The organism is Bradyrhizobium sp. S3.3.6, from assembly GCF_040546905.1.
Taxonomy (GTDB): Bacteria; Pseudomonadota; Alphaproteobacteria; order Rhizobiales; family Xanthobacteraceae; genus Bradyrhizobium; species Bradyrhizobium cytisi.
On record NZ_JBEPOT010000016.1, the window covers coordinates 55910 to 113580 of the forward strand.

43 protein-coding genes (2 of these 43 running past the window's edge) are annotated in these 57671 nt (G+C 63.9%); 16 read left to right on the plus strand and 27 right to left on the minus strand.

Annotation, left to right across the window (positions count from 1 at the left end; genetic code table 11):
- The 5 genes from kdpA to ABID59_RS33160 all read left to right on the plus strand — a co-directional run.
- On the plus strand, nucleotides 1–788 hold the final stretch of the coding sequence (kdpA, locus tag ABID59_RS33140; RefSeq protein ID WP_354086146.1) for a potassium-transporting ATPase subunit KdpA. It extends 916 nt beyond the left edge of the window; only the last 788 of its 1704 coding nucleotides appear in the window; its start codon lies beyond the left edge, outside the window; its stop codon occupies nucleotides 786–788.
- Nucleotides 789–806: 18 nt separating this feature from the next.
- Entirely contained in the window at nucleotides 807–2921 is a 2115-nt protein-coding gene (gene kdpB / locus ABID59_RS33145; protein WP_354086147.1) for a potassium-transporting ATPase subunit KdpB, read from the plus strand.
- Nucleotides 2922–3031: 110 nt separating this feature from the next.
- Entirely contained in the window at nucleotides 3032–3637 is a 606-nt protein-coding gene (locus ABID59_RS33150) for a K(+)-transporting ATPase subunit C (protein WP_354086148.1), read from the plus strand.
- Between the two features lie 40 nt (nucleotides 3638–3677).
- Complete coding sequence (locus ABID59_RS33155; RefSeq protein ID WP_354086149.1) at nucleotides 3678–6401, plus strand: DUF4118 domain-containing protein; 2724 nt, start codon at nucleotides 3678–3680, stop codon at nucleotides 6399–6401.
- Nucleotides 6398–7087: a response regulator gene (locus ABID59_RS33160; RefSeq protein ID WP_354086150.1), complete on the plus strand. Its 690-nt coding sequence runs from the start codon at nucleotides 6398–6400 to the stop codon at nucleotides 7085–7087. The genes ABID59_RS33155 and ABID59_RS33160 overlap by 4 nt, the downstream gene beginning before the upstream one ends.
- A 25-nt stretch (nucleotides 7088–7112) precedes the next feature.
- On the opposite strand, the gene ku is transcribed toward ABID59_RS33160, so the two are convergent.
- The gene (gene ku, locus ABID59_RS33165) at nucleotides 7113–7997 is read right to left on the minus strand and encodes a non-homologous end joining protein Ku (protein ID WP_354086151.1); all 885 of its coding nucleotides are present in this window, start codon (nucleotides 7995–7997) and stop codon (nucleotides 7113–7115) included.
- 119 nt (nucleotides 7998–8116) lie between these two features.
- Here ku and ligD point away from each other — a divergent pair, with 119 nt between their 5' ends.
- Nucleotides 8117–10786: a DNA ligase D gene (gene ligD, locus ABID59_RS33170; protein WP_354086152.1), complete on the plus strand. Its 2670-nt coding sequence runs from the start codon at nucleotides 8117–8119 to the stop codon at nucleotides 10784–10786.
- 96 nt (nucleotides 10787–10882) lie between these two features.
- On the opposite strand, the gene ABID59_RS33175 is transcribed toward ligD, so the two are convergent.
- Nucleotides 10883–11047 carry a DUF3309 family protein gene (locus ABID59_RS33175; RefSeq protein WP_084292022.1) on the minus strand — a complete coding sequence of 55 codons (165 nt, stop codon included), beginning with the start codon at nucleotides 11045–11047 and terminating at the stop codon, nucleotides 10883–10885.
- 180 nt (nucleotides 11048–11227) lie between these two features.
- Between ABID59_RS33175 and ABID59_RS33180 the strand changes: the two genes are divergently transcribed.
- Nucleotides 11228–11545 carry a polyhydroxyalkanoic acid system family protein gene (locus ABID59_RS33180; protein WP_354086153.1) on the plus strand — a complete coding sequence of 106 codons (318 nt, stop codon included), beginning with the start codon at nucleotides 11228–11230 and terminating at the stop codon, nucleotides 11543–11545.
- 3 nt (nucleotides 11546–11548) lie between these two features.
- Here ABID59_RS33180 and treY read toward each other — a convergent pair whose 3' ends face one another.
- Genes treY through ABID59_RS33210 form a run of 6 tightly spaced genes read right to left on the minus strand, consistent with a single transcriptional unit; the run spans nucleotide 11549 to nucleotide 25558 of the window.
- The gene (gene treY / locus ABID59_RS33185; RefSeq protein ID WP_354086154.1) at nucleotides 11549–14332 is read right to left on the minus strand and encodes a malto-oligosyltrehalose synthase; all 2784 of its coding nucleotides are present in this window, start codon (nucleotides 14330–14332) and stop codon (nucleotides 11549–11551) included.
- Between the two features lies 1 nt (nucleotide 14333).
- Nucleotides 14334–16088: a malto-oligosyltrehalose trehalohydrolase gene (gene treZ / locus ABID59_RS33190; RefSeq protein ID WP_354086155.1), complete on the minus strand. Its 1755-nt coding sequence runs from the start codon at nucleotides 16086–16088 to the stop codon at nucleotides 14334–14336.
- Nucleotides 16085–18163, minus strand: coding sequence for a glycogen debranching protein GlgX (glgX, locus tag ABID59_RS33195; RefSeq protein ID WP_354086156.1), 2079 nt, complete (start codon nucleotides 18161–18163; stop codon nucleotides 16085–16087). Before glgX ends, treZ begins: the two co-directional genes overlap by 4 nt.
- A gap of 3 nt (nucleotides 18164–18166) precedes the next feature.
- A complete protein-coding gene (glgB, locus tag ABID59_RS33200; protein ID WP_246230258.1) occupies nucleotides 18167–20314 on the minus strand; it encodes a 1,4-alpha-glucan branching protein GlgB in 2148 nt (715 codons plus the stop codon).
- Nucleotides 20307–23600 (minus strand): maltose alpha-D-glucosyltransferase, encoded by a 3294-nt coding sequence (treS, locus tag ABID59_RS33205; RefSeq protein WP_354086157.1) that lies wholly within the window; start codon nucleotides 23598–23600, stop codon nucleotides 20307–20309. The genes glgB and treS overlap by 8 nt, the downstream gene beginning before the upstream one ends.
- Before the next feature lie 11 nt (nucleotides 23601–23611).
- The gene (locus ABID59_RS33210; RefSeq protein ID WP_354086158.1) at nucleotides 23612–25558 is read right to left on the minus strand and encodes a maltotransferase domain-containing protein; all 1947 of its coding nucleotides are present in this window, start codon (nucleotides 25556–25558) and stop codon (nucleotides 23612–23614) included.
- A gap of 204 nt (nucleotides 25559–25762) precedes the next feature.
- On the opposite strand from ABID59_RS33210, the gene malQ reads away from it, so the two are divergent.
- Both malQ and ABID59_RS33220 read left to right on the plus strand, forming a co-directional pair.
- Entirely contained in the window at nucleotides 25763–27724 is a 1962-nt protein-coding gene (gene malQ / locus ABID59_RS33215) for a 4-alpha-glucanotransferase (RefSeq protein WP_354086159.1), read from the plus strand.
- Nucleotides 27725–27754: 30 nt separating this feature from the next.
- The gene (locus tag ABID59_RS33220; RefSeq protein ID WP_354086160.1) at nucleotides 27755–29560 is read left to right on the plus strand and encodes a glycoside hydrolase family 15 protein; all 1806 of its coding nucleotides are present in this window, start codon (nucleotides 27755–27757) and stop codon (nucleotides 29558–29560) included.
- Between the two features lie 4 nt (nucleotides 29561–29564).
- On the opposite strand, the gene ABID59_RS33225 is transcribed toward ABID59_RS33220, so the two are convergent.
- From ABID59_RS33225 to ABID59_RS33250, 6 genes are read right to left on the minus strand one after another with little or no spacing between them, the layout of a single operon-like run.
- Nucleotides 29565–30377 carry an HAD family hydrolase gene (locus ABID59_RS33225; RefSeq protein ID WP_148754753.1) on the minus strand — a complete coding sequence of 271 codons (813 nt, stop codon included), beginning with the start codon at nucleotides 30375–30377 and terminating at the stop codon, nucleotides 29565–29567.
- Nucleotides 30374–30910 carry a gluconokinase gene (locus tag ABID59_RS33230; RefSeq protein ID WP_354086161.1) on the minus strand — a complete coding sequence of 179 codons (537 nt, stop codon included), beginning with the start codon at nucleotides 30908–30910 and terminating at the stop codon, nucleotides 30374–30376. Before ABID59_RS33230 ends, ABID59_RS33225 begins: the two co-directional genes overlap by 4 nt.
- Nucleotides 30897–31646 (minus strand): 6-phosphogluconolactonase, encoded by a 750-nt coding sequence (gene pgl, locus ABID59_RS33235; protein ID WP_354086162.1) that lies wholly within the window; start codon nucleotides 31644–31646, stop codon nucleotides 30897–30899. Before pgl ends, ABID59_RS33230 begins: the two co-directional genes overlap by 14 nt.
- Nucleotides 31646–33157, minus strand: coding sequence for a glucose-6-phosphate dehydrogenase (gene zwf, locus ABID59_RS33240; RefSeq protein ID WP_354086163.1), 1512 nt, complete (start codon nucleotides 33155–33157; stop codon nucleotides 31646–31648). Before zwf ends, pgl begins: the two co-directional genes overlap by 1 nt.
- Before the next feature lie 41 nt (nucleotides 33158–33198).
- Nucleotides 33199–34197 carry a phosphogluconate dehydrogenase (NAD(+)-dependent, decarboxylating) gene (gene gnd, locus ABID59_RS33245; RefSeq protein ID WP_148754749.1) on the minus strand — a complete coding sequence of 333 codons (999 nt, stop codon included), beginning with the start codon at nucleotides 34195–34197 and terminating at the stop codon, nucleotides 33199–33201.
- Nucleotides 34198–34210: 13 nt separating this feature from the next.
- Entirely contained in the window at nucleotides 34211–37060 is a 2850-nt protein-coding gene (locus tag ABID59_RS33250; RefSeq protein WP_354086164.1) for a bifunctional transaldolase/phosoglucose isomerase, read from the minus strand.
- A gap of 239 nt (nucleotides 37061–37299) precedes the next feature.
- Between ABID59_RS33250 and ABID59_RS33255 the strand changes: the two genes are divergently transcribed.
- The 4 genes from ABID59_RS33255 (at nucleotide 37300) to ABID59_RS33270 (ending at nucleotide 42849) form a co-directional block, all read left to right on the plus strand.
- Nucleotides 37300–37692 carry a hypothetical protein gene (locus ABID59_RS33255; protein WP_354086165.1) on the plus strand — a complete coding sequence of 131 codons (393 nt, stop codon included), beginning with the start codon at nucleotides 37300–37302 and terminating at the stop codon, nucleotides 37690–37692.
- A 384-nt stretch (nucleotides 37693–38076) separates the two neighbouring features.
- The gene (locus tag ABID59_RS33260; RefSeq protein WP_148754747.1) at nucleotides 38077–40020 is read left to right on the plus strand and encodes a PrkA family serine protein kinase; all 1944 of its coding nucleotides are present in this window, start codon (nucleotides 38077–38079) and stop codon (nucleotides 40018–40020) included.
- Nucleotides 40021–40039: 19 nt separating this feature from the next.
- Entirely contained in the window at nucleotides 40040–41317 is a 1278-nt protein-coding gene (locus tag ABID59_RS33265) for a YeaH/YhbH family protein (RefSeq protein ID WP_187435276.1), read from the plus strand.
- A complete protein-coding gene (locus ABID59_RS33270; protein ID WP_148754745.1) occupies nucleotides 41314–42849 on the plus strand; it encodes a SpoVR family protein in 1536 nt (511 codons plus the stop codon). Before ABID59_RS33265 ends, ABID59_RS33270 begins: the two co-directional genes overlap by 4 nt.
- Nucleotides 42850–43053: 204 nt before the next feature.
- Here ABID59_RS33270 and ABID59_RS33275 read toward each other — a convergent pair whose 3' ends face one another.
- The 6 genes from ABID59_RS33275 to ABID59_RS33300 all read right to left on the minus strand — a co-directional run bounded on the left by ABID59_RS33275 (nucleotide 43054) and on the right by ABID59_RS33300 (nucleotide 45808).
- Nucleotides 43054–43494, minus strand: a complete 441-nt coding sequence (locus ABID59_RS33275) for a DUF1801 domain-containing protein (RefSeq protein WP_354086166.1) — start codon at nucleotides 43492–43494, stop codon at nucleotides 43054–43056.
- Entirely contained in the window at nucleotides 43491–43703 is a 213-nt protein-coding gene (locus ABID59_RS33280) for a hypothetical protein (protein WP_187435263.1), read from the minus strand. Before ABID59_RS33280 ends, ABID59_RS33275 begins: the two co-directional genes overlap by 4 nt.
- Nucleotides 43704–43747: 44 nt before the next feature.
- Entirely contained in the window at nucleotides 43748–44179 is a 432-nt protein-coding gene (locus ABID59_RS33285; protein ID WP_354086167.1) for an SRPBCC family protein, read from the minus strand.
- Complete coding sequence (locus ABID59_RS33290) at nucleotides 44176–44499, minus strand: ArsR/SmtB family transcription factor (RefSeq protein WP_354086168.1); 324 nt, start codon at nucleotides 44497–44499, stop codon at nucleotides 44176–44178. The genes ABID59_RS33285 and ABID59_RS33290 overlap by 4 nt, the downstream gene beginning before the upstream one ends.
- 204 nt (nucleotides 44500–44703) lie before the next feature.
- Nucleotides 44704–45147, minus strand: a complete 444-nt coding sequence (locus ABID59_RS33295) for a DsrE family protein (RefSeq protein WP_354086169.1) — start codon at nucleotides 45145–45147, stop codon at nucleotides 44704–44706.
- A 40-nt stretch (nucleotides 45148–45187) separates the two neighbouring features.
- Nucleotides 45188–45808, minus strand: a complete 621-nt coding sequence (locus ABID59_RS33300; RefSeq protein ID WP_354086230.1) for a hypothetical protein — start codon at nucleotides 45806–45808, stop codon at nucleotides 45188–45190.
- A 196-nt stretch (nucleotides 45809–46004) separates the two neighbouring features.
- Here ABID59_RS33300 and ABID59_RS33305 point away from each other — a divergent pair, with 196 nt between their 5' ends.
- The 3 genes from ABID59_RS33305 to ABID59_RS33315 all read left to right on the plus strand — a co-directional run bounded on the left by ABID59_RS33305 (nucleotide 46005) and on the right by ABID59_RS33315 (nucleotide 48870).
- Entirely contained in the window at nucleotides 46005–46589 is a 585-nt protein-coding gene (locus ABID59_RS33305) for an STM3941 family protein (protein ID WP_148754739.1), read from the plus strand.
- A gap of 282 nt (nucleotides 46590–46871) precedes the next feature.
- Nucleotides 46872–48404 (plus strand): SUMF1/EgtB/PvdO family nonheme iron enzyme, encoded by a 1533-nt coding sequence (locus ABID59_RS33310; protein ID WP_354086170.1) that lies wholly within the window; start codon nucleotides 46872–46874, stop codon nucleotides 48402–48404.
- A 16-nt stretch (nucleotides 48405–48420) separates the two neighbouring features.
- A complete protein-coding gene (locus ABID59_RS33315) occupies nucleotides 48421–48870 on the plus strand; it encodes a DUF4399 domain-containing protein (protein ID WP_148754737.1) in 450 nt (149 codons plus the stop codon).
- A 98-nt stretch (nucleotides 48871–48968) separates the two neighbouring features.
- On the opposite strand, the gene ABID59_RS33325 is transcribed toward ABID59_RS33315, so the two are convergent.
- From ABID59_RS33325 to pqqE, 7 genes are all read right to left on the minus strand, one after another.
- Nucleotides 48969–50300, minus strand: a complete 1332-nt coding sequence (locus tag ABID59_RS33325) for an adenylate/guanylate cyclase domain-containing protein (RefSeq protein WP_354086171.1) — start codon at nucleotides 50298–50300, stop codon at nucleotides 48969–48971.
- 124 nt (nucleotides 50301–50424) lie between these two features.
- Entirely contained in the window at nucleotides 50425–51480 is a 1056-nt protein-coding gene (locus ABID59_RS33330) for a 2-oxoacid:ferredoxin oxidoreductase subunit beta (protein ID WP_148772803.1), read from the minus strand.
- Nucleotides 51477–53324 carry a 2-oxoacid:acceptor oxidoreductase subunit alpha gene (locus ABID59_RS33335; protein ID WP_187435262.1) on the minus strand — a complete coding sequence of 616 codons (1848 nt, stop codon included), beginning with the start codon at nucleotides 53322–53324 and terminating at the stop codon, nucleotides 51477–51479. The genes ABID59_RS33330 and ABID59_RS33335 overlap by 4 nt, the downstream gene beginning before the upstream one ends.
- On the minus strand, nucleotides 53294–55093 hold the full coding sequence (locus ABID59_RS33340; RefSeq protein WP_354086172.1) for an FAD-dependent oxidoreductase: 1800 nt from the start codon (nucleotides 55091–55093) through the stop codon (nucleotides 53294–53296). Before ABID59_RS33340 ends, ABID59_RS33335 begins: the two co-directional genes overlap by 31 nt.
- Nucleotides 55094–55333: 240 nt before the next feature.
- Nucleotides 55334–56011 (minus strand): hypothetical protein, encoded by a 678-nt coding sequence (locus ABID59_RS33345; RefSeq protein WP_354086173.1) that lies wholly within the window; start codon nucleotides 56009–56011, stop codon nucleotides 55334–55336.
- A 25-nt stretch (nucleotides 56012–56036) separates the two neighbouring features.
- Entirely contained in the window at nucleotides 56037–57023 is a 987-nt protein-coding gene (gene pip / locus ABID59_RS33350; RefSeq protein ID WP_354086174.1) for a prolyl aminopeptidase, read from the minus strand.
- Nucleotides 57013–57671, minus strand: partial view of a pyrroloquinoline quinone biosynthesis protein PqqE gene (pqqE, locus tag ABID59_RS33355; RefSeq protein ID WP_354086175.1) — the 3' portion only. The gene runs 535 nt beyond the window's last position; 659 of the gene's 1194 nt are visible here — the last part of the coding sequence; its start codon lies off the right edge, out of view — the gene reads right to left on this strand; its stop codon occupies nucleotides 57013–57015. Before pqqE ends, pip begins: the two co-directional genes overlap by 11 nt.

Sequence of the window (57671 nt, forward strand, 5' to 3'; positions counted from 1 at the left end):
AAGCCGATGGCACCTCGACGCTGCAGGCGCTCGGCCTCACCGGTGGCAATATGGAGGGCAAGGAAGTCCGCTTCGGCATCGTCGCGTCCTCGCTGTTCGCGGTGATCACCACGGCCGCTTCCTGCGGCGCGGTCAACGCCATGCATGACAGCTTCACCGCGCTCGGCGGCATGATCCCGCTGATCAACATGCAGCTCGGCGAGATCATCATCGGCGGCGTCGGCGCGGGCCTCTATGGCATGCTGCTGTTTGTCGTGCTCGCGATCTTCGTCGCCGGCTTGATGGTCGGCCGCACGCCGGAATATGTCGGCAAGAAGATCGAGGCGCGCGAGGTCAAGATGGCGATGCTGGCCATCCTGGTGCTGCCGCTGATGTATCTGGGCTGGACCGCGGTCGGCGTGGTCTATCCGCCCGCCGTCGCCTCGATGGCCAATGCCGGCCCGCACGGCTTCACCGAGGTGCTCTACGCCTATACGTCGGCGACCGGCAACAACGGCTCGGCCTTCGCGGGCCTCACCGGCAACACCTTGTTCTACAACCTCACGCTCGCCAGCGCGATGTTCGTCGGCCGGTTCTTCATGATCATTCCGGCGATGGCGATCGCGGGTTCACTGGCAGCGAAAAAATCCATTCCGCCGTCGGCGGGCACGTTCCCGACCACCGGCGGACTGTTCGTCGGTCTCGTCGTCGGCGTGATCCTGATCATCGGCGGCCTCACCTTCTTCCCGGCCCTCGCACTCGGCCCGATCGTCGAGCATCTCGCGATGAACGCCGGTAACGTCTTCTGATTGTTTGGAGTGACCTCCGTGGACACAATGAAACTGCAAAAACGCGCCTCCGTCTCGGCAATGCTCGATCCCAAGATCGTCGTGCCCGCGATCCGCGCATCCTTCACCAAGCTCGATCCGCGGCTGATGATCAAGAACCCCGTGATGTTCGTGGTCGAGATCGTGGCCGCGCTCACCACGGTGATTTTTCTGCGCGACCTCGTCACGGGTGGTGCTAATCTCGGCTTCACCTTCCAGATCATCCTCTGGCTCTGGTTCACGGTGCTGTTCGCGAATTTTGCTGAAGCCGTCGCCGAAGGACGCGGCAAGGCGCAGGCCGATTCGCTGCGCAAGACCCGCACCGAAAGCCAGGCCAAGCTCCTGACCGGCGCGGGCCGGGATTTCAAGCTCATGCCGGGCACGGGCCTGAAGGTCGGCGACATCGTGCTGGTCGAGGCGGGCGACACCATTCCCTCCGACGGCGAGGTGATCGAGGGCGTCGCATCCGTCAACGAGGCTGCCATCACCGGTGAATCCGCGCCCGTGATCCGCGAGTCCGGCGGTGACCGCTCGGCGGTGACCGGCGGCACCCAAGTGCTGTCCGACTGGATCCGCGTCCGCATCACGGCGGCGCAAGGCTCGACCTTCATCGACCGCATGATCAAGCTGGTCGAGGGCGCCGAACGGGCAAAAACGCCGAACGAGATCGCGCTCAACATCCTGCTCGCCGGCCTCACCATCATCTTCGTGTTCGCCACCGTCACCATTCCGAGCTACGCGGCCTATGCCGGTGGTTCGATCTCGGTCGTCGTGCTGGTTGCACTGTTCGTGACGCTGATCCCGACCACGATCGGTGCGCTGTTGTCGGCGATCGGTATCGCCGGCATGGACCGCCTGGTCCGTTTCAACGTGCTGGCGATGTCCGGCCGCGCGGTCGAGGCCGCCGGCGACGTCGATACGCTGCTGCTCGACAAGACCGGCACCATCACGCTCGGCAACCGCCAGGCGACCGCGTTTCGTCCCGTGCGCGGCGTCAGCGAGCAGGAACTGGCGGATGCTGCCCAGCTCGCCTCGCTCGCCGACGAAACGCCGGAAGGCCGATCCATCGTCGTGCTGGCCAAGGAGAAGTATGGCATCCGCGGCCGCGAGATGGCGGAGCTTGGTGCCACCTTCATCCCGTTCACGGCGCAGACCCGTATGAGCGGCGTCGATGCCGGCGGATCGTCGGTGCGGAAGGGCGCGGTCGACGCGATGCTCAACTACGTCGGCGGCGGCGCGCCGCTGGCTGTTGCCTCCGGCAACACGGCGCGCGCCATTCAGCCCGCCGGGCTCTCTGATATCGGCCGCGAGATCCAGACCATGGCGGACGAGATCTCGAAGGCTGGTGGTACGCCGCTGGCCGTGGCCAGGGACGGCAGGCTGCTCGGCGTCATTCAGCTCAAGGACATCGTCAAGGGCGGTATCCGCGAGCGCTTTGCCGAGCTGCGCCGCATGGGTATCCGGACCGTCATGATCACCGGCGACAACCCGATGACGGCGGCCGCGATCGCAGCGGAAGCCGGCGTCGACGACTTCCTGGCGCAGGCGACGCCCGAGGACAAGCTCAAGCTGATCCGCGACGAGCAGGCCAAGGGCAAGCTGGTGGCCATGTGCGGCGACGGCACCAACGACGCGCCGGCGCTGGCGCAGGCCGACGTCGGTGTCGCCATGAACACCGGCACGCAGGCTGCGCGCGAGGCCGGCAATATGGTCGACCTCGACTCCAATCCGACCAAGCTGATCGAGGTGGTCGAGATCGGCAAGCAGTTGTTGATGACGCGCGGCGCGTTGACGACTTTCTCGATCGCCAACGATGTCGCAAAATATTTTGCGATCATCCCGGCGATGTTCTTGGCCTTCTACCCGCAGCTCAACGTGCTCAACGTCATGAACCTCTCGAGCCCGCAGAGCGCCATCCTGTCGGCGATCATCTTCAACGCGCTTGTCATCATCGGGTTGATCCCGCTGGCGCTGAAGGGTGTCGCCTATCGCGCGGTCGGTGCCGGCGCGCTGCTTCGGCGCAACCTGCTGATCTACGGTCTCGGCGGTATCGTCATTCCCTTCATCGGCATCAAGGCGATCGACCTCGTTGTTGTCGCTTTGCACCTGGCCTAACCCCCGTCATTGCGAGGAGCGAAGCGACGAAGCAATCCAGACTGCCTCTATGGAAAGATTCTGGATTGCTTCGCTTCGCTCGCAATGACGAAAAAAATTAGGAGATACATATGCTCAGAGAAATCCGCCCCGCCATCACCCTCCTGCTGGTGCTGACCGCCATCACGGGTCTGGCCTATCCGCTCGCCATGACCGGCATTGCCGGTGCGATCTTTCCGGCAAAGGCGCAGGGCAGCCTGATCGAGAAGGACGGCAAAGTGGTCGGCTCCGCCCTGATCGGACAGGAGTTCAAGGACGAGAAATATTTCCACGGCCGTCCCTCGGCGACGCTGGCGCCGGACCCGAATGATTCGACCAAGACGGTCTCGGCGCCCTACAACGCCGCCAATTCGGGCGGCTCCAATCTCGGTCCGACCAGCAAGGCGCTGGCCGACCGGCTGAAGGAGGACGTGGACAGACTGAAAGCCGAGAACCCGAACGCCGCCGTGCCGGTTGATCTGGTCACGACCTCGGCCAGCGGGCTCGACCCGGATATCTCGCCGGAAGCGGCGCAATTCCAGGTGCCGCGTGTGGCCAAGGTGCGGAATATGCCGGAAACCGCCGTCAACCAGCTCGTGGTTTCCAATACAGAGGGCCGTCTGCTCGGCCTGCTCGGCGAACCGCACGTTAACGTATTGGCCCTGAACCTCGCGCTCGATCGCGCCGCCGCGAAGTAGCGGTCTAGGCTCGCGGCGCTCCGGTGACTATATTGGCCTGATGGTACGAGAGCGCCGCGATCCCGAACAACGTCCGTCTCCCGAGGCGCTGCTGGAAGCCGCGCGGCGGGAGGAGGGCGCGAGCGGCAAGCTGAAGATCTTTGTCGGGGCCGCTCCCGGCGTCGGCAAGACCTACGAGATGCTGCAGAGCGCCCATGCCAGGCGCAAGGGCGGCATCGATGTCGTGGTCGGATTCGTCGAGACCCATGGCCGCGCCGAGACCGAGGCGCTGGTGCGGGGGCTGGAAGTGATCCCGCGCAAGAAGCTCGATTACCGCGGCCAGATCGTCGAAGAGATGGACCTCGACGCCGTGATCGCGCGGCGCCCGAAGATCGCATTGGTCGACGAGCTTGCCCACACCAATGCAGCCGGCAGCCGTCACCCCAAGCGCTATCTCGACGTCGAGGAGCTGCTCTCGCACGGCATCGACGTCTACACTGCCGTCAATATCCAGCACATCGAGAGCCTGAACGACGTCGTCGCGCAGATCACACATGTGCGGGTGCGCGAGACGGTGCCGGATTCGATCTTCGACCGCGCCGATGCGATCGAGCTGATAGACCTCACGCCCGACGATCTGATCCAGCGCCTGCGTGAGGGCAAGGTCTACATCCCCAAGCAGGCCGAGCGGGCGCTGGAGCATTATTTCTCGCCGGGCAATCTGACCGCGCTGCGCGAGCTCGCCCTGCGGCGTACGGCGGAGCGGGTCGACGAGCAGCTGCTCACTCACATGCAGGCGAACGCTATCGCCGGTCCCTGGGCCGCGGGCGAGCGCATTCTCGTCTGTGTCAGCGAGGATCCGCGCGCGGCGGGGCTCGTGCGCTACACCAAGCGGCTGGCTGACCGGCTGCACGCGCCGTTCACTGCGATCTCGATCGAGACGCGGCGCTCGCTCCAGCTCTCTGATGAGGAGCGCGACCGGCTCGCCGATACGCTACGGCTTGCCGAATCGCTGGGTGGCGAAGGCTTGACCATTCCAGCCGTTGGTCGGCGGATCGCCGACGACGTCATCAACTTCGCGCAAGGCAACAACATCACCCAGATCGTGATCGGCAAATCGACGCGCTCGCGCTGGTTCGAAATGACGCGCGGCTCTGTCGTGCATGATCTGGTCGGCCGCGCCGGCAATATCAGTGTTCACGTCATCCCCGGCAATGAGCTGCCGAACGAGGCGGCGCCCAAGGCGGCGGTGCAGACCGCGGCGCGGTCCGAGCCGTTCAATCCGCGGCCCTATCTGAAGGCGCTCGGCATCGTGCTGGTCGGCCTCGGCGCCGCGGTGCTGCTGCAGCCGCGCTTCGGCATCGAGAACGTGGACCTCGTGTTGCTCACCGCCGTGGTGGCGGTCGCGGTGCGCTATGGCTTGTGGCCGTCGCTGCTCGCGAGCCTCGCAGCGTCGCTCGCCTACAATTTCTTCTTCCTGCCGCCGGTCTACACCTTCACCATCACGGATCCGACCAACGTCGCGGCGTTCTTCTTCTTCATGCTGATCGCGATCCTGGTCTCGAACGTCGCCGCGCGCGTGCGCACGCAGGCCGACACCGCGATTGGCCGCATCAGGACCACCGAGCAGCTCTACGCCTTCAGCCGCAAGCTCGCCGGCACCGCCACGCTCGACGACGTGCTGTGGGCGTCTGCCTATCAGATCGCGCTGATGCTGAAAGTGCGCGTCGTGCTGCTGCTGCCGGAGGAGGGTCTTTTAACGGTGAAATCCGGCTATCCGCCAGAGGACCAGCTCGACCAGGCCGATCTCGCCGCCGCCAACTGGGCCTGGAGCAACGACCGTCCCGCCGGCCGCGGTTCGGATACGTTGCCGGGCGCCAAGCGCCTGTTCCTGCCGATGCGCACCGGGCGCGGCCCGATCGGCGTCATCGGCATCGACAACGACCGCACCGGACCGCTGCTGACACCGGACCAGCGACGGCTGCTGGACGCGCTGGTGGATCAGGGCGCGCTCGCGATCGAGCGCGTGCTGCTGGTCGAGGACATGGACCGGGTCAAGCGTACTGTTGAGTCCGAGCGGCTGCGCTCGGCGCTGTTGACGTCGATCTCGCACGATCTGAAGACGCCACTCGCCTCTGTGCTGGGCGCAGCGTCGACCATGCGCGATCTCGCCGGCGCGCTGTCCGACACCGAGAAGCGCGATCTGCTCGCCACCGTGATCGACGAGTCCGAACGGCTCAATCGCTTCATCGCCAATCTGCTCGACATGACCAAGCTCGAGGCCGGCGCCATCGTGCCTAACACGGCGCTGCACGATCTTGGCGAGATCGTCGGCAGCGCGCTGCGGCGGGCTTCAAAGATCCTGACCGCGCACAAGGTCGAGCTGGTTCTGGCCGCCGATCTGCCGATGCTTGAGCTCGACGCCGTGCTGTTCGAGCAGGTGCTGTTCAACCTGCTCGACAATGCCGCGAAATACTCGCCGCCAGAGACAACGATTGTGATCAAGAGCCGGCGCGAGCGCGATCAGGTGGCGCTGGAGATCGCCGACGAGGGCGCCGGCATCCCGCCCGACGAGCTCGAAAGCGTGTTCGACAAGTTCTATCGTGCGCAGAAGGGCGACCATGTCCGTCCCGGAACTGGGCTCGGGCTTGCCATCTCGCGCGGCTTTGTCGAGGCGATGCGCGGCACGGTCACGGCCGCCAACCGCACTGACCGGAGCGGCGCGGTCCTTACCATCCGTCTGCCCGTTCCGGCACAGACCCACGCATTGGATACCGCCGCATGAGCGCCGCCCAGATCAAGGTTCTAGTGATCGACGACGAGCCGCCGATCCGCAAATTGCTGCGGATGGGGCTTTCGACCCAGGGCTACGAGATCCTCGAGGCGTCGAACGGCAAGATCGCGCTGCAGAAGCTCACCGAAGAGCCCGCGCTGATCATCCTCGATCTCGGCCTGCCCGACATCCAGGGCCACGAGTTGCTGCGCACCATCCGCGCGCGCAATGAAGCCGTGCCGATCGTGGTGCTGTCGAGCCGCGGCGACGAGGCCGGCAAGGTGCAGGCGCTCGATCTCGGTGCCGATGATTATCTGACGAAGCCGTTCGGCATGGACGAGCTTTTGGCGCGCCTGCGTGCAGCCTTGCGCCACCAGCTTCAGGTGCAGGGCGAGCGCCCGATCTTCCGCTCCGGTGATCTCTCCGTCGATCTGGTTCGCCGCATCGTTAGGCTTGGCGAGCGCGACGTCAAACTCTCGCCGAAGGAATACGACCTTCTCCGCGTGCTGGTGCAGCACGCCGGCAAGGTGCTGACCCATCGCTTTCTGCTGAAAGAGCTCTGGGACGAGCTGACCGATGCGCAATATCTGCGCGTCTATGTCCGCCAGCTTCGCCAGAAGATCGAGGCGGATCCGGAGCGGCCGCAATATGTGCTGACCGAGACGGGGATCGGGTACCGGCTGAAGGCAGGCGATTAGGCTCCGCTGTCATTCCGGGGCTTTGCTACCCCGCCTTCCTGTGCCGCGCCGTCGTCCGCTGCGTTTTCCGCGTGGCCCTCTGTCGCCCCGTGGCGCGGCGCGCATGCGACCTCGCCGCCGCCTTCTTCCCGCCGCGCCCCTTCAGGCTCTGCTTCAGCGCATCCATCAGGCTGACGACGTTGCTCGGCCGTTCCTCGGGCTCGGGCATCGCGATCTTCTTGCCGCTGGCCTTGCGCTTGACCAGCGCTTTCAGCGCGGTCTCGTACTCGTCCTTGAACTTGCTCGGGTCGAAATGCGCCGCCTTGGTGTGGAGGATGTGCCCGGCGAGCTCGACCATGTCCTTGGAGATCTTCGGGCTCCTGATGTCGTCGAAGAACTGGTCCTCGTCGCGCAGCTCGTAAGGGAAGCGCAGCGTGGTGCCGAGCAGGCCCTTGCCGAGCGGCTCGATCGCGATGATGTGCTCGCGGTTGGTGAGCACGATCTTGGCGAGTGCCACGCGATCCTGGTCCTTCATGGCGTCGCGGATCACGGCAAAGGCATCCACCGCAGCCTTGCCTTCGGGCGCGATGTAATAGGGATGGTTGAGATAGCGCTGGTCGATCTCCTCGCTCGGCACGAAGCTTTCGATGTCGATGGTGTGATTGCTCTCGATCTGGACCGCCTCGAGCTCCTCAGGCTCGATCTCGACAGATTTGCCCTTGCGCAGCTCGTAGCCGCGGCCCTTCTGGTCGCTCTCGACGACATCGCCGGTCTCGGAATCAACCATCTGCTGCTTGAGCCGGTTGCCGGTCTCGCGGTTGATCATGTGAAACCGCGTCTTCTCGGCCGCCGTAGTCGCGGGGTAGAGCGCGACCGGGCAGCTGACCAGCGACAGTTTCAACGTTCCCTTCCAATAAGCACGGGGCGCCATTTCCATTCTCCAGCGTTCTCAATGCGTTTTGGAACCCCAACCACCCCATAGGGTTTTGGTTCCGGGTGGGACTTTGGCCGTGATAGGCTTCAACGCAATTAGAGAATGCGGGACCGGTCGTGCTGCGAAAACTCTCCACCTACCGACAGAAACGCGATTTCGAGAAGACGCCCGAGCCGTCAGGTGAATCGGCGGTCACGCCCTCGAAGCAGCGACGTTTCGTGATCCAGAAGCATGACGCGACCCGGTTGCATTACGACTTCCGCCTCGAATTCGACGGCGTCTTCAAGTCCTGGGCGGTGACCAAGGGCCCTTCGCTCGATCCGCACGACAAGCGGCTGGCTGTCGAGGTCGAGGACCATCCGCTCGACTATGGCGATTTCGAGGGGACCATTCCCGAAGGCCAGTATGGCGGCGGCACGGTGATGCTGTGGGACCGCGGCACCTGGGAATCCGATGATCCCGAAGCCGGCTTCAAAAAGGGCGACCTCAAGTTCACCCTCCACGGCGAGAAGCTGCATGGCAGCTGGGTGCTGGTGCGGATGCGGCACGACCGCAGCGGCGGCAAGCGAACCAACTGGCTGCTGATCAAGCACCGCGACGAATATGCCAGCGAGGATGAGGATATTCTGAGCGAGGACAAGTCCGTCGCGTCCGGCCGCGCTATGGAGCAGATCGCCGGCGGCAAGGGCCGCGCCCCAAAGCCGTTCATGCTGGCAAAGGAGGCCAAAGGCAAGGCCGATGCGGTCTGGCAGTCCAACCGCGCCGAGGAGACCAGGGGGCGGACCGTCAAGCCAGCGCCGCGCGCGGCTTTGAAGAGGGTCAAAACCTCGAAAAAGAAGGCGACGGCCGCGACCACGGCCAAGAAGGTCTCGGAGATGCCAGACTTCGTGGCGCCGCAGCTCTGCACTCCGGTCGAGCGGCCGCCGGCGGCCGACGGCTGGTGCCACGAGATCAAGTTCGACGGCTACCGCGTGCAGCTTCGCGTCGAGGACGGCGAAGCGACGCTGAAGACGCGCAAGGGCCTCGACTGGACCGATAAGTTCGCTTCGATCGCGAAGGAGGCCAGTGCACTGCCGGACGCGCTGATCGACGGCGAGATCGTCGCGCTCGACCACAACGGTGCGCCAAACTTTTCCTCGCTCCAGGCCGCGCTGTCGGACGGGAGGACGGAGGACCTGATCTTCTTCGCCTTCGACCTCCTGTTTGCCGAGGACCTCGATGACCGTCGTCTGCCGCTTGGGGAGCGCAAGGATCGCCTCAAGGCACTCCTCGAAGCGCGCAAGAAGAAGACGAGCCAGATCCGCTATGTCGAGCATTTCGAAAGCGGCGGAGACGCGGTGCTGCAATCGGCCTGCAAGCTCGAGCTCGAAGGCGTGGTCTCGAAGAAGCTCGATGCGCCTTACCGGTCGGGTCGTACCGAGAGCTGGACCAAGGCCAAATGCCGCGCCGGGCATGAGGTCGTGATCGGCGGCTGGAAGACGACGGCCGGGAAATTCCGATCGCTCATGGCGGGCGTCTATCGCGGCGATCACCTCGCCTTTGTTGGCATAGTCGGCACCGGCTTTGGCGCCGACAAGGTCAAGCGCATCATGCCGTTCTTGAAGGAGGCTGCGTCGAACGAAAACCCGTTCGGCGGCAAGAACGCGCCCAAGAAGACCCGCGAGGTGCATTGGCTGAAGCCGGAGCTGGTGGCCGAGATCGAGTTCGCCGGCTTCACCGCCGATGGCAATATTCGCCAGGCCGCGTTCAAGGGCTTGCGGCAGGACAAGCCGGCCGAGGAGGTCGAGGCGGAAACGCCTGCGGATACCGAACTCGCGAAGCCTTCCGCCAGGAAGCGCGCTGTGCCGAAGACGGGCAAGCAATCGAAGGGCGCTGCCACCGCCGAGGTGATGGGCGTCGTCATCTCGAAGCCGGAGAAGGAGCTATGGCCGGACGGCGGCGACGCCGAGGGCGTCACAAAGCTCGATCTCGCGCGCTATTTCGAGGCCGTCGGCGGCTGGATGATCGGACATCTCAAGGGGCGCCCCTGCTCGATTCTGCGTGCGCCGGACGGAATCGGCGGCGAAAAATTCTTCCAGCGGCATGCGATGCAGGGCACCTCGAACCTGCTCGAGCTCGCAAAAGTCTCCGGCGATCGTAAGCCATACCTGCAGATCGACCGCGTCGAGGGGCTTGCCGCGGTCGCGCAGATCGGCGGCGTCGAGCTGCATCCCTGGAATTGCGCGCCCGACGCCTATGACACGCCGGGCCGGTTGGTGTTCGATCTCGATCCTGCGCCGGACGTCAAATTTGCCGATGTCGTCGAAGCGGCAAAGGCGATGCGCCAGCGGCTGGCCGATGTCGGCATGGAGAGCTTTTGCAAGACCACTGGCGGCAAGGGCCTCCACGTCGTGGTGCCGCTGCTCCACGGCGCGCGCGACAAGGTGAGCTGGAAGGAAGCCAAGGCGTTCGCACAAGGCATCTGCCAGTGGATGGCCGATGACGATCCCGACCGCTATCTGCTCAACATGTCGAAGAAGCTGCGCAACGGGAAGATTTTTCTGGACTATCTGCGCAACGATCGCATGTCCACCGCGGTGGGGCCACTGTCACCGCGTGCCCGCGATGGCGCGACCGTGTCGATGCCGGTCACCTGGGCGCAGGTGAAGGGCGATCTCGATCCGAAGAAATTCACGGTGAGAACCGTGCCCGCCTTGTTGTCGCGTTCGAAAGCCTGGAGCGGCTACGGCGAAGCGGCTACGTCGATCAAGGCGGCGGTGAAGGAGCTGGCGGGGAAAATGAAGTAGGCTGGGCAAAGCGAAGCGTGCCCAGCATCCTTTTTGTCTTGCAACGAAGAGGTGGGCACGGCGCGTTGCGCCTTTGCCCACCCTACGAGATATCGACTAGATCCGCCCCAACAGCAGGAGGATCAGCAGGATGATGATGACGAGCCCAAGGCCGCCGCCGCCGTAATAGCCAGTGCCGTAGAACGGCCCACCGCCGATGCCGCTGAAGCCACCGAGCAGCGCGATGACCAAAATGATCAGAATGATCGTACCAATAGACATGCTAGTCTCCTCCAGCCCTTTGTTGAAGGGTCGTTGCAACCTGTCCCGTTGTTCGGAGCCAACTTGCCGCAGGTTCTAAAGTTCCGGATTTGAAACGGGTCGACAGCTCCCAACTTGCATGGAACCTTTGACCGTCCGACCGGCATGACTATGTGAGGATCAGCCAGCACAGGCAGGGCCATGTCAGCACCGCTTGTCGTTTCCATTCCGCATCGCCTCGGCCGCGAGGAAGCGGTGCATCGGCTCAAGACCGGGCTCGGCCGCGCCGCGGCGAGCATTCCCGTGATCCAGGTCGAGGAGGAGCGCTGGAGCGGCGACACTCTGGCCTTTCGCATTCGCGCGCTTGGGCAGATTGCGACGGGCCAAGTCGATGTCGCCGACGATCACGTCAAGGTCGAGGTGGTGCTGCCGTGGCTGCTGCAGCGCTTCGCCGAGATGGCGCAGGCGACTATCCGCAAGCGTGGACAATTGCTGCTGACCAAGGACGAGAGAAAATAGGCGTCAGGCGCGGACGCGCTGTCTCGGAGGCCTGATGGCGCTTGCTGCGCGGGTTTCGATGACCGCAGCTGGAAAGTCGCGAAAGGCCTGCGCCAGCGGCAGTTCGTTGCCCGCAAGGCCCGGCGCGGTATAGCCGCTGATGTCGACGGTGGCGTCAAACCCTTCGAGTGTGGGCCATTCCCGCCCGGCTTGCGTGAATGGTGCGAACTGGCGTGCGACCACGACCACGGCGGCAGCGCGGCCGCGGCGACGGGCAAAGGCGATGACGTGGTCCGCGTGTGCGCCACGGACATCGAGCGGCTGATAGTCGCCCTGCGCGAAGACGTCGGCGAGCTCGTTGCGCAGTTTGAGGAGATGCCGCGTCCAGGCGAGCTTGAGCTGTCCGTCCAGCCAGCTCTTGATCAGTCCACTCCAGTCCAGCGTTTCCAACGAACCCAGCGCCGCTTGCCGCAAGGCAAAATCCACCGGGCGGCGGTTGTCGGGGTCGACCAGCGACAGGTCCCAGTATTCGGTGCCCTGGTAGAAATCGGGCACGCCCGGCAGCGTCGCCTTCAGCGTGAGTTGGCTCAGCGAATTCAGCGCACCGAGCAGCGCGACGCGGCGGGCGAGGGTCTGCATCGCCTCCAGGAATTCGCCTGACAGCGTGGGATCGAGGATTTTCTCGATGAAGCTCTTTACGCCGCTCTCATACGTCTCATGCGGATTGAGCCAGCTCGTCTCTTCCTTGCCCTCGCGTGCGGCCTTCAACGCATAGGCCTGGATGCGCTCGACGAAACTGGCATCCCTTTCCTCGAGCGGCCAGGCGCCGAGCAGGGTCTGGTAAAGCATATACTCGAACGTCGCCGATGGCGCGCGCAGATTGCCGTGGAGCGCGAGGTGCGGTGCGTTCAGCACCTTCCAGCGCGAAACCGCGCTGGTCCATTCGCCCGGAATTTCGCTGAGCGCCGCGATCCGCGCACGCGCATCCTCGCCGCGCTTGGTATCGTGGGTCGCGGTCGCCGTCATCCCTTGCGGCCATTCCCTGGCGCGGGCCCGCATCGCCTCGTGGAAGGTGGAAATGCTGAGGCCTTTGCTTGCGGGATCGCCGCCGACCTCGTTCAGCGCCAGCAGCCGGTGGAATTGATAGAAAGCCGTGTCCTCCAGCGACTTCGCCATCATCGGCCCGGTGAACTGCTGCACCTTCAGCGCAAAACGGCGCACGCGCGGGGCGCTGTGCGGCGGGCGGCCGGGCTTGAGCAGGTCCATGGTGAGCGCATCGCGCAGGAAGTCGAAAATGCCTTCGTCCGCGGCGAACCATTCGGCGCGGGCGCGCGCGATGGTGTCGTCGATCAGTTTTCGGTCGAGCGCCGTCGGGCCGCTATGCGTCAGGTAAGTGCGATAGACCGGGAAGTGCAGCACATACAATTCCAGCGCCTGCCGCAAGCTGTCGGCGGAAAAGTCGCGGGTCGAGTAGTGACCATTGGCGATGCGCGCGAGCAGCCGGGCCAGCACGGTAAATTCGCTGGTCAGCAGTGTCTCCAGCACGCGCCGCTTGGCGTCCTTGACATAGGGCGCCAGTCGCGGCGGCCGGTTGCTGATCTGCCGCCAGGTCTCGTCCAGTGCCTCCAGCCCCTTGGCGTCGACCAGCACCTGGGTGATGGCGTTCATCCATTCATAGCCGGTGGTGCCCTGGACGCCGGCGAAATGCGGCAGTCGCTCGTGTTCGCACAGGATCTTTTCGATCACCGTGTAGAACGGCTTTGTGTTGCCTTGCGCGTCGCGCACCAGCCGGCGCAGCCGCTGGCAATATTGCGCGGGATCGCGCAGGCCATCGATATGGTCGAGGCGGATGCCCTGTAGCTTGTCGTCGGCAACGAGCTGCTTCACCAGCCGGTGCGTGGCCGCGAAGGTGCTTGCGTCCTCGACGCGCAGGCCGGCGAGCCCGTTGACGTCGAAGAAGCGGCGATAATTGATGTCGCTCGACGCAAGGCGCCAATGGCCGAGCTTGTAGTTCTGCCGCTCCAGCAGATGATGCAGCGCCAGCGTTTGCGCCGGGCGATCTTTTCCTGAGCGATAGGCGGCGAGGCCGTGCGCGATGATGTCGGCGGCGCCGGCGATCTCTTTCAGTTCCGTCTTGAAGCCGGGAGCTTCCTTGCGGTTCGGCCGGCGCAGGCCGGTGTAGCGTGCGGCGAGCGAGAGCAGGCGTTTGCCGGCCTCGGTCTCGGCAGCGTCCGCCTCCTTCACGATCATCCGCAGCAGCTCGCCATAGCGCTCCGGCGCGATCGGCAGGCGATGCTCGAAATACCAGGCGGAAAAGCTGCCTTCCTCGGGATCATAGCGCAGCGCGATGTCGCCGCGCTCGAGCGCCTCACCATAGGAGGAGCCAAGGATCGGCAGCAGCACGCCGCCACGGGCCCGGTGGGGCAGCAAATCCCAGTCGATATCGAAGGCGGCCGCGTGCGGCGAGGTCTGCCCCCATTCCAGCACGTCCAGCCACCAGGGATTGTCGGCAAAATGCACGCCGACATGGTTCGGCACGAAGTCGATGATGAGACCGAGATCGTGCTGCGCGAGCGCGTCGCTGAGCCGCGCAAAGCCAGCCTCGCCGCCGAGCTCTGGATTGAACTGGCTGTGATCGACGGTGTCGTAGCCGTGGGTCGAGCCCTTGCGCGCCTTCATGACCGGCGAGGCGTAGAGATGCGTGATCCCAAGCGCCTTCAGGTAAGGCACCACCGCCGCGGCCTTGTCGAAGTCGAAATCCGCGGTGAGCTGGAGCCGGTAAGTCGCGAGAGGAATCGCGGAGGGCATATCAACCTCCGAGATGCCAGATCACCGACCAGGGCGGAAGCCGATCGCCGCTTGCGCTGCCCCAGATCGGCGCGCCCGCATTGCCGATGGAATGCGCGATATCCTTGTCCGACAGATTTGCAGTCAGGCGCAGCGTGGTGCCGTCGCCCATGCGCCAATGGGCGGCAAGCAAGCCGTTGTCGGAAGCCTCGGCGTCGCCGAAGCTCGCGTCCTTGAGCCGCGGTGCGATCTCCTTGCGACGAACTGCGAGCAGCTTTCGCACCAGCGCGAGCCGTGCATCCTGCGCCGGCGTGCGCCCGGTCCAGTCCAGCACGGCCGATTGCAGTGTTGCCGGATCGAACGGATCCGGCACGTCATCGCCATATTTCTCGTAGGCCCAGGCGTATTCCTGCCGGCGGCCTTTGCGGACAGCGTCGATAAGGCCGCCGTGGAAATCACAGAAGAATGGGAAGGGGGCCGTCGAGCCCCATTCCTCACCCTGAAACAGCATCGGCACCATCGGTACGAGCAACGTGACCGCAAGTGCAGCCTCGATCTGCTGTGGCGATGCCAAACTCTCCAGCCGGTCGCCGAGCGGGCGATTGCCGATCTGGTCGTGGTTTTGCAGGAAGTTGACGAAGCTTGCCGGCGGCAATTCGCCACTCGCTTCGCCGCGCGGCTTCTTGCCCCAGAATTCCGAGATCTCGCCCTGGTAGACGAAACCCGAGCCGAGCGCGCGCGAGAGATCCAGGCGCGGCGTCTGGTAGTCGCCGTAATAACCGGCGAGCTCGCCGGTCAGCATCACATGCCAGACGTGATGATAATCATCGTTCCACTGCGCGCGATATTTGCCGTTCGGCGGCTCCTGTGCGGCATCGAGCAGGCTGGTGCGGTTGTCGCCGTTCTCCAGCACCAGATGAATGTGTCGTCCGGTGGCCTTGGCGAGCTCACCGGCGGCCGCGCTGAGGTCGTGCAGCACTGATTGTTCACCGGGGATCGCCATGATGTGGTTGGCGGCATCCAGCCTCAACCCGTCGAAACGGTAGTCGCTGAGCCAGGACAGCGCGTTTTCGACGGCGAAGGCCCGCACCTGCGGCACGCGATAATCGATCGCGCTGCCCCAGGGCGTGTGCGCGTCGGTGAAGAAGGTCGGCGCGTAGCGGCCAAGATAGTTTCCTTCGGGGCCGAAGTGATTGTAGACGACGTCCAGGAACACCATCAGCCCGCGCAGATGGGCTTCGTCGATCAGCGCCTTCAGCTGTTCGGGGCGGCCATAGGCGCTGTCGGGCGCATACCACAGCACGCCGTCATAGCCCCAGCCGCGGCGGCCGGCGAAATCGGCCAGTGGCATCAGCTCCAGCGCCGTGATGCCGGTCGCGACGAGATGATCGAGCTTGTCGATCATGGCGCGGTAGGTGCCATCGCGCGTGAAGGTGCCGACATGGGTCTCGATCAGCACCGTCTCTTCCCAGGGGCGGCCGCGCCAATCCTTCGCGCGCCACGCGAAGGCATCGTGATCGATCACCTCGCTCGGGCCGAACACATCCTCGGGCTGAAAGGCCGACGCCGGATCGGGCACGTCGATCTCGTCGTCAATCCGAAACTTGTAGGTGCTACCGACCGGCAGCCCGGCGATCTCGGTGACGTACCAGCCATCCTGGCGGCGCTGCATCGCGTGCCCTCTTCCGAGCAGGAGATCGACGCGACGCGCGCCAGGCGCCCACAATCGGAACGATATGCCGTCCTTGGTCGGCTTCGCCCCGAACGATGGCCTCATAGCGCCCCCGCGAAGGCGAGCACCGAGCGCGGCGGCGCCTTGCTGTCGCTTCCGGGCAGGAAATCAACGCTGTTCAGCTTGGCATCCGTCGTGTTCAGGATCTGCTGCCAGCTCTTGTATTCGGGCATTTTTGGCAATTTGAATGCGATCTCTTCGGGGGCGGCGTTCAATACGATAAAGATCGCCGCGCTGCCCGGTTCCATCGGTCCCATCACATAAGAGAGGAACCGGCCCTCCGGGAATTTCCAGTCGTTTTCCGTCATCTCGTCGCCGGCGGGCGTCAGCCACAGCGCGCCGTAGGAGATGCCGTCCTTCGGTCGGCCGTCGAGCCAGCGATGGCTGCGAAGTTGCGAGAACCGGCGGCGGATCTCGGCGAGGTCGGCGACGAAATCGATCATGTCGTCTCCGTCCTTGCCGAGATTGTCCCAGCCGACCCAGCCCACCTCGTTGTCCTGGCAATAGGCGTTGTTGTTGCCGGACTGCGTGTTGCCAACCTCGTCGCCGGCGAGGATCAGCGGAATGCCCTGCGCCAGCATCAGGCAGGCCAGCACGTTCTTGCGCAGCTGCCGCCGCAGGCTGAGGATGTTCGGATCGTCGGTCGGGCCCTCGACACCGCAATTGTTGCTGTGGTTGTCGCTGGAGCCGTCGCGATTGTCCTCGCCGTTGGCCTCGTTGTGCTTCTCGTTATAGCTGAACAGGTCGGCGAGCGTGAAACCGTCATGCACGGTGATGTGGTTGATGCTGGCGCGGGGGCGCCGTCCGTCGTGGTTGAACAGGTCGGAGGACGCGGTCATGCGGCTGGAGATGTCGCCGATCAGGCTGCCTTCGCCGCTCCAGTAGCGGCGCATGGCGCTGCGATAGCGGTCGTTCCACTCCGACCATTGCGAGGGGAATGCGCCGACCTGATAGCCGCCGAGGCCGAGATCCCAGGGCTCGGCAACGAGCTTGACGGTCGCGAGCACCGGGTCCTGCCGGATCGCGGTGAGGAACGAGATGCCGCGATCATAGCCGTTCGGGCCGCGTGCCAGCGTGGTGGCGAGGTCGAAGCGGAAGCCGTCGACATGGCAGACCTCGACCCAGTAGCGCAGCGAATCCATCACCATCTGCAGCACGCGCGGATGGGTGAGGTTCACCGACGAGCCGCAACCGGTGAAGTCGTCATAGTAGCGCGGGTTCTCGCGGTTCAGCCAGTAATAGGAGGCATTGTCGATGCCGCGGTAGCACAGCGTCGGTCCGAGATGATTGCCTTCGGCGGTGTGGTTATAGACGACGTCGAGCATCACCTCGATGCCGGCATCGTGCAGGCGCGCTACCGTGGTGCGGAAGGAATCGAGCACGTTGTCCTGGGCGTAGCGCTGCTCCGGCGCAAAGAAGGACAGCGTGTTGTAACCCCAGTAATTGACGAGCTTCTTCTCCACCAGCACGCGGTCGTCGACGAAGGCGTGGATCGGCAGTAGCTCGACCGTGGTGACGCCGAGCTTCTTCAGATGCTCGATCATCGCCGGCGACGACAGGCCGCCATAGGTGCCGCGCAAATTCGGCGGCACGTCATCGCGCTTCTGCGTCAGGCCCTTGACGTGAGCCTCGTAGATGATGGTGTCTTCCCAGGGAATATTGGGCCGGATTTCGCGCCGGCCCCAGTTGAATGTCTCGTCGACCACGACGGCCTTGGGCATGCCGCGCGCATTGTCGCGTCGGTCGAACGACATATCCTCGCGCGCCGAGCCGGTGCGGTAAGCGAAATGCGCGTCACTCCAGACCAGCCGTCCGGCAAGCCGCTTGGCGTAGGGGTCCAGCAGCAGCTTGTTGGAATTGAAGCGGTGGCCGTGCTCGGGCTCGTAGGGGCCGTGCACGCGGTAGCCGTAGAGCTGGCCCGGCGAGACGTCGTTGAGATAGCCGTGCCAGACGTCTTCGGTACGCTCCGGTAATTCGACGCGCTCCAGCTCGCGCCGGCCCTGGGGGTCGAACAGGCAGAGCTCGACCTTCTGCGCGTTGGCGGAAAACAGCGCGAAATTGGTGCCGCGTCCGTCCCAGCTTGCGCCGAGGCGTGCGTGCGATCCAGTAGTCAGACGCATCGGTCAGCTTTCCGGAACGAGGAAGATCGCGGCGAGCGGCGGAATGGTGAGGCGGAGCTCGGGCGTCTTGCCGTCAACGGTCTGGACCTCGCCGATGTTCCCGACATTGGTGCCCCCATAATGGGCGGAGTCAGAATTGAACACCTCTTTCCACTTGCCGGCAAACGGCACGCGAACGCGGTAGTTGCGGTAGACGTTCGGAGAGAAGTTGACGATCACCAGGCACCGCGCGTGCTCGTCAAATCCCTTGCGCATCCAGGCGAACACGTTGCGGTTGGCGTCATCCGTGATCAGCCATTCGAAGCCGGCCTGGTCGCAATCCATCTGATGCAGCGCCGGCACCGCGCGATAGGCCCGGTTGAGGTCGCGGATCAGTGCCTGGATGCCGGAATGATATTTGTATTCGAGCAGGTGCCAGTCGAGCGACTGATCGTGATTCCACTCGCGGCTCTGCGCGATCTCCGCGCCCATGAACAGCAGCTTCTTGCCGGGATGGCCGAACATGAAGCTGTAATAGGCGCGCAAGTTGGCAAAGCGCTGCCATTCGTCGCCGGGCATGCGACCGAGGAGCGAGCGCTTTCCGTGCACGACCTCGTCATGCGACAGCGGCAGGATGAAGTTTTCCGAGAACGCGTAGTGCAGGCCGAACAGGATATCGCCGTGATGATGCTTGCGATGGATGGGATCCTTGCTGATGTAGTTCAGCGTGTCGTGCATCCAGCCCATATTCCACTTGTAGCCGAAGCCGAGCCCGCCGAATTCCACCGGACGCGAGACCTGCGGCCATGCCGTGGATTCTTCGGCCGCCGTGGTCGCCTGCGGGAAGCGCGCGAACAGTTCGGTGTTGAAGCGGCGCAGAAAGTTTATGGCCTCGATGTTCTCACGGCCGCCATACTGGTTCGGGATCCACGCGCCGGGCGGGCGGCTGTAATCGAGGTAGAGCATGGACGCGACCGCATCGACGCGCAGGCCGTCGATGGCGTAGCGTTCGAGCCAGAACAGTGCGTTCGACACCAGGAAGTTCGTCACTTCGGTGCGACCGTAATTGTAGATCAGCGTGCCCCAGTCGAGGTGGCGGCCCTGCAGCGGGTTGGCGTGCTCGTAGAGCGAGGTGCCGTCAAAGCTGCCGAGCCCGTGCGGATCGTCCGGGAAATGACCGGGCACCCAGTCGAGCAGCACACCGATGCCCTCGCGATGGCAGGCATCGACCAGGGCGGCAAAATCCTCGGGCGAACCGAAGCGGCTGGTTGGTGCATAGAGGCCGGTCGGCTGATAGCCCCAGGAGCCGTCGAACGGATGCTCGCTGACAGGCAGGAATTCGAGATGAGTAAAGCCCATATCGCGCGCATAAGCCGGCAGCTGCTCGGCGAGCTCGCGATAGGTCAGCCATTCGTCGCCGTTCTTGCGCCGCCACGAGCCGAGATGGACCTCGTAGATCGACATCGGCGCCGAGAGCGCGTTGATGCCGTCGGGCGCAGGACGCGGCCGTGGCAAATGCGCTTCGTCGAACACGATGGAGGCCGTCTTCGGCCGAACCTCGCTGGCAAATGCCAGCGGGTCGGATTTCAGCGGCAGCAGATGGCCGTGTGGCCCGATGATCTCGAATTTGTAGTGGTCGCCGGCCTTGGCGTGCGGAATGAACAATTCCCAATAGCCGGCGCCGCGCACCCGCATCGGGTGACGCCGCCCATCCCAGAAATTGAAATCGCCGACCACGGACACGCGTCGCGCATTCGGGGCCAGCACCACGAAGCCGATGCCGTCGATGCCCTCCAGCCGCATCGGATGCGCGCCGAGCTTGTCGTAGATCCGCTGATGGGTACCTTCGCCGAGCAGGTAGAGGTCGAAATCGGTCAGGATCGGCGGGAAGCGATAGGCATCCTCGAACTCGACGACGTTGTCGCCGAATTTGGCGCGGAGCTGGTAATGCTTCGAGCCGTTGGGCAGGGCACCGATGAACAGGCCGGAATCGTGGACGCGGTCGAGCTGGGCGACCTCGCCATGCTCGCCGACGGCCTCGACATTCGAGGCTTCGGGCAGGAAGGCGCGCACCACGCTCTTGCTCCCCTCGGGGTGCAGCCCGAGATAGTGGAAGGGGTCGGAGTGGCGGCCCTCGATGATCGCGTAGGCTTCGGCTGGCAGTTTAGGCATGGGCTTCGCTCTCGGCATTGGACAGAATGCGAAGCAGGCCGGTCAGCGGCGCATTGAGCCCCTCCGGCCGGTGGGACAGCTCGTACTCTACCTCGTCGAACGCTTGATCAAGCAGGAAAAACCTTAACATGCCGTCCGCGGAATGGTTCTCTTCCGGCCAGAGCCGTCGATCGGTCATGGCCTCGCGATAGGCGGACAGGAAGGTCGCGGTGGCGCGCTCGCGCCATTCGTCCAGCGCCGCCGTGAGCCGGCCCTGCTCGTCGCTGCCCCCGGAGATCGCCCGGTTAAGCGCCGCGTTAACCGAAAGATCAATCGAGCGGACCAGACCCGCGACGTCGCGCGCGGCAGGCAGCTTGCCCCGCTTGTCTGCCAGCGCGAGACGCGGATCGCCGTCGAAATCGATGATGAAGATGTCGTCCTTCACGATCAGAATTTGCCCGAGGCGGAAGTCGCCATGATGACGGATGTTCAACCCGCCGATGTCCGATGGCAAGAGCGCATTGAGGTGGTCGGGCAGGGTCGCGCGCACCGCGACCAGCTGGTCGATCAGCGGACGGTCGCCCTCACGCAGGCCATCGCGGCTGTCAGCCAGCCGTTCGATGACGCGCTCAGCGCGAGCCTTGAGGTCTGAGATCCAGCGCTTGACGTGCGCGGAGCCGATCGGCTCTGGCGCGAGAGCGGCGGGCTTTGCGGCGGCCAGAGCCACGTGCAGCTCGGCAAGTCGCCGGCCGGTCTGCGCCATGAAATGCAGATAGGGCGCCTGCTCCTGGGTGGCCCGGGGCATCTCGTCCACCGGCCCCAGCCGCTGCTCATCGATGTAGCGGTCGAGATAACCCGTGGTCACGGCCCAGCCGTCGCCCTGGTTTTCGACATAGGCGTGCAAAACGCCGACCGCGCTGCGGCTATCGCCTTCGACCAGCTCGACGCTGCCAAGCAGCGCCGGTGTATTGGGGAAGCGCACGATCTCCGTGAGATAGTGGCCGATCTCGATCTCCGGGTTGGCGCCGCTTTCGAGCTGGCGATAGATCTTGGCGACATACTGGTTGTCGACCAGGGCTGTGCTGTTCGATTGCTCGATCGCGCGGATGCGCGCGGGCTCCTTCACGATGTACTCGGAAAACAGGCTGGTCGGCCTGAATTCGAGCCTCAGATTGTTCTCCTCCACCACCAGGTTCTGCGACAAGCCTCGCAGGAACAGTCCGATGAAGATCTGATCCGTGGCGACGTCGAGCAGCGTGCCTTCGCGCGCGCCCTGGCGTACGGCGGCAAGTGCCTTCGGGTTGAAGCGTTCACGGTCGAAGCGCATCCACTCGATCTGCATCGGCAGCACATAGCGCGTGGTGACGCCGTCCTTCGCCGTCTCGAAGAATGCGATCCAGGGCCGGTTGTCGCCGATGTCGCAGAACGGCACCGCCGAGGTCAGCGTGGGCTTGATGTGCTTGGGGTTGTGCTCGGGATACCAGCGCGTTCGCGACAGGAAGCCCGGCAGCACGTCGTGCTCGAACACGCCGCGTTCGCGGGCCAGCGATACCCAGGTCGAATTGACCGGGACCACCAGCGTCTCGAATTCCGGCACGGCGCTCGGCGCCACCAGCTCGGACTTGTCGCGCTCCTGAAGCTGGAACCAGTAGAAGCCGTAAGGCCCCAGCGTGATCATGTAAGGCAGCTCGCCGATCGGCGGAAAACGCGTGCGGCCGAGCATCTCCTGCGGGATGCGGTCCTTCCACGGCGACAGATCGAGCTCGGTCGCCTGCGCCGCGCGCGACAGATTCGCGACGCAGAGGATCACCTCGTCGCGATATTGCCGGACATAGGCGAGCACGGCGCGGTTGGCCGGGCGGATGAAGGTCATGGTGCCGCGGCCAAAGGCCAGCGTCGACTTGCGTACCGAGATCAGCCGCTTGGTGGCGCTGAGCTGCGAGGACAGGCTGCGCGACTGCGCTTCCACGTTGACCGACTCGTAGCCGTAGACGGGATCCATGATCAGCGGTGCGTAGAGGCGGGCCGGATCGGCACGGGAGAAGCCGCCGTTGCGGTCCGGGCTCCACTGCATCGGCGTGCGCACGCCGTTGCGGTCGCCGAGATAGATATTGTCGCCCATCCCGATCTCGTCGCCGTAATAGATGATTGGCGTGCCGGGGAAGGACAGCAGCAGCGAGTTCATCAGCTCGATCTTGCGCCGGTCATTGTCCATCAGCGGCGCGAGGCGCCGGCGGATGCCGACGTTGATGCGGGCGCGCGGATCATTGGCGTAAGTGGTCCAGAGATAGTCACGCTCGACGTCGGTGACCATCTCCAGCGTCAGCTCGTCATGGTTGCGCAGGAATAGCGCCCATTGGCAGCTCGCGGGAATGTCCGGCGTCTGCCGCAGAATGTCGGTGATCGGGAAGCGGTCCTCCTGCGCGATCGCCATGTAGATGCGCGGCATCAGCGGGAAGTGGTAGGCCATGTGGCATTCGTCGCCACGGCCGAAATATTCCTGCACGTCCTCCGGCCATTGATTGGCTTCGGCCAGCAGCAGCTTTCCCTTGGAGTAGGCATCCATCTCCTGGCGCAGACGTTTGATGATCGCATGCGTCTCGGGGAGGTTCTCGTTCGAGGTGCCTTCGCGCTCGCAGAGATAGGGAATCGCATCGAGCCGGAAGCCGTCGACACCGGCATCGAGCCAGCGCTTCATCACCTGGATGAGAGCGCTGACCACGCGCGGATTGTCGAAATTGAGATCCGGCTGGTGCGAGAAGAAGCGGTGCCAGTAGAACGCACCGGCCTCGGGATCCCAGGTCCAGTTCGACTTCTCGGTGTCGGTGAAGATGATCCGCGTGCCCTGGTATTTCTGGTCGGTGTCGCTCCAGACATACCAGTTGCGGGCGCTCGAGCCGGCAGGACTGCGGCGCGCGCGCTTGAACCATTTGTGCTGGTCGGACGTGTGATTGACGACGAGCTCGGTGATGACGCGCAAGCCGCGCTTCTGCGCCTCCTGGATGAAGCGCTTGAAATCCTTCATCGTCCCGAAATCGGGATTGACGGCGCCGTAGTCGGCGATGTCGTAGCCGTCGTCGCGGCCGGGCGAGGGGTAGAACGGCAGCAGCCACAGCGCGGTGACGCCGAGATCCTGCAGATAGGGCAGCTTCTCGGTCAGGCCCGCGAAATCGCCGATGCCGTCGTTGTTGCTGTCGGCAAAGGCCTTGACGTGGAGCTGGTAGATGACGGCGTCCTTGTACCAGAGCTCATCCACGATCTCGGCAGCCTCGACCTTCTTGGCATCGACGGAAGACAAAACATTCATGGCGTGAATCCTTACGCCAGACAGCGGAACAAGAGCGCCGGATCGCGGTCGGGATCGATACGCAATTTGATCCCGCCCCATTCGATGCGGGACTGTTCGCCGGTGAGGAGATTTTCGAGGGCGGTGACGTGGCGGCGTTCGCCGCCGACATCGATGGTGAGGTCGCCTAGCGGCAACCAGAACTCACGCGCATGACGTGAGAGTGCGATTGCCGCGACAACGGTGTTGGCCGGATCAACCGCCTCCTTGGCGAAGGCGATGGTCTCGCCGTCCTCGATGCTGAGAAAGCGCAGGTCCACCGTCTGCTGAAGCGCAGCGTTCTCGTTGCGGATGCGGTTCAACTCCGTGATGTAGGGCTTGATGTTGCCGGCCTTGTCCCAGTCGCGCTGCCTGATCTGATACTTCTCGGAATCCTGATATTCCTCGCGGCCGGGAACGGCTTCATGCTCGAGCAGCTCGAACCCGCTATAGACGCCGTAATTGCCCGACAGCGTTGCGGCCAGCGCGAGCCGCGATTTGAACGCCCAGGCCTCACCGCTTTGGAGGTGATAGGGCAGCAGGTCCGGCGTGTTGACGAACAGGTTCGGCCGATAAAAGTCGCGCTCCGGATAACGCGTCAGCTCGCCGAGATATTGCTCCAGCTCCCACTTCCCGGTGCGCCAAGGGAAATAGCTGAAGGATTGCGCGAAGCCGAGCTTGGCGAGGCCCTTCATCAGCTTCGGCCGTGCAAAGGTCTTGGAGAAAAGGACCACCTCGGGATGCCGGCGGCGGATGTCCAGGATGAGCCACTCCCAGAACGGAAGCGGCGCGGTGTCGTGATTGTCGATGGCGAAGATGGTCACGCCGTGGTCGATCCAGAACAGCATCGCGTCGCGAAACGCGTTCCAGAGCCCGACCCGGTCGACGGAGGCGAAATCGGGGATGACGATATCCGAATAGGGACCATCCGCCGTGCGTACGGAACGGTCCGGCCGCCATTTGAACCACTCCGGATGCTGGATCAGCCAGGGATGGTCCGGCGAGCATTGCACGGCGAAGTCGAGCGCGAGCTCGAGGCCGTATTCCAGGCAGGTCGCGACCAGCGCGCGGAAATCCTCGATGGTGCCGAGCTCGGGATGCAGCGCATCATGGCCGCCCTCGACCGCGCCGATCGCATAGGGCGAGCCGGGCTCGCCCTCGGTTGCGACAGGTGCATTGTTGCGGCCCTTGCGGCGGGTACGGCCGATCGGGTGGATCGGCGTGAAATACAGCACGTCAAAACCCATCGCGGCGATATCGGGTACCCGCGCGATGCAGTCGCGGAGCGTGCCGTGCTGGCCGGCGACCTGGCTCTGGCTGCGCGGCATCATCTGATACCAGGCGCCGAAGCGCGCTCTGTCGCGGTCGATAACCAACGGAAACAGCGGCGAGCGGGTGAGGTCGGGTCGCGCCTGGCTCTCGGCCATGGCCGCGCCCAATTCGGCCGCAAGCAGCGGCGCGACATCGCCGCTGCCGAGATAGTTTTCGCATTGCCTGACAATCACGGCCGCGGCGTCCTGCCGCGCACCATGCGCCTTGGTCAGCAGGCCCGCGCCCTCGATCGCATCGAGCGTGACGTCGCCGCCGGACAGCTGCTTGCGCTCGAGCCCGTGACGCCAGGTGGCGAATTCGTCGGTCCAGGCTTCGATGGCGTAGACATATTGACCTGATACGACTGGTGTGAACGCACCGGACCAGCGGTCATCGCCATGGTGGGTCATGATCTCGCGCTGCCATTCGCGGTCCTGCTCGCCGCGCCAGATCAGCGCGGCGCTGATTGTGGCGTCGCCGTCGCGATAGATATCGGCCCACACCTCGACGCGATCGCCCGCGATCCGCTTCACGGCGAAGCGGCCGCCGTCGATCAAGGGATAGACGTCTTCGATCAGGAAAGCGCTGCCGGCAGCGGCACTCTCGACAGTTTGAATTGTCTTGTTCACGGTGATGCCATTGACAAGAGTGCAGGGGCCCGTTTCCCTTGTCGGGAACCTACGCTTGGTACCTATATAGAAAGCCGCTTGTGTGTCATTGGTTCCCTTGGGAACGGCAGGCGCAGTTTGCGAGTTAAGTGCAGCTAACTTCTTCCGCGACCACGTTAAAATCGATGCCCCCGGCCTGAGAATGGCCTGCAAGCTGCGTGCCGAATGGACCTTTTAGCTCAAGCCCGGATCAAGGGCGTTCAATCCGAATTCGTCGATGCCCTCGGAAAGCTGCGGGTCACCGCGCCCGGCGCGCTGAAATCGATCCTCGACGCCCTGCCCGAGAAGCGGGTTTACCGCTTCGTCAGCGGGCCGGTCGTGGTTCGCGCTCTCGGCAGTCCCCGCACCGAGCTGGCCGCCCTCGGCGCTGCGCCCTTGCAATGGCAAATCACGGGCAGCGGCAATGTGATCGCGCAAGGCGAGACGCGCGAGCCCGTGATCGCCTGGCCGAACGGCCTGCCGCTTGGTTATCATCGGTTGACGCTGACCGACGCGGCAGGTGCGACGGAAGAGGTGCCGATGATCGTGGCACCCGAGCGCGCCTTCGGCGGCGATTTCGACCGCGGTTGGCTGCTCGCCGTGCAGCTCTACGGCGTCCGCTCGAATCGCAATTGGGGCATCGGCGATCTCACCGATCTGGCCGGCCTGGTCAGGCTCGCCAAGCAACTGGGTGCCGACGGCGTCGGGCTCAATCCGCTGCACGTCCTGTTCGACGATCATCCGGCCGATTGCAGCCCCTATTCGCCGAACAGCCGGCTGTTTCTCAATCCGCTCTATATCGACGTCGAGGCCATCCCGGAATTCTCGGCAGACTTCATCCCGGACGCGGCCACGACCGCCGCGCGGCTGCGCCGAGGTGATCGTGTCCCGTATGCCGATATGGCGGCTCTTAAATGGCTGGGCCTGCGCGCCGCCTTTGACAGTTTCGTGAAAAGCGCGAGCGGCGTCCGCCGCAACCAGTTTGACGCTTTCCGTGCCGATCGGGGGCCGCTGCTGTCGCGCTTCGCCTGCTTCGAGGTGCTGCGACATCGTTTCAATGTGCCATGGTGGGAATGGCCGGTGGAATGGCGGCAACCGGACGATGCCAGATGCGCCGAGCTCCGCAGGGGTCCCGACCGCCGCGAGGTCGAGTTCGTCGAATTCGTGCAGTGGACCGCTGACGCGCAATTGCACGCCGCCAAGCAGCTGTCTGCCGAGCTCGGCATGCGCGTCGGGCTCTATCTCGACGTTGCCGTCGGCGTACAGTCCAACGGCTTCGACGCCTGGAACGAGCAGACGGCGATCTCCCGCCACCTTGCGGTCGGCGCGCCGCCCGACGTGCTCAATACCGTCGGGCAGGACTGGGGCCTCGCCGGCTTCAACGCCGGCGGCCTCGAGGCGCAATCCTTCGTGCCGTTCGCCAACATGGTGGCCGCCTCGATGCGGCATGCCGGCGCGATCCGGCTCGATCACGTGCTGGGCCTGAAGCGTTTGTATCTGGTGCCGCGCGGCTTCAAGCCCGACAACGGCGCCTATGTGCAGATGCCGCTCGAGGCGCTGCTGGCCGCGGTCGTGCGCGAGAGCGTCACCCATAAATGCATCGTGATCGGCGAGGACCTCGGCACCGTGCCGGAAGGTTTTCGCGAGACCATGCAGGATTTCGGCATCTGGTCCTATCTCGTGATGATGTTCGAGCGCGACGATGCCGGCCATTTCCGCAATATCGACCACTACCGGCCGAACGCGCTGGTGACGCTGAACACGCATGATCTCTGCACCTATGCGGGCTGGCGCTCCTTTAGCGATCTCAGGATGAAGCGCTCGCTCGGGCTCGATCCCGGCGAGGACGACCAGGCGCGGTGGAACGCGCTCGGCGGACTCGACCAGATCCTGCGCCAGAACGGCATTACCGGCAACGATCTCTATTCCGTGCTCAATTTCCTGTCGCGCACGCCGTCGCGGCTGCTCGCGGTGTCGATGGAAGATTTGCTCGGCGTGATCGACCAGCCCAACATTCCCGGCACGATCGACGAGCATCCGAACTGGCGCCAGCGTCTGCCGGTTGCGCTCGACAAGATCGCCGCCAAGGTCGATCTCGCGGCTTTAAGGGCCGCGACGCGGGAACGTTCCCTGATCGGCGGGAGTTGATAGGCGGGTATCTTTCAGGCTCGCAAGACATTGTCAGAGAAGATCGAGGATTATGCGCTGATCGGCGACTGCGAGACCGCGGCGCTGGTCGGGCGCAACGGCTCGATCGACTGGCTGTGCTGGCCGGCCTTCGATTCCGACGCCTGCTTTGCCGCGCTCCTCGGCACGCGCAAGGCCGGCCGCTGGCTGGTCGCGCCGGGCAAGGACGTCACCGCGGTCTCGCGCCGCTATCTCGGCGATACCCTCATCCTCGAAACGCGATTTGAGACCAAGAGCGGCACCGTTGCGCTGATCGACTTCATGCCGCCGCGGGGCAAGGCCTCCGACATCGTGCGGCTGGTGCGCGGCCTCACCGGTACCGTCAAGATGCGGATGGAGCTCGTGATCCGCTTCGGCTTCGGTGTGGACATTCCCTGGGTGCGCCGCTGCGAGGATCGCTCGCTGCTGGCAGTCGCCGGCCAGGACATGACGGTGCTGCGCACGCCGGTCGAGACGCGCGGCGAGGACCTGACCACCGTCTCCGACTTCGAGGTCAAGGCCGGCGAGACCGTTCCGTTCGTGCTGACCTATGGTCCCTCGCACCTCGATCCGCCCGAGCCAATCGATCCCGAAATCGCGTTCCAGGAGACCGGGAAATTCTGGACGGAGTGGAGTGGCCGCTGCGTTCGCGAGGGCGACTACCGCGAGCTCGTCATGCGCTCGCTAATCACGCTGAAGGCGCTGACCTTCGGCCCGACCGGCGGCATCGTCGCGGCGCCGACCACGTCGCTGCCGGAAAAGCTCGGCGGCGCCAGAAATTGGGACTACCGCTTCTGCTGGCTGCGCGATGCCACCTTCACGCTGCTGGCGCTGATGAACTCGGGCTACACCGAGGAAGCCTCGGCCTGGCACAATTGGCTCCTGCGCGCCGCCGCTGGCTCGCCGGCGAACATGCAGATCATGTACGGCATCTGGGGCCAGCGGCGGCTGCTGGAATGGGAGGCGGGCTGGCTCGATGGCTATGAAGGCGCCCAGCCGGTGCGGGTCGGCAATGCCGCCCACGCCCAGCTCCAGCTCGACGTCTATGGCGAGCTGATCGACGCCTTCCACCAGTCGCGCATGGCCAAGCTCAAGCTCGACGATGAAGCGACCTGGGCGCTGGAACGCGCCGTGCTGCAGCATCTCGCCGAGGTCTGGGACCAGCCCGACCACGGCATCTGGGAGCGGCGCGGCAAGCCGAAGCATTACGTTTTCTCCAAGGTGATGACCTGGGTCGCCTTCGATCGCGGCATCAAGAGCGCCGAGACCTTCGGCTTCAAGGCGCCGCTCTTGCATTGGCGCGCCTTGCGCGAGGCCATTCACCGCGACGTCTGCCACAGGGGATTTGATGCGGAGGAGAACGCCTTCGTCGAATCCTATGGTTCGAAACTGCTCGATGCCAGCGTGCTGCTGCTGCCGGGCGTAGGCTTCCTGCCGTCGGACGATCCGCGCATCCGCGGCACCATCGCCGCCGTCGAGAAGCACATGATGCGCGACGGTTTCGTGCTCCGGCACGATCCCCGCGAGATCTCCGAGGAGAAACAGCCGATCGAGGGCGCGTTCCTGGCCTGCACGCTGTGGCTGGCCGACGCCCATGTGCTGGCGGGCAATCTCGACAAGGCACAAATGCTGTTTGATCGCGTCGCTGCGCTGGCGAACGATGTCGGGCTGCTCGCCGAAGAATACGATTCCGTCGCCCGCCGCCAGACCGGAAATTTCCCGCAGGCGCTGACCCACATCGCGCTCATCAACACCGCGCACAATCTTTCGGCAGCAAGGCACGCGAGCGAGAAGCCGGCGATGCAGCGATCGAAGTAGTGACTTAGCCGGCCCCGTTCCGCTTCAAGATCATCTCCATCGCTTCCGCAAAGCCATCCTGCTCGTTGGTTGCGGTGACGTTTGTCGCCTGGTCCTTGACGCTGTCGGTGGCGTTGCCCATGGCGATCGAGACGCCGCTGACGCGGAACATCGCAAGGTCGTTCTGCATGTCGCCGACGGTTGCTACCGCGTCGGTGGAGATGCCCAGCCGCTTGGCCATGGCCTGCACGAACGTGCCCTTGTCGAAGCCGGGCGGGGTGACGTCGAGATAATAGGTCTGCGAGCGGACGGCAGTGGCCTCGCCGCCGAGCGCCTGCTGCATCGCCTTCTCGCAAGCCTCGAGGCCCGCCGCATCGGCGCTGGCGCCGACAATCTTGCAGGCGCTGGCGAGATAGGGCGAGAAATCCGTTACGATGGTCGGATCGGAGCGGATCGTGTGCTGCTCATGCGCGACATATTTGCCGGCCGGGTTGTCGATCAGCCATTTGTCGTAGGTGAACAGCCAGATGTCGGCGCCGAATTCACGGAGGATCCGCAGTGACCGTTCGGCGGCGCTTTTCGGGATCAAATGCTGCTCGACCGGGTTCATCTCGGGATCGACGATCGAGGAGCCGTTGAACGGGCCGACCGGCAGCCACAGCGCCAGCGGCTCGATCAGGAAGCGCATGCCGATCGCAGGCCGGCTGGAGGTGATGGTGAAGCCGATGCCGGCCTGGTGCAGCCGCTGCACGGCGGACCTCGCGCGCTCCGTCAGCGTCTTGTCCTTGGTCAGCAGCGTACCGTCGACATCGGAGACCACCAGTGAGATTTTCGTCATGGCTTGCGTTTCCCGCCGTCGATTTTCAACTGCCGCACGATGCCGTCCACGATCGCCTCGACCGATTCATCGATCGACGCCGTGATGACATGCTCGCTCGCCTCGGGCGGCTCCAGCGTGTTGAACTGGCTGGTGAGGAGCCCGGGCGGCATGAAATGACCCTTGCGGTGCGCGAGCCGGTCGGCGATCAGCTCCTGCGTGCCCTTCAGGAACACGAAGCGCACGTCGTCGCGTCCGCGCAGCAGCACGTCGCGATAGGTGTGCTTGAGCGCCGAACAGGCGATGATGACGTGCTCGCCCTTGTTGCAGACCCGCGCGATCTCGTCGGCGATGGCGTTGAGCCAGGGCCAGCGGTCCTCGTCGGTGAGCGGATGGCCGGCTCTCATCTTCTCGACATTGCTCGGGGGGTGAAAGCTGTCGCCGTCCTCGAATCGCCAGCCCAGCCGCTTGCCGAGCAATTCCGCCACCGTGCTCTTGCCCGAGCCCGACACGCCCATCACGATCAACGCACAAGGTGCTTTAGCGCCCGCCACGAATCCCCTCCGGAAGCGCGGCCTGGTCGACCAGCCAGAGGGTCTCGCCATTCGAGCGCGCGCGTACAGCCGGCAGAGTCTCGCCATTGAGGAGGCGCGTCAAGATCGGCTGCTTGTCATGCCCGGCAATCTCGAACAGCATCTCGCGGCAGGAGGCCAGCGCAGGCAGCGTCAGCGAGACCCGCGACACGAAGGGCGCGACATTGGCCTTGGGCACGCCGACGACCCAGCGCGCGGTCTCCTCGACGGCGGGATAGCCGGGAAACAGCGAGGCGGTGTGGCCATCAGGGCCTGCGCCCATCAGGACGAGGTCGAACAGCGGCCGCGCCGGATCGAGCTGGTCCGAGCCGTAGAAGGCCTGCAGCTCGCGCGCATAGGTTTCCGCACTCTGGTCGGGGCTCTCGGCTGTGGTCGGAATCGGATGGATATGGCCTGGTGGCGCGTTGCGATCGAGGAAGATCTCGCGCGCGACGGCCATGTTGTTGAGAGGATCGCTCTCGGGGACAAAACGCTCGTCGCCGATGAACCAGTGCACGCGATCCCATGGAATCTTGCCACGCCAAGCCTCGCTGCTGAGCAGCTGATAGAGCTTCTTCGGGCTCGAGCCGCCGGTGAGGCAGATTGCGATCCGGCCGGGATTGGCAACCACCCGCGCCACCACCCGCTCCGCGGCGGCCTGCGCCAGGGCTTCCGCGTCGGCCACGACGATCAGCTTCGGCTGCCCGGCCGTCGCCATCACGAAAATTTCCGCCAGCTGCGGCCGTCGCGCCGCAGCAGCTCGTCGGCACAGGCCGGGCCGTCGCTGCCGGCGGGGTAGGTTTCGATGCCGTTGCTGCCCGCATTCTTCCAGGCATCGAGGAATGGCTGCACCGCCTGCCATCCGGCTTCGATGCCGTCGGCGCGCTGGAACAGGATGTTGTCGCCGATCATGCAGTCGTAGATCAGCGTCTCGTATCCGGTCGAGGGATCGGCCTGGAAATAATCGCCGTACTTGAACTTCATCTCGACGCCGTCGATGGTGATGCTCGGTCCCGGAATCTTGGCGTTGAACTGAAGCTCGATGGTCTCGGTCGGCGCAATGCCGATGGTGAGGAAATTTTGCGAGAGACGGTCGACCGCCGTGCCGGAGAACATCGAGAGCGGCGCCTGCTTGAACTTGATTGCGACTTCCGTTCGTTTATGTCCCAACGCCTTGCCGGTGCGCAGATAGAACGGCACGTCGGCCCAGCGCCAATTGTCGATCATCAGCTTCAGCGCGACAAAGGTCTCGGTGGCGCTGCCGGGCTTGACGTCCTCGGTCTTCCGATAGTCCGGTATTTCGTCGTCGCCGATCCGGCCCGCGAGATATTGCGCGCGGACAGAATTCTTGAGCGCCTCCTCGTGACTCGGCTGCTGGATCGCGGTGAGCACCTCCGCCTTCTCGGAGCGCACGGAATGGGCGTCGAAACGCGCCGGCGGCTCCATCGCGACCAGCGACATCAGCTGAAACAGATGGTTCGGCACCATGTCGCGCAGCGCGCCGGTGGCGTCGTAGAAGCCGCCGCGGTGGCCGACGCCGAGCTTCTCCTCGACCGTGATCTGGATGTGGTCGATGTGGTTGCGATTCCAGATCGGCTCGAACATGCCATTGGCAAAGCGCAGCACCAGAATGTTCTGCACCGTCTCTTTGCCGAGATAATGATCGATCCGGTAGATCTGGTGCTCGCCCATGATCTTCAGCAACTCGGCATTCAGGGCCCGCGCCGAGGTGAGATCGGTGCCGAACGGTTTTTCGATCACCAGCCGCCGCCAGGCGCCGTTCTCCTTCATCATGCCGGTGCGGCCGAGCTCGCGTGCGGTCGGTGCGAATGCAGCGGGCGGGGTCGCCAGATAGAACAGGCGATTGCCGCCGGTGTCTTGCGCGCATTCCAGCGAATCCAGATGCTCGCGCAGGCGATCGAAGGAGGGCGGGTCCTTCGGATCGGCCTCGACGAAGGTGACGCACTCCAGCAGTCTCTGGGCGATATCGTCGTCCACGGGTCGCGTTGCGAATTGCTTCAGGCCCTTCAACAGACCGTCGCGCAGATCGTCATCCGACATGGCGTTGCGGCCCACACCGACGACGCAAAATTTCTCCGGCAGCAAATGTTCTGCGGCAAGATTGTAAAGCGAGGGGATCACGAGACGGTGCGTGAGATCGCCGGTGGCGCCAAAAATGACGAAGGCGCAATTTTCCGGCTTGGGCTTTGCTTGCGGGTCTTTTGTCACGAACGATTGGCCTTCGCTGTGTTGCTTGTTGCTTCGACTTCTTATTCGGGCTTCGAAGCGTCCGGCTGCTTCGGCTCCTTGTGGCCGCCGAACCCCGCGCGCATCGCCGAGAGAATTTTTTCGGCGAAGGTGTGGTCCTTGCGGGAACGGAAACGTGTGTAGAGCGCTGCCGTCAGGACTTCGGCCGGCACGGCCTCGTCGATCGCCGCATTCACGGTCCAGCGTCCCTCACCGGAATCCTCCACGAAGCCGGAATATTCAGCCAGTGCGGGGCTGTCGGCGAGCGCGGTCGAGGTGAGATCGAGCAGCCATGACGGGATCACGCTGCCGCGCCGCCAGACTTCGGCGATGTCCGCGAGATCGAAATCGTAACGATGATCGGCAGGCAGGGCGTCGATATTGGCGTTTTTGAGAATGTCGAATCCTTCCGCATAGGCCTGCATCAGGCCGTATTCGATGCCGTTGTGGATCATCTTGACGAAATGGCCCGCGCCGACGGGACCGGCATGGATGTAGCCCTGCTCGATGCGCGGATCGCGCCCGTCACGTCCCTCCGTGCGTGGAATATCGCCGGCGCCGGGCGCTAGGGCTGCGAAGATCGGATCGAGCCGGTCGACGACCTGTTTCTCGCCGCCGATCATCATGCAATAGCCGCGGTCGAGCCCCCAGACGCCGCCGGACGTGCCGACGTCTACATAGTGGATGCCGCGCGCCTTCAGCGCCTTGCCGCGCCGGACGTCGTCCTGCCAGAAGGTGTTGCCGCCGTCGATGATGACGTCGCCCTCCTGCATCACGCCCGCGATCGTGTCGATCGTTTGCTCGGTGATGCGGCCCGCAGGCAGCATCACCCAGGCCGCGCGCGGCCGCTCCAGTTTCGAGATGAACTCTTCCAGCGTCGCCGAGCCGACAGCGCCATCCGCGGCGAGACCGGCGACGGCCTTGGCGTCCTTGTCATAGACCACGGTCGAATGGCCGTGGTGCATCAGCCGGCGAACGATGTTGCCGCCCATCCGGCCGAGGCCGATCATGCCGAGTTGCATTGAGAAATTCCTCTTAATTCAGCGCGTCAGTAAGCGCGGCATTGAGCGCAGCGAGACCTTTCTTGAGCGGCCCCTTCAGGTGCACCCGAAGCGCGCGACGGCCGCGCTCGGTGAGCACGTCGAAATCGCCGCGTGCCTGCGCCGCCTTGATCACGCCAAAACTTGCCTTCTGGCCCGGCACGGCCAGGTCCTTGGCGTCATCTGCGGTGATCTGGAGGAACACGCCGCTGTCGGGCCCGCCCTTGTAGGCCTGACCCGTGGAGTGCAGGAAGCGCGGTCCGAATTCGGCGGCAGTCGCCAGATGCCGTTTCTCCAGCACGGCCGTCCGCATCTCCTGCAGCGCCTCGATTGTGGCCTTGTCGCGGGCGATGTAGCCGAGCAGGGCAAAATAATCGCCGCGCCGCGAGCGCGTGATATGTGCCCTGAGCCAGGAGGTGAGGTCGCCATTGGCTCCCATCGTGCGCAACGCGACTGCGTTGGTGTCGTTGGTGTAGAGGTCGAATTCCGCGGTGCTGACCACGGGCTCTTCGGCCGGCAGCGCGCCGGTCTTCTCGTAGGCTGACGTCAGCTCGCGGGTCTTGATCTTGGCGGCTTCGACGTCGGGCTGGTCGAACGGGTTGATGCCGAGGATCGAGCCTGCCACCGCCGTCGCCATCTCGAAGCGGAAGAACTCCTGACCGAGATGGTCGATCGACTTCATGACGATGCGCACCACGGGATGGCCGGCCGCCTCGATCCCGGCAAGTGCCGAGTCGTGCGCGGCGTCTGTCTCGCCCTCGGTGCGGATGTCGATGAAGAAGCGGTCGTTGCCGTAGAGCGAGGACTCGCCCAGCGGCTCGCCGGCGATCGGGATCAGGCCCTTGCCCTCCTTGCCGGTCGATTCCGCGATGAGCTGCTCGGCCCAGGCGCCGAAATCGGCGATCTTCTTCGACGACAGGATTGTCACCTTGTCGCGGCCTTCGAGTCCGGCGAGGCCCATGGCGAGGCCGAGCTGGACGCCCGGGTTCTCGCTTGGCGGCACGTCCGGTCCGCAGGAGCGAGCCATCGAGAGCGCATGCTTGACCAAGGTCTTGACGTCGATGCCGGCCGTGGCCGCCGGCACCAGGCCGAACGGCGACAGCACCGAATAGCGGCCGCCGATCGACGGTTCGCCATGGAAGACGCGGGCGTAGTTGAGCTTCTTCGCCGCCTTTTCCAGCGAGGAGCCTGGGTCGGTCACCGCGATGAAGCGGAAGCCGGTCTTGGCCTTCGGGCCGAGCGCCTGCGCGACGCGCTCATGGAAATAATCCTTCATCGCGTTCGGCTCGGTGGTGCCGCCGGATTTGCTGGAGACGATGAACACGGTCTTGGCGATGTCGATCTTGGCCTCCATCGCCCGCACCTGCGCCGGATCGGTGGAATCCAGCACGTGCAGCTTCGGGAAGCCCGCTTTCCTCGCAAAGGTCTCGGCCAGCACCTCCGGTCCGAGGCTCGATCCGCCCATGCCGAGCACGACGGCGTCGGAGAAGTTCTGGCCCTTCACGCGGTTGGCATAGTCCTCGTAGTCGGCGACGTCGGCTTTCGCTGCGCTGTCGAGCCAGCCGAGCCATTTGTCCTCGTCCGTCCCCGTCCAGACCGATTTGTCGCGCTGCCACAGCCTGCGGATCTTTGCCGATGCGCGCCATTCCTCGGTGCTCTTGGCCACGGCCTTGCCGAGGCCGTCCCCCAGCGAGAGCTGCTGGCGGTCGATCGCGGGGCCGAGCACGGTGGCGCGCTTGTGGGCGACGGCGCCGTAGAGCTTGTCGGCGGCGTCGGCGAACTGCTTGACGCCGTCCTTGACGAGTTCCTCGGTGATGGCATCGAGCGAGACGCCGGAGCGCTCCAGCTCTTCCAGCACGCGGCGGGCGTCGTCGACGTTCTCCTCCAGGCTGTCGCGCAGCTTGCCGTGGTCGCGGAATGCATCCAGCGTCGCCGGCGGCATGGTGTTGATGGTGTCGGGGCCGATCAGCTCCTCGACATAGAGCACGTCGCTGTAGTCCTTGTTCTTGGTGCCGGTCGAGGCCCACAGCATGCGCTGCGGCTTGGCGCCCTTGGCGGCGAGCTTGTCCCAGCGCGGGCCCGAGAACAGGCGCTTGTAATCCTGATAGGCGACCTTCGCGTTGGCGATCGCGACCTTGCCCTTCAGCGCGGCGAGCCGCTCTTTCTCGGATGGGTCGTTGGCCCGCGCGATCTTCTCGTCGAGCTGCTTGTCGACCATGGAGTCGATGCGGCTGACGAAGAAGCTCGCCACGCTCGCGACATGCGAGGGGTCGCCGCCGCCGGCGATATATTTCTCGAGGCCGGCGAGATAGGCCTCGGCGACCTCGAGATAGACTGCCTTGGAGAACAACAGCGTGATGTTGATGCTGACGCCGTCGCCGATCAGCGTTTCGATCGCCGGCAGGCCCTGAGGCGTCGCCGGCACCTTCACCATCAGGTTCTTGCGGTTGACGTCCTTCCAGAGCCGCCGTGCCTCGGTGACGGTACCGGCGGTGTCCATCGCCAGATAGGGCGAGACCTCGAGGCTGACATAGCCGTCATGGCCTTTGAGGCGGTCATAGACCGGCCGCAGCACGTCGGCGGCGTTCTGGATGTCCTCGATCGCGACCGCCTCGAACAGATCGGCCACGGTCCGGTCGCCGCGCTTCAGCGCCTTGCCGATCGAGGCGTCGTACTCGTCCGAGCTACCGATCGCCTTCTCGAAGATCGACGGATTGGAGGTGACGCCCTTGAGGCCGTCGTCGTCGATCAGCCGCTTCAGGTCGCCCTTGGCGATGAAGCCGCGGGCGAGGAAGTCCAGCCAGACGGCTTGTCCGTGCTTTTCCAGTTCTTTGACGGGATTCATGATGCTTATTTATCTCCAAGCCTGCGGGCGGAGGGGGTTTCCGCGCCGGTCCTGACGCGCTATCCTTTAGCTCACATGCTCCCGGGAGGGAACCAATCTCACATGCTCCCGGGAGGGAACCAATCAAGGGTATTGGCGTCATTCTCTCAGCTTAACTCCGTCGCGATCATGGCGATCCAGGCGGCAGTTGTCCTTTTGCGTAATAAAAATTTGGCCGCGATGGTTCGGCCGAGGCGTTGTTGCGTGAGGACATCGGTCGCGTCGCGAAGTGTCGTCAGCGGTTATCGATCCGTCTGATCGTCATTGGCTCGGTCGCGAATGGCCATGCTGGGGGAAGCATGCACGCAAATCCTGATGGCGTCGCCGTAGCCGATCACGGGCCATCGATCGCGTCGACCGTCTGCATCGGCGCATCCCATGATCTCGACATCGGTCAATCCGTCATGCGGCTCCTGGTCGCGGCGCACCTCGCGATGATGCGGCGGCGCGCAAGCGTTGCTTTCAAAAGGCTTGCTTTCAAAAGGCTTGCTTTCAGACGGCTTGCCTTCAAGTCAAGCGCGGCAGCTCTTCTGCATCCGGGCCGCCACGCAGAACGACGTTATCCGTTCGGAGGGTTTGGCGACCGATTATGATACAGCGCTGCGCGCTTGCCCACGCATCGCATCGCAGCAGGAAGATGAACGCGGCGCGCAAGGCATCGCTCTGCAAGCGTCATAAGTTTGCCGCTGGCAAATTGTCATGTTGCAGTGCCCGAGGGACTCGTCCCCGGTATTGCCCGGATGTGGCGAGCGAGTGACATTTTCTGGAAATGAGCGAAGATGGATAGAGATTCGCACAAATTACAGGCAAGTGCCTGTTCGTAATTCAGCGAGTGCCTACCTTGTGCGTTGCGTCGTCTCGGCACCCGGGTGTCCAATGATGGTCATGTGCTCACGCTGATTCGAGAAGCGGCCTGAGGAACGGTCCAGTAACTGCTTTCGTTTCAGCTTGTAGCGGAACTCACGCGGAGAGGGATCATGTACAACGATTCTCTATTCAACGCTTTCGCTAAGTCGTTCGAGGCGAGAAGCCAGCACGACATGTCGATGGCGGAATACCTGGAATCGTGTCGAAGCGATCCCATGAAATACGCGAACTCGGCCGAACGGTTACTGGCGGCGATCGGCGAGCCCCAGACGATCGACACGGCCAAGGACCCACGCCTTGGCCGTATTTTTTTGAACCGCACGATCCGCACCTATCCGGCCTTCGCCGGCTTCTACGGCATGGAAGAAACCATCGAGCGCATCGTCGGTTTCTTCCGCCATGCGGCGCAGGGCCTGGAAGAACGCAAGCAGATCCTCTATCTGCTCGGACCGGTCGGCGGCGGCAAATCCTCGCTCGCCGAGCGGCTGAAGTCGCTGATGGAGGTGCATCCGATCTACGTGCTCAAGGCCGGGGATGAACTCTCGCCGGTGTTCGAGAGCCCGCTCAGCCTGTTCGATCCCGATCAGCTCGGTCCGATGCTGGAAGAGAAGTACGGCATTCCGCGCCGGCGTCTCACCGGCTTGATGAGCCCGTGGTGCTACAAGCGGCTGGAGGCCTTCGGCGGCGACATCTCGCAATTCCGCGTCGCCAAGATTCAGCCGTCGCGGCTGCGCCAGATCGGTATCGCCAAGACCGAGCCCGGTGACGAGAACAACCAGGACATCTCCTCGCTGGTCGGCAAGGTCGATATCCGCAAGCTCGAGACCTACGCGCAGAACGATCCCGACGCCTACAGCTATTCCGGCGGCCTCAACCGCGCCAATCAGGGCGTGCTCGAATTCGTCGAGATGTTCAAGGCGCCGATCAAGATGCTGCATCCGTTGCTGACCGCAACGCAGGAAGGCAACTATATCGGCACCGAGAACATCGGCGCGATCCCGTTCACAGGCGTCATCCTCGCGCACTCCAACGAGGCGGAGTGGTCGAGCTTCAAGGCCAACAAGAACAACGAAGCCTTCATCGACCGCATCTGCGTTATCAAGGTGCCCTATGTCCTGCGCTACACCGAAGAGCAGAAGATCTACGAAAAGCTGATCCAGGGCTCCGAGCTTGCGTCTGCACCGTGCGCGCCGGCGACGCTGGAAACGATGGCGCGATTCTCGGTGATGTCGCGGCTACGCAAGCACGAGAATTCCACGCTGTTTGCCAAGATGCGGGTTTATGATGGCGAAAGCCTGAAGGAATCCGATCCCAAAGCGCGCAGCGTCCAGGAATACCGGGATGCCGCCGGCGTCGACGAAGGCATGGACGGTGTCTCCACGCGCTTTGCCTTCAAGATCCTGGCCGCGACCTTCAACCACGATCCGCAGGAGGTTGCCGCCGACGCCGTGCACCTGATGTATGCGCTGGAACAGTCGATCCGCCGCGAGCAGCTTCCTGAGGAAATCGAAAAGCGTTACCTCGAATTCATCAAGGCGGAACTTGCGCCGCGTTATGCCGAGTTCATCGGCAACGAGATCCAGAAGGCCTATCTGGAATCCTACTCGGATTACGGCCAGAACCTGTTCGACCGCTACGTGGATTACGCCGACGCCTGGATCGAGGACCAGGATTTCAAGGATCCCGACACCGGACAACTCCTTGATCGCGATCTCTTGAACCAGGAGCTGACCAAGATCGAAAAACCGGCCGGCATCGCCAACCCGAAGGATTTCCGCAACGAGGTGGTCAAATTCTCGTTACGGTCGCGCGCCCAGAACGGCGGCAAGAATCCGACCTGGACCTCCTACGAGAAGATTCGCGATGTGATCGAAAAGCGGATATTCTCTCAGGTCGAGGACCTGCTTCCGGTCATCTCGTTCGGGTCTAAGAAGGACGGCGAGACGGAGAAGAAGCACGGCGAGTTCGTCGCACGCATGGTGGAGCGCGGCTACACCGAGCGTCAGGTTCGCCGACTGGTCGAATGGTACATGCGCGTGAAGCAAGCCGGTTGAGACGGATGAGAAAGTGGCCATTCACATTATTGACAGGCGCCTGAATCCAGGCGGCAAGAGTCTTGAGAACCGGCAGCGGTTCTTGCGTCGGGCCAAATCCCTGGTGCAGGGCGCCGTCAAGAAGACCTCGCAGGAACGCGACATCAAGGACGTCCTGGAGGGTGGTGAGGTCACGATACCGCTCGACGGCATGCACGAGCCGCGTTTCCGCCGTGAAGGCGGAACGCGCGACATGGTGCTGCCCGGCAACAAGAAGTTCATCGAGGGCGACTACCTCCAGCGCTCCGGCCAGGGCAGCGCCAAGGATTCCGGTCCCGGCGAAGGCGACAGCGAGGACGCCTTCCGCTTTGTGCTCAGCCGCGACGAATTCGTCGATCTCTTCCTCGACGATCTCGAGCTGCCCGATCTCGCCAAGCGCAAGATTGCACAGACGGAGAGCGAGGGCATCCAGCGCGTCGGCTATACCACGTCGGGGTCGCCCGCCAACATCTCGGTCAGCCGCACCGTAAAGCTCGCGCTGGCGCGCCGCATCGCGCTCAAGCGTCCCAGCAAGGACGAGATCGAAGCGCTGGAAGCCGAGATCGCCGCCTGCGCCGACGAGGACGAACGCGTGGAGCTTCTCGCCCGGCTCGAAAAGCTGAAGGCGAAGACCAAGCGCATTCCCTTCATCGATCCGCTCGACATCCGCTACCGCCGCTACGAGAAGGTGCCGCGGCCGGTGGCGCAGGCCGTGATGTTCTGCCTGATGGACGTCTCCGGCTCGATGTCCGAGCATATGAAGGATCTCGCCAAACGCTTCTATATGCTGCTCTACGTGTTCCTGAAGCGTCGCTACAAGCATGTCGAGATCGTCTTCATCCGCCACACCGACCGCGCCGAGGAAGTGGACGAGCAGACCTTCTTCTACGGCCCGGCCTCCGGCGGCACGTTGGTCTCCAGCGCGCTGCAGGCGATGCATGAGATCGTGCGCGAACGCTTCAATCCGGCGGACTGGAATATCTACGCGGCGCAAGCCTCCGACGGCGACAATTCCTATTCCGACGGTGAGCTCACCGGCCTGCTGCTGACCGAGAAAATCCTGCCGGTCTGCCAGTTCTTTGCCTATCTCGAGGTCGGAGAATCCGGCGGCAGCGCCTTCGATCTGTCCGATTCCTCGCTCTGGACCCTTTATGAGCGCCTGCGCAACGGCGGCGCACCGCTCTCGATGCGCAAGGTCAGCGAGCGCAGCGAGATCTTCCCGGTGTTCCACGATCTGTTCCAGCGCCGCGAGACTTCTCAGGAGAAAGCCGCTCCATGACGGAACGCTTGTTCGAAGGCGCCGATTGGGATTTCCACACCTTGCAGCGCATCACCGATGCCTGCGAGGAGGTGGCGTTGAAGGATCTTGGGCTCGACGTCTACCCGAACCAGATCGAGGTGATCACCGCCGAGCAGATGCTGGATGCCTATTCATCCGTCGGCATGCCGCTGTTCTATAAGCACTGGTCGTTCGGCAAGCATTTTGCGTATCACGAGGCGTCGTATCGCAAGGGCCTGATGGGCCTCGCCTATGAGATCGTGATCAACTCCTCGCCCTGTATCTCCTACCTCATGGAGGAGAACACGGCGACGATGCAGACGCTGGTGATCGCGCACGCCGCCTTCGGCCACAACCACTTCTTCAAGAACAACTACCTGTTCAAGCAGTGGACCGATGCCGAAGGGATTCTCGACTACCTGGATTTCGCCAAGAAATACGTGATGCAATGCGAGGAGCGCTACGGCCGCACCGAGGTCGAGCGCACGCTTGACGCGGCGCACGCGCTGATGTCGCACGGCATCGACCGTTATCCCGGCAAGAAGAAGCTGGATTTACGCGAGGAAGAGAAGCGGGCAGGGCGCCGCCGCCAGCACGAAGAGGAAGTCTTCAACGACCTCTGGCGCACCGTGCCCAAGGGTGCCTCGAAGAGCAGGACCGCGATCTCGCTCGAGCGGCGCCGCAAGCTACTCGGTCTGCCGCAGGAAAACCTGCTCTACTTCCTGGAGAAGAGCGCGCCGCGGCTGGCGCCCTGGCAGCGCGAGCTGCTGCGCATCGTCCGCCACATCGCGCAATATTTCTATCCGCAGAGCCAGACCAAGGTGATGAACGAGGGGACGGCGACCTACGTCCACTATCGCATCATGACCCAGCTGCATCAGCAGGGCCGCATCACCGACGGCAACTTCCTCGAATTCCTGGGATCACACACCAATGTCGTGTTCCAGCCCGAATTCGACGATCAGCGTTTCTCGGGCTTCAACCCCTATGCGCTGGGCTTCGCCATGATGCAGGACATCGAGCGCATCGTCACCAGTCCGTCGGACGAGGACCGCGAATGGTTCCCTGACATCGCCGGCAAGAACGACGTGATGGGCGTGCTGCGCGACGTCTGGGCCAACTACCGCGATGAAAGCTTCATCGCCCAGTTCCTGAGCCCGAAGCTGATGCGGCACTTCCGCATGTTCCATCTGCATGACGATCCCGAGGAGCGCGCCGGCATCCGGGTTGACGCCATTCACGACGACCGCGGTTTCCGCCGCGTCCGCCGCGAGCTGGCGCGGCAGCACGACGTCGGCTACATCGACGCCAATATCGAGGTGGTCGATGTCGATCTCTCCGGCGACCGCCGGCTGATCCTGCACCACCGCGTCATCAAGGGCTCGCAGCTCAACGAGACCGATGCCAAGCGGGTGCTCCAGCATCTGGCCGATCTCTGGACCTACGACGTCGCGCTGATCGAGGTCGACGGGAGCGACAAGGTGCTGCGCGAATACGTCGTGAGCCCGCGGCCGATCACAGCGGCCGCGTAACGCCGCTGACTGCGCGGAAGTGACAAGGCGAGATGCGCGTCAATGTGCCCTCGCCCCTTGTGGGAGAGGGCAGCGACGCCGGCAGACACAAGCTCACTGGGTGAGGGGTATCTCTCCGCACTTTCCCGTGTCGATAGAGACCCCTCATCCGGCGCTTCGCGCCACCTTCTCCCACAAGGGGAGAAGGAAGGCGCAACACGTGCTCTAGGCCGATTGCTTCTTCACCGGCTTCTTCTTCGCCTTGGACGCATTCAGCGCCACGGCCGCGCGGATCAGTGCCTTCAGCGCCTTTTCGTTGATCTTGGCGCCCTCGGGAATATCGATCGCGCGCCGTACATTGCCGTCGAGGCTGGAATTGAACAGGCCGGCCGGGTCGTCCAGCGCCGCGCCCCTGGCAAAGGTCATCTTGACGACGGCCTTGTAGGTCTCGCCGGTGCAGATGATGCCGTCGTGCTCCCACACGGGAACGCCGCGCCATTTCCATTCCTCGACCACCTCAGGATCGGCCTCCTTGATCAGCTCGCGGATTCGCTTCAGCGTCTCGCCGCGCCAGTCGCCGAGCTCGTTGATCCTGCCGTCGATCATCTTGGCAGGCGAAGGTGCATCGGTGTCCTTCGCGGCCTTTGCCGTCACCGCCTTTTTCATGATCGCGCCCCGCTGCGCCGGCCGACATAGGGCAGCGCGAACAGATAGAGCCCGGTCGCGAGCAGCGGGATCAGCGGCACGAAGGCCAGTAAGCCGATCCATGTCGCTTGAATCTGCATGGTCAGCGCGACGATGTTGGCTATCACGGCGAGCGTGAAGGCAAGCGACAGCCAGCGATGGATCTGTCGAATCCACATGTTCGAGCTCATTTCGGTCTCCTTGGGAATGTTCGGAATGGACGCCAGCGGCCGGGCTATTCGGCCCGCGCCAGCAGCTCGTCCAGCTTGGTGAAAAACTGTTTCCAGCCGGCATGCGCGCCGCCATAGGCCTGCTTCTGGCTGGGGCGGAAGCCCGCCTGCTCGACGCGCAGATGCGTGCCGGCGCCTTGCGGGGTGAGCGTGAACGTCACCACGCTTTTGAGGTCGTAGGCTGAATCCTCATGCGTGAAATTCCAGGTGTAGGCGAGCGTGCGCTGCGGCTCGATGGCGAGCACCTCACAATCGAGCACGCCGCCCCATTCGCCGCGGAGATTGAAGCGGTGACCGACCGTCGGCTTGAAGTCGTTCTTCATCAGCCATTCCTCGATCAGATGCGGCTGCGTCAGCGCGCGCCACAGCCGCTCCGGCGGATATGCAAATTCCCGCTCGATGACCACGGAACGTGTTTCGGTCGCAGCCTCAGTCATTGGTCCATCCTCTTGAGGAGATCGTCGAGCGCATCGAGCCGATTCTGCCAGAAGCCCGCCATCTGGCTGGTCCAGTCGATCAGCGGATTGAGCGCGCCTGGCTGCGCGCTGTAATGGGTCTGGCGTCCTTCATGGCGGTCGCGCACCAGGCCCGCCTGCTTCAAGGCGCCGAGATGCTTTGAGACCGCCGGTTGGGAAACGCCGGATCGCGCGGTCAGTGCCCCGACCGTCTGCTCGCCCTCGCGGCACAGCCGCTCGAAGATCGCCCGCCGTGTGGGGTCGGCGAGCGTCCGGAACAGAAGGTCGGGGGCGGCGGACATGCGCAATCCATAACTCGTAGGTTATGGATTGATTCATAACCACAGGGTTATGGGTATGTCAAGCGGGATGGCTCGCTCGCGCGACGCGCTCCGCGTCATTGCGAGGAGCCCTTGCGACGAAGCAATCCAGTCTGTCTCCGCGGAGAGACTGGATTGCTTCGCTGCGCTCGCAATGACGGAGAATGTGGCGGCGCCTCGCGCGCCCTACGGCCGCAGATACAGATATCCCTGCGACTGCAGCTCGGCCAGACGAACCACGCCGCCCTTCTCCGCGCTGACAAACCCCGGCAGCAGATCCGGCAGCGTGATGTTCTGCGCCTTCATCGTGTTGCCGCAGGCGGCGAGCTCGACGCCGTCCCTGGAGAAATCGCCGATCCGCTTGCTGATGTCCGGGTTGGCCTGCGCCAAGTGGAATGCCTTCAACGCCGGCCCGTGGATTATCAGCGCGATCGTGACATGGTCGGGGCCGCCGACGCCGTCGATGTGGTTCGGGATGTTGCCGAGCACGAAATTGACCTTGTCGGCGTCGCTGAGGTGATAGACGACCTTCAGCCTGTCCGATTTCGCTTCCGTTGCAGCATTGGCGCGCGAGGCAAACGCCGCGCCCAGCGCCGAGACGGTGCTCCACAAGATGTTCCGGCGGTTCATCGCGGTCTCCCTCGCAGCGACTGGCTTTGCCGGAGACATATCATTTGTGGCGGAGCGCTGCGAGTTCCTTGCGGTCGGTCACGAGCGCGGCGCACTCGCTGTTGTCGGTCCGGTCGAGCCGGAAAATCCCGTCGTCGTGGCCTGCGACCAGCGACCGCTCGGCCTCGTCGTCCGGCTTGTTGTGCAGCCAGACCCTGATGCTCGCGAGCCGCACGATGGCCGATTTGTCGTCCTTCGAGAGTGCGACACCGATGCCACCGCCCTCGCAATCGACGCCGCAGCCGAGGCGGACCTCGCCGCCGTCCTTGGTGAACGCCACGTGGTGACAGGAGCCGCTGGAGTCGAAATCGCCGCTGCGGTGGCGATACCGGAAGCCTAGCCGGAAGGAGTTGTGGAGCTGCTTGTCCTCGCTGTCGATCTCCGCCGAGACCAGCAGCGTCATCGAGGCGACCTTCTGCATCGGATGCCGCGCCAGGTGCTCGGCATCGTAGCGGCGGACGAAGCAGGCATAGGCCGTCTTGCCGGGCGTGCCCGCATACATGCGCGCGTTGAAGGTCTCAGCTTCGGTCTTGCTCGCCTCGCGGATGTCGTCGGCCTCCTCGGCCCGGGCGGCGCCGATGAAGGCGGCAAAAGCAAGCGGAAGGATGAGGGCAAGCTTCATGATCGCACCGGATACGTCAGCCATTGACGGCCCGCATCGGCAGGGTGGGGGCCAACTGGCCGTTAGTCGCAAGCCGCATGCCGCGCGTTCAACTGCATCGCTTCCGGCAGCCTCGCGCAAGGTTCCAGGCTTAACCGTTGCAAGGGAGGGGCGTGGATAGACCCCAGATTGTTGCAAATGGCTGGAGGCGATCGAAATGTCCGAAAGTCAAAACTTGCCCAATCTTGCGATCGGCTATTCGCGAGCCCGCCTGCTGACGCTTTTCGGTGGCAGCGGGCTACTGACGCTGCTCTTTGCCGGGCTCGCATTCACCTGGCAGGAAGGCAAGAACATCACCTCATTCCAGGTCGCCGCCTGCTATGTCGGTGCGGTGTTCTTCGGCCTTGCCACCTGCCGCATGCTCTGGCGGCTGTTCTCCGCGCGGCAGCCGGTGGTCTTCATCAGCCGTGTAGGCATCCGCGACACCAGGCTCGCCGGCGAGACCATCGCCTGGAGCGCCGTGCGAAAGATCATGCTCTGGGAGCAGCGCACGCAGAAATTCGTGGTACTCAAGGTCGACCCACTCATCGCCGAGCGATTCTCCGGAGGATTTGCGACGCAAGCCTTGGTGCTGATGAACAAGGCGCTTGGCGCTGACAGCGTGATCGTCAAAGCGGGCGGCCTGACCATGAACACCGAAACATTGCTCGAGACCTGCAAGCAATATTGGGGCGCGGGACGACCGGCCCACGCGGACCATGCCGTGCCGGAGCCTCAGCCCGCGCCGGAGCCTGTCAGCTAGAGTTCGCCAAAGCGGGCGTCTCGACCATGCCGGCCGAACTCGTCCGTCACCCTGTCTCTCCCCCTTCCGCGGAGCCGAGATCGGTGGTCCGAGCGTTGCCTTAGTCGCAGGTTGGGGCAAGAAGGTTCAGGCAAATGGGTAAGCCCTTTGCTCTCCGGAACTCGCTGTCGGCGATCCCTTCGCCGTTGTCCCGGTTCGTCAATGTGATAGCGTTCACACGCGATTGTTTCTCGAAGTCGTAGGCTGGGGCCGCCTCTTGTAGGTTTTGTGGAGTCCCCCGCAATGGGCGAAATTCGCAACTTCAGATCCGGGAATACGAACGAGCCGCCTCCGCACGGCGGGATGCCTCGTCGTCTCGCAGCCATCATTGTCGGTGACATCGCATCCTACAGCCGCTTGATGCAGGCCGACGAGGAAGGCACGCATGTCCGCGTCAAGCGGATCGAGCGGGACCTCATCGAACCCAGCATCGTCGAGCACCATGGAAATCTGGTGAAGACCACGGGCGATGGTTTCATCGCCATCTTCGACAGCCCCGTCGAGGCCGTTCGATGCAGCATTGTCATCCAGCAGAACCTCGTTGGCCGCAATGCCTCGATACCGAGGGACTCCCGGATCGAATACCGAATTGGCGTCAATCTCGGTGATGTCATCGTTGAGCCGGACGACATCTACGGCGATGGCGTCAACATCGCCACACGCATCGAGGGCATTGCCGAGCCCGGTCAGGTCTACATCTCGGGCGCGATCTACGAGCAGATCAAGCACAAGGTGGTGTGCGGCTATGAGTCGCTCGGGGATCGCAAGGTCAAGAACATCACGGATCCCGTGCGCATCTATCGTGTGCTGCCGGATGCAGATGCAGTCGGCAGGACGCGCGGCCGGCGCGAGAATACCCTGATCTTTCTCCTGGGCATCACGCTGCTGGTCATTGCCACGGGCGTGCTTTGGTATCTGCTGGCGCAGCCGGAGGGCAGGGTGGGCGAGCAGGCGGCCACGCCGACCGCTTCTCCGGCCGCATCGCCGATCCCGCAGCCGTCGCCGCGCGAGGCGGCGACGCAGACACCGCAACCGTCGCCCTCACTGGCCTCAGTGCCTGCGTCGCCCACTCCTGCGCCCAGCCAACCGACAACGGCACCGGTCCGTGAACCCGAGATGATCGCTGTTCGCGGCGGCAGCTTTGCGATGGGAAGCAATGATGATCCGACCGAACGTCCTGTCCACCAGGTCACGGTCAAGCCATTCTCGATCGGAAAATATCCGGTGACAGTGCAGGAATGGAACGAATGCGCCGCCGCCAAGGCGTGCGGATTCACGGCCACCGGCAAGGACGATGCGCCAATCACCAATGTGAGCTGGACCGACGCACAGCAATATGTCGCGTTCCTCGTGCAGACGACGAAGAAGCCTTACCGGCTCCCAAGCGAAGCCGAATGGGAACATGCGGCGCGCGGCGGGACGTCGACAAAGTATTGGTGGGGCGACAAGTCCCAGCAGGGCATGGCCGGGTGCAAAGACTGCGGTGATGCCGTGGCCGAGCAGCCGGCGAAAGTCGGCAGCTTCAAGCCCAATCCTTTTGGTCTCTACGACATGGGCGGCGCCGTCGACCAGTGGGTCGAGGACTGCTGGCACAAGAGCTATCAGGGCGCGCCCAATGACGGTTCGGCATGGAGCGGTGGGGACTGCAGCTCGCACGTCCTGCGCTCGGGCTCCTGGAAGAACGACTTGAGATACGTGCGCCCATCCAACCGCGACGGTTACGATACCAATGTTCGTTACCCGACGCATGGCTTCCGTGTCGCGCTCAGTCCTTAACTGCCGGAGTAGATTGATGCAAATCCTTCGCTGCGTTGCGCTGTCGGCGGTGCTCGCATTGCTCCCGGGCATGGCCTTCTCGCAGGGTAAGGCTGCTCCAAAGGACGCAAAGGTTTATTTTATAACCCCGTATGACGGGCAAAGGGTGCGCGGCGGATTCCTGGTCCGGTTCGGCCTGCGCAACATGGGTGTGACGCATGCCGGCGACGACTATCAGAACGCCGGCCACCATCATTTGCTGGTCGACGTCAACGACCCCATCGATCCGAAGGAGCCGATCCCGCAGGACAAGTCGCATCTGCATTTCGGGGCAGGGCAGACAGAAACTTTTCTCGAGCTTCCGCCCGGGACCCACACTCTGCAGCTGGTGCTGGGCGATGCGAAGCACTACCCGTTCGACCCGCCGGTCGTCTCGGACAAGATCACCGTGCGCGTCAGGCAGCCCGTTTCAGCGCGGAGCAAATGATCAACGCAGGCTGGGCTCTCGCCCGGGCCGCGCGTTGCAACTGGTGCAGAGCGATGCCAAGCATGATCCGTTCGAGCCGCCCGTCGTTTCGAGCAAGATCACGATGCGGGTGAGATAGAGCTTTCGGCGGCAAAGATTTGCCATTCGCCGGGAACGCCCTTCAGTGGCGTGACACCACGGCTGCCAAAGCGGAGGCCAGACCCAGCGACGAGATCCTTCACGGTGCTCGACACCAATACTTCCCCGGCGCCGGCCAGCGCCGCGACCCGTGCCCCGATGTGGACGGCGATCCCGCCGACATCATCGTCGATGATCTCGCATTCGCCCGTATGCAGGCCGGCGCGGATATCGATGCCGAGCGACCTGACTTCATCAGCGATCGCTCGAGCGCAACGGACCCCGCGCGCAGGCCCGTCAAACGTCGCGAAAAACCCGTCGCCGGTTGTCTTGACCTCATGGCCCCTGAAGCGAGCGAGGATGCTGCGGACCATGACGTGATGGTCGTCAAGCAGGGCGCGCCAACGACGATCGCCGAGGCTGGCGGCCTTTTCAGTCGAACCCACGATATCGGTGAACAGCACCGTTGCCAGCACGCGATCAGCCACTGCGGAACCACGTGCTCCCGTCAGGAATTCCTCGATCGCATCGGAAATGTCGTCGGCGTTCTCGCCGACATAGAAGAGGTGATCGCTCCCGGGAAATTCCGCCAGACGCGCTCCGGGAATTTTCGCGGCGACGTCGCGCCCGCCCGCGACGTTGACGACTTGGTCCCCGGTCCGGTGGATGACGAGGGTTGGCACACGAACCGCCGGCAATACGCCGCCGATCTCGATCTGGCTGTTCATGCGCATCAAGGCCGTCACTGCGGCCGGGCTGGCGCCCAATCGCTCGTTGCGCCCCCACCAGCGCTGAAACGCGGCGTCGTTCGCCCGCGACGGCGCGAACTTCTGGATGCTGCCGCCGGTGCCCCAGGCTTTCTCGACATAGTCGAAGAATGCCGCAAGCGCCTCGTCGGTCGCAAACCAATAGGAGAAGCGCGAAAAGCTGCCGTAAAGCACGAGCGCGCGGCACCGATGCGGATAGGTGGCCGCAAACAGAATGGAGAGGGGCGCGCCCTCCGAGATCCCGAGCAGGGCAGCCTGCTCGATGCCAGCCGCGTCCATCACCGCACGCAGATCGTCCATGCGCACGTCGAGGCCCGGGAGTTCGCTGACGCGATCGGATCCGCCGGTACCTCGCTTGTCGAAGGTGACGACGCGCGCGTAGCCCGCAAGGCGGGTCAGGAAGCGAGCGAGGTCGGGTTGGTCCCAGTAGTTCTCGACGTTGGACACGAAGCCCGGCACCAGAACAAGATTGATCGGACCGTCGCCGAACGCCTGGTAGGCAACGTGGACGTCTCCGCTCCTGGCGTACTGCGTAACCGGCTGCATACGTGATCCCTGCCTGCAGGCTGACCATAGCAAACAAGATTTGCAGACGGAAAGCCGTCACTTTGGTCCAAAAGGCTAAGGCGCGCTCGGGGACGAACGCGCCTCGGAATCGCGACGCCGGTGTTTAACGCAGGCTGGCGTTGAACTTGTCCAGCGCCGCCGAGCCCGGGCAGAGCGTATCCGCTTCCAGCGTGTTGAGCGGCGTCTCGACCGTGTTGAGATGGCTGTGCAGATCTTCCGCGTCGGGATCGACGTACAGCAGCCCGGTGACGATCTGGCCCTTGGCGGCGTGCCTTGCAAGGAAGGTCTGGGCGCCGAGCCGGTCATGCGGATCGTAGTCGGCGTCGATCTTGCGCAGCGCGATCTTGCTGCCGTCATGCTGCTCGACCACCTGCACCGTGCCCGGCGCATAGTCCACTGCAATGGGATCGCGGCCGACCAGCACGTCGAGCCGGTTCACGGCGTCGTTATGCTCGCGGACATAGTCAAAACTCTTGGTCGAGCCGGCGTGGTTGTTGAAGGCGATGCAGGGGCTGATGACGTCGATGAAGGACGCGCCCTTGTGGCCGATCGCAGCCGCGATCAGCGGCACGAGCTGGGCCTTGTCGCCGGAGAACGAGCGCGCCACGAAGGTGGCGCCGAGCTGCAGCGCGATCGCGACGAGATCAATCGCGTTGTCGGTGTTGGTCACGCCCTTCTTCGACTTCGAGCCACGGTCGGCGGTCGCCGAAAACTGGCCCTTGGTCAGGCCGTAGACGCCGTTGTTCTCGACGATATAGGTCATGTTGACGCCGCGCCGGATCGAATGCGCGAACTGGCCGAAGCCGATCGAGGCGGAATCGCCGTCGCCGGAAACGCCGAGATAGATCAGATCGCGATTGGCGAGATTGGCCCCGGTCAGCACGCTGGGCATGCGGCCGTGCACGGAGTTGAAGCCGTGCGAATTGCCGAGGAAGTAATCCGGCGTCTTCGACGAGCAGCCGATGCCGGAGATTTTTGCCACCCGATGCGGCTCGATCGAGAGCTCGTAGCAGGCTTCGATGATCGAGGCCGTGATCGAGTCATGGCCGCAGCCGGCGCACAGCGTCGAGATTTTTCCTTCGTAGTCGCGATGCGTGTAGCCGAGCTCATTCTTCTTGAGGCCCGGGTGATGAAATTTCGGCTTGGCAATATAGGTCATGACACGGCCTTGCGGAGCGGAGTCACCTTGAGGTGATCCTGGTGGTCGCCAATGGCTTTTGCGATGTAGCGGGCGGTGATCGGTGAGCCGTCGTAATGCACGATCGGCACGAGGCGGATCGGGTCGATGCCGTTCTCGTTGACGATGAGCTGACGGAGCTGGCTATCGCGGTTCTGCTCGACGACATAGACGAAATCGTGCTCGGCGAGGAAGCTCGCCACGCTCGAATGGAACGGGAAGGCGCGGATGCGCAGGCGATCGAGCTGATGCCCGCGTGCCTCAAGCAATCCGATCGCTTCGTCCATCGCCGGCGAGGTCGAGCCGAAATAGATCACGCCATATTTGGTCGGCCGCTCCGCATTGGCCTGGAGCGGCCGCGGCACCAGGTCCTGCGCGGTCTCGAACTTGCGCACCAGACGCTGCATGTTGTCCGCATAGACCGAGCCTTCCTCGGAATAACGCGCATAGCGATCACGCGACGTGCCGCGGGTGAAATAGGAGCCCCTGGTCGGATGCGTGCCGGGATAGGTGCGGTAGGGAATGCCGTCGCCGTCGACGTCGAGGTAGCGGCCGAAGTCACGGCCTTCTTCCAGCATCTCCGCCGTCATCACCTTGCCGCGGTCATATTGCTTGGAATCGTCCCATTTCAGCGGGCGGCAGAGCCGGTGGTTCATGCCGATGTCGAGATCGAGCATCAGGAAGATCGTGGTCTGGAGCCGCTCGGCGAGATCGAACGCGGCGGCCGCGAACTCGAAGGCCTCGGCCGGATCTTCCGGGAACAGCAGCACGTGCTTGGTGTCGCCGTGCGAAGCATAGGCGCAGGCGATGATGTCGCATTGCTGGGTGCGGGTCGGCATGCCCGTGGAGGGACCGGCGCGCTGGATGTTCATGATCACGGCCGGGATCTCGGCAAAGTAGGAGAGGCCGATGAACTCGGTCATCAGGGAGATGCCGGGGCCGGATGTGGCGGTGAAGGCGCGTGCGCCATTCCAGGAGGCGCCGATGACGATGCCGATCGAGGCCAGTTCGTCCTCGCCCTGCACGATCGCGTATTTCGCCTTGCCGGTCTCCGGATCGTGCCGATACTTCTTGCAATGGGCGGTGAAAGCCTCCGCCACCGACGAGGACGGCGTGATCGGATACCAGGCGCAGACCGTTGCGCCGCCATAGACGGCGCCGAGCGCGGCCGCGCTGTTGCCCTCGATGAAGATGCGGTCACCGACCGTGTCGGACTTCTTCACCCGCAGCCCGATCGGGCATTTCAAATTTTGCAGTGCCCAGTCGCGCCCCAAATGCAGCGCGTGGACGTTGGAGGAGAGCAGCTTCTCCTTGCCTTTGTATTGCTCGCCGATCAGCTGCTCGATCAGCTTCGGGTCCATGTCGAGCAGCGCCGAGAGCGCGCCCAAATAGATGATGTTCTTGAACAGCTGGCGCTGGCGCGGATCGGTATAGGTCGAGTTGGTGATCGCGGTCAGCGGCACGCCGATCACGGTGATGTCGTCGCGGAATTTGGTCGACGGCATCGGCTTGGTGGAATCGTAGAACAGATAGCCGCCGGGCTCGATGCCGGCGACGTCCTTGTCCCAGGTCTGCGGGTTCATCGCCACCATCAGGTCGACGCCGCCGCGGGCGCCGAGATGGCCCTCTTCCGTCACCCGCACCTCATACCAGGTCGGCAGGCCCTGGATGTTGGAGGGGAAGATGTTGCGTGGGCTAACCGGCACGCCATGACGCAGGATCGCGCGCGCAAACATCTCGTTGGCGCTGGCCGAGCCGGAGCCGTTGACGTTGGCGAAGCGGACGACGAAGTCGTTTACGCTGCTGATCGGCTTTTTGTCGGACATGCTGAACCCGCGTGAGTCATTTCGATGAGATATTTCTGCATGTCCCAGGCTCCGGTGGGACAACGCTCGGCACAGAGCCCGCAATGCAGGCAGACATCCTCGTCCTTCACCATCACGCGCCCGGTCTTGAGGTCGGAGGAGACGTAGAGGTCCTGGTCCGGATGCGGTGAGGGCGCCTTCAGGCGATGGCGCAGATCGGTTTCCTCGCCATTCTCCGTGAAAGTGATGCAATCCATCGGGCAGATATCAACGCAGGCATCGCATTCGATGCAGAGCGAGGTCGAGAACACGGTCTGGACGTCGCAGTTCAGGCAGCGATGAGCCTCGCCGAGCGCGAGCTTGACGTCGTAGCCGAGCTCGACCTCGGTGCGGATGTCCTTCAGCGCGATCACCTTGTCGCGATGCGGCACCTTGAAGCGCTTGTCGTTGGAGATGTCGTTGTCATAGCTCCATTCGTGGATGCCCATCTTCTGTGACGAGACATGCACCTCCGGCAGCGGGCGCTCGGTGATGTCCTCGCCCGACAGCAGCTTGTGGATCGACAGCGCGGCGTCGTGACCCTGCGCCACCGCCCAGATGATGTTCTTGGGCCCGAACGCGGCGTCGCCGCCGAAGAACACCTTCGGGTTGGTCGAGACGAAGGTCTTCGGATCGACCTTGGGCATGTGCCATTTGTCGAACTCGATGCCGCAGTCCTGCTCGATCCAGGGGAAGGCGTTCTCCTGGCCGACCGCGACCAGCACGTCGTCGCATTCGAGGGTCTGGTCCGGCTCGCCCGAGGGGACGAGGTTGCGGCGGCCCTTGGCATCGTACTCGGCCTTCACCTTCTGGAACGTGATGCCGGTGAGCTTGCCGTTGTCGTGGATGAAGGCGACGGGGACGAGGAAGTTGAGGATCGGAATGTCCTCGTGGATCGCGTCCTCCTTCTCCCAGGGCGAGGCCTTCATCTCCTCGAAGCCGGAGCGCACGACCACTTTCACGTCTTCGCCGCCGAGGCGGCGCGCGGTGCGGCAGCAATCCATCGCGGTGTTGCCGCCGCCGAGCACGATCACGCGCTTGCCGATCTTGTCGGTGTGGCCGAACGAGACCGAGGACAGCCAGTCGATGCCGATATGGACGTGAGCGGCAGCCTCTTTCCGGCCCGGAATGTCGAGCTCGCGGCCGCGCGGCGCGCCGGAGCCGACGAAGATCGCGTCGTATTTCTCCGCGAGCAGCGCCTTCATGCTCTCGATGCGGTGCCCGCCCTTGAACTCGACGCCGAGATTGAGGATGTAGCCGGTCTCCTCGTCGATCACCGAATTGGGCAGGCGGAATTTCGGGATCTGGGTCCGCATCATGCCGCCGGCTTCGGGATCGCCGTCGAACACGGTGCAGTGATAGCCGAGCGGCGCCAGATCGCGCGCCACCGTCAGCGAGGCCGGTCCGCCTCCGACGAATGCGACGCGCTTGCCGTTCTTGGCTGAAGGCTTCGGCAGGCGGTGCTTGATGTCGTCCTTGAAGTCGGCGGCAACGCGCTTGAGGCGGCAGATTGCCACCGGCGTTTCCTCGACGCGTCCGCGGCGGCACGCCGGCTCGCATGGACGATCGCAGGTGCGTCCCAGAATTCCGGGAAACACGTTCGATTTCCAATTGATCATGTAGGCGTCGCTGTAGCGGCCTTGTGCGATCAATCGGATGTATTCGGGAACCGGGGTGTGCGCAGGACAGGCCCACTGGCAATCGACCACTTTGTGAAAGTAGTCGGGGGCCGCGATATCGGTCGGTTTCATTCCTACCCTGTCCGCGCAGGCTCAAAGACCCGGCGGCCTTTTCTTGAGCTTGTCGGACGCTTAACGCGCGGCGATCTGGTTTCTGAATGACGTCATTGGGTTAGCTTATTAGAACCGGTCCGAAGTACAACGGCAAATTTGGGTGAATCATCCGCTTTCATGGGAGCTGCGCGCAGACAGCATTAATGGCCGTCCGCAGCCAATGCGGCGGTGCAATATGTTGCGCTGCATGCCGGTGCGTCAGCCGTGCGTGATGTCGCTCTTCGCGAGGTCCCACATCAGCGCATAGGTGCCGACGGAGACGGGCAGCGGGAAGGGCGCGGCCGCAGGACCGGTGAAGCGTTCGGCGATGACAGCCGAGACCGCGCCGACGCGCGTGCCGTCGATCAGCACGAACCAGTCGCGCGCGCCTTCGTTACGCACCAACGGAATATCCGCCGTTGCGCCCGACAATTCCGGTTCGCTCTCGAGCAGATGCATCGAGATGATGCCCTCGCGCTCTCCGGGTGCCAGCTTTTCTTGCAGTGCATCACGCCACGCGCCGGCGTTGCCGGCCGTGGGGCGCAGCCGCACGAGCCCCAGCGCAGCACCGCGTCCAGTGCCCTTGCTGATGGTGATGCGCGCTACCACGCGCAGCATGTTCTTGAAATGCGCCATGGTCCGCCGCGACCATTCGGTCTGGTTGGCGAGCCGCGCCCGGTAGGCGGGACTGTCGAGCACGTCGAGCGTCGACGTCGAATACAGCGAGAGATATTTGGGATTGGCGGCGTGCGCGACATAGCGCCGCGCCTCCAGGAAACCCTCGATCGCGACACGCTCTTCCAGATGCTCGCGATCGTACCAGCGGTTGAAATCAGCTTCATCTGCGGCGTCGATGTTCATCGACGTCAGCAGCATGCCTTTCCCGGCGAGCGGCATTTTCTTGTTGTCCTTGCTTCGCGTGTTATCGCGCGGCCTTCGACGCGAGGTCGGCGATCGACTTCATGACCGCGTCCCGCACGCCGGCATCATAGAGCGAATGTCCGGCTTCTTCCACGATCCGGATCTCGGAACCCGGCCAAACTTTCGCGAGCTGCGCGGATGTCTCAGGAGGGCACAACAGATCGTAGCGGCCCTGCACGATGATGCCGGGGATGGCGGCGAGCCGGCCGGCGTTTTGCAGCAGCTGGTTCTCGGTCATGAAGCTGTCATTGATGAAGTAATGCGCTTCCATGAACGGTGTCGCCGGCAATGTGCGCCAGACGTTCAGCGAGGCGAGGTCGATCCGCGTCTTGGCCGGCTTGTGCTCCGATAGAGCGCGTTCGGTGTCATGCCAGGCGCGCGAGGCCGGTCCGTGCACGGCCGGATCGGCATCGAGGATGCGGCGATAATAGGCGTCCACCGGTTGCGCGCGTTCCTCCGGCGGCAGCACGCTCAGAAAATCGTCGTGCAGCGCTGGATAGAACTGCGGCAGGCGCGAGGTGAAGGCCGTCGCCACCTCTGCCCGCGTGCCCAGGAAGGTTGCGCGCAGCGCAATGCCGGAGACGCGCTCGGGGTGGGCCTGCGCATAAGCCAGCGCCAGCGTCGCGCCCCAGGAGCCGCCGACCACCATCCAGCAGTCGAAGCCGAACTTTTCGCGGATCTTTTCCATGTCCGCGATCAGATGCGCCGTCGTGTTGTGCTCGCGCGAGCCCTTGGGACGGCTGCGGCCGCAGCCGCGCTGGTCGAACAGAACCGCATGCAAACGCTCGGGATCGAACAGGCGGCGGTGATCCGGCTGGCAGCCGCTGCCGGGGCCGCCATGCAGATAGATCGCAGCAATGCCGCCAGCACGGCCGACGCTCTCGACATAGAGCTCGTGGCCGTCGCCGACGTCGAGCATGTCGGAGGTCAGCGGCGCAAAGGGATCGGCACGTCTGGCCGCTGCGGCCGCGTCGGCGTCAGGCATCATTCCCGGATTCCAGAGTGCCGCCGGCGAAGTTGCGATAGAGGAAGCGGTTGGTCTCGCCCTCGGCCTCGCGTTCGGCCTGCTTGAAGATGGTCTCGTGCAGCGGCGACAGCGCGCAGGCAGGGTCTGTGTTGGCGGCGTCGCCCGTCAGTGCAAAGGCCTGGCAGCGGCAGCCGCCGAAATCGATCTCGCGGAACTCGCAACTCTTGCACGGCTCCTTCATCCAGCCGGTGCCGCGATAGCGGTTGAAGGCATCCGAGTTCTGCCAGATCCAGGCGATCGAATGGTTGGAACGCACCGACTCGAAATCGAGCCCGGTGATGCTTTCGGCGGCATGGCAGGGCAGCACCTTGCCGGCCGGCGAGATGTTGAAGAACTGCCGGCCCCAGCCGCCCATGCATTTCTTCGGCCGCAGCGCGTAATAGTCGGGCACGACGTAGTCGATCGTCAGCGTACCCTTCAGCCGCTCGCGCGCCTCCTCGACGAGGCGGGTGCACTCATCTAATTGCGCGACCGTCGGCATCAGGGCGGCGCGGTTCTTCAGCGCCCAGCCGTAATATTGCACATTGGCGACCTCGAGCCGGTCGGCGTCGAGATCGATCGACATCTGGATGATGTCGGGGAGCTGGTGCAGGTTCTGCCGGTGCATCA

What these genes read in the sequence shown, in the direction of transcription:
- ABID59_RS33180 (WP_354086153.1), top strand. Translation starts at nt 11,228, where the DNA reads ATGTCAGCACCGCTTGTCGTTTCCATTCCGCATCGCCTCGGCCGCGAG.
- ABID59_RS33345 (WP_354086173.1), bottom strand. Translation starts at nt 56,011, where the DNA reads ATGCCGCTCGCCGGGAAAGGCATGCTGCTGACGTCGATGAACATCGAC.
- treY (WP_354086154.1), bottom strand. Translation starts at nt 14,332, where the DNA reads ATGCCCTCCGCGATTCCTCTCGCGACTTACCGGCTCCAGCTCACCGCG.
- ABID59_RS33260 (WP_148754747.1), top strand. Translation starts at nt 38,077, where the DNA reads ATGTACAACGATTCTCTATTCAACGCTTTCGCTAAGTCGTTCGAGGCG.
- treS (WP_354086157.1), bottom strand. Translation starts at nt 23,600, where the DNA reads ATGAATGTTTTGTCTTCCGTCGATGCCAAGAAGGTCGAGGCTGCCGAG.
- ABID59_RS33175 (WP_084292022.1), bottom strand. Translation starts at nt 11,047, where the DNA reads ATGTCTATTGGTACGATCATTCTGATCATTTTGGTCATCGCGCTGCTC.
- ABID59_RS33315 (WP_148754737.1), top strand. Translation starts at nt 48,421, where the DNA reads ATGCAAATCCTTCGCTGCGTTGCGCTGTCGGCGGTGCTCGCATTGCTC.
- ABID59_RS33305 (WP_148754739.1), top strand. Translation starts at nt 46,005, where the DNA reads ATGTCCGAAAGTCAAAACTTGCCCAATCTTGCGATCGGCTATTCGCGA.
- ABID59_RS33340 (WP_354086172.1), bottom strand. Translation starts at nt 55,093, where the DNA reads ATGAAACCGACCGATATCGCGGCCCCCGACTACTTTCACAAAGTGGTC.
- ABID59_RS33325 (WP_354086171.1), bottom strand. Translation starts at nt 50,300, where the DNA reads ATGCAGCCGGTTACGCAGTACGCCAGGAGCGGAGACGTCCACGTTGCC.
- pgl (WP_354086162.1), bottom strand. Translation starts at nt 31,646, where the DNA reads ATGGCGACGGCCGGGCAGCCGAAGCTGATCGTCGTGGCCGACGCGGAA.
- ABID59_RS33290 (WP_354086168.1), bottom strand. Translation starts at nt 44,499, where the DNA reads ATGTCCGCCGCCCCCGACCTTCTGTTCCGGACGCTCGCCGACCCCACA.
- ABID59_RS33280 (WP_187435263.1), bottom strand. Translation starts at nt 43,703, where the DNA reads ATGAGCTCGAACATGTGGATTCGACAGATCCATCGCTGGCTGTCGCTT.
- ABID59_RS33250 (WP_354086164.1), bottom strand. Translation starts at nt 37,060, where the DNA reads ATGAATCCCGTCAAAGAACTGGAAAAGCACGGACAAGCCGTCTGGCTG.
- treZ (WP_354086155.1), bottom strand. Translation starts at nt 16,088, where the DNA reads ATGAGGCCATCGTTCGGGGCGAAGCCGACCAAGGACGGCATATCGTTC.
- ABID59_RS33300 (WP_354086230.1), bottom strand. Translation starts at nt 45,808, where the DNA reads ATGAAGCTTGCCCTCATCCTTCCGCTTGCTTTTGCCGCCTTCATCGGC.
- ABID59_RS33270 (WP_148754745.1), top strand. Translation starts at nt 41,314, where the DNA reads ATGACGGAACGCTTGTTCGAAGGCGCCGATTGGGATTTCCACACCTTG.
- ABID59_RS33155 (WP_354086149.1), top strand. Translation starts at nt 3,678, where the DNA reads ATGGTACGAGAGCGCCGCGATCCCGAACAACGTCCGTCTCCCGAGGCG.
- ABID59_RS33225 (WP_148754753.1), bottom strand. Translation starts at nt 30,377, where the DNA reads ATGACGAAAATCTCACTGGTGGTCTCCGATGTCGACGGTACGCTGCTG.
- ABID59_RS33295 (WP_354086169.1), bottom strand. Translation starts at nt 45,147, where the DNA reads ATGAACCGCCGGAACATCTTGTGGAGCACCGTCTCGGCGCTGGGCGCG.
- ABID59_RS33330 (WP_148772803.1), bottom strand. Translation starts at nt 51,480, where the DNA reads ATGACCTATATTGCCAAGCCGAAATTTCATCACCCGGGCCTCAAGAAG.
- ABID59_RS33160 (WP_354086150.1), top strand. Translation starts at nt 6,398, where the DNA reads ATGAGCGCCGCCCAGATCAAGGTTCTAGTGATCGACGACGAGCCGCCG.
- ABID59_RS33285 (WP_354086167.1), bottom strand. Translation starts at nt 44,179, where the DNA reads ATGACTGAGGCTGCGACCGAAACACGTTCCGTGGTCATCGAGCGGGAA.
- ABID59_RS33275 (WP_354086166.1), bottom strand. Translation starts at nt 43,494, where the DNA reads ATGAAAAAGGCGGTGACGGCAAAGGCCGCGAAGGACACCGATGCACCT.
- ku (WP_354086151.1), bottom strand. Translation starts at nt 7,997, where the DNA reads ATGGCGCCCCGTGCTTATTGGAAGGGAACGTTGAAACTGTCGCTGGTC.
- gnd (WP_148754749.1), bottom strand. Translation starts at nt 34,197, where the DNA reads ATGCAACTCGGCATGATCGGCCTCGGCCGGATGGGCGGCAACATCGTT.
- malQ (WP_354086159.1), top strand. Translation starts at nt 25,763, where the DNA reads ATGGACCTTTTAGCTCAAGCCCGGATCAAGGGCGTTCAATCCGAATTC.
- glgX (WP_354086156.1), bottom strand. Translation starts at nt 18,163, where the DNA reads ATGCGTCTGACTACTGGATCGCACGCACGCCTCGGCGCAAGCTGGGAC.
- ABID59_RS33335 (WP_187435262.1), bottom strand. Translation starts at nt 53,324, where the DNA reads ATGTCCGACAAAAAGCCGATCAGCAGCGTAAACGACTTCGTCGTCCGC.
- glgB (WP_246230258.1), bottom strand. Translation starts at nt 20,314, where the DNA reads ATGCCTAAACTGCCAGCCGAAGCCTACGCGATCATCGAGGGCCGCCAC.
- pip (WP_354086174.1), bottom strand. Translation starts at nt 57,023, where the DNA reads ATGATGCCTGACGCCGACGCGGCCGCAGCGGCCAGACGTGCCGATCCC.
- ABID59_RS33150 (WP_354086148.1), top strand. Translation starts at nt 3,032, where the DNA reads ATGCTCAGAGAAATCCGCCCCGCCATCACCCTCCTGCTGGTGCTGACC.
- ABID59_RS33310 (WP_354086170.1), top strand. Translation starts at nt 46,872, where the DNA reads ATGGGCGAAATTCGCAACTTCAGATCCGGGAATACGAACGAGCCGCCT.